General features: G+C 71.9%; 46 protein-coding genes and 1 tRNA gene (2 of these 47 only partly in view). 13 read left to right on the top strand and 34 right to left on the bottom strand.

Annotation, left to right across the window (positions count from 1 at the left end; all coding sequences use genetic code 11):
* The 3 genes from DIZ27_RS05605 to DIZ27_RS05595 all read right to left on the bottom strand — a co-directional run.
* A protein-coding gene (locus DIZ27_RS05605; protein WP_109377164.1) for an SRPBCC domain-containing protein crosses the window boundary here: on the bottom strand, positions 1-702 show its 5' portion. The gene continues 162 nt to the left of window position 1, outside the view; 702 of the gene's 864 nt are visible here — the first part of the coding sequence; it begins with the start codon at positions 700-702; its stop codon lies off the left edge, out of view.
* 96 nt (positions 703-798) lie between these two features.
* Positions 799-2409, bottom strand: coding sequence for a polyamine aminopropyltransferase (locus DIZ27_RS05600; RefSeq protein ID WP_109377163.1), 1611 nt, complete (start codon positions 2407-2409; stop codon positions 799-801).
* Between the two features lie 90 nt (positions 2410-2499).
* Complete coding sequence (locus DIZ27_RS05595) at positions 2500-3018, bottom strand: DUF2617 family protein (RefSeq protein ID WP_109377162.1); 519 nt, start codon at positions 3016-3018, stop codon at positions 2500-2502.
* A gap of 790 nt (positions 3019-3808) precedes the next feature.
* Here DIZ27_RS05595 and DIZ27_RS05585 point away from each other — a divergent pair.
* The 3 genes from DIZ27_RS05585 (at position 3809) to DIZ27_RS05575 (ending at position 6309) form a co-directional block, all read left to right on the top strand.
* Positions 3809-4999: a pyridoxal phosphate-dependent aminotransferase gene (locus DIZ27_RS05585; protein ID WP_109377160.1), complete on the top strand. Its 1191-nt coding sequence runs from the start codon at positions 3809-3811 to the stop codon at positions 4997-4999.
* A gap of 102 nt (positions 5000-5101) precedes the next feature.
* Positions 5102-5404: a hypothetical protein gene (locus tag DIZ27_RS05580; RefSeq protein WP_109377159.1), complete on the top strand. Its 303-nt coding sequence runs from the start codon at positions 5102-5104 to the stop codon at positions 5402-5404.
* Positions 5401-6309, top strand: a complete 909-nt coding sequence (locus tag DIZ27_RS05575; protein ID WP_181383409.1) for a hypothetical protein — start codon at positions 5401-5403, stop codon at positions 6307-6309. The genes DIZ27_RS05580 and DIZ27_RS05575 overlap by 4 nt, the downstream gene beginning before the upstream one ends.
* Before the next feature lie 563 nt (positions 6310-6872).
* Here the strand turns inward: DIZ27_RS05575 and DIZ27_RS05570 are convergent.
* Together DIZ27_RS05570 and DIZ27_RS05565 are read right to left on the bottom strand one after the other, a co-directional pair.
* Positions 6873-7223: a hypothetical protein gene (locus DIZ27_RS05570; RefSeq protein WP_109377158.1), complete on the bottom strand. Its 351-nt coding sequence runs from the start codon at positions 7221-7223 to the stop codon at positions 6873-6875.
* Positions 7220-7705 carry a prevent-host-death family protein gene (locus DIZ27_RS05565; protein ID WP_109377157.1) on the bottom strand — a complete coding sequence of 162 codons (486 nt, stop codon included), beginning with the start codon at positions 7703-7705 and terminating at the stop codon, positions 7220-7222. The genes DIZ27_RS05570 and DIZ27_RS05565 overlap by 4 nt, the downstream gene beginning before the upstream one ends.
* Before the next feature lie 209 nt (positions 7706-7914).
* Here DIZ27_RS05565 and DIZ27_RS05560 point away from each other — a divergent pair, with 209 nt between their 5' ends.
* Positions 7915-9093, top strand: coding sequence for a serine hydrolase (locus DIZ27_RS05560; protein ID WP_109377156.1), 1179 nt, complete (start codon positions 7915-7917; stop codon positions 9091-9093).
* Positions 9094-9213: 120 nt separating this feature from the next.
* Here DIZ27_RS05560 and DIZ27_RS05555 read toward each other — a convergent pair whose 3' ends face one another.
* The 3 genes from DIZ27_RS05555 to DIZ27_RS05545 all read right to left on the bottom strand — a co-directional run bounded on the left by DIZ27_RS05555 (position 9214) and on the right by DIZ27_RS05545 (position 13538).
* Positions 9214-9738, bottom strand: a complete 525-nt coding sequence (locus DIZ27_RS05555; protein WP_109377155.1) for a YbjN domain-containing protein — start codon at positions 9736-9738, stop codon at positions 9214-9216.
* Between the two features lie 174 nt (positions 9739-9912).
* Positions 9913-12510 carry an ATP-dependent chaperone ClpB gene (clpB, locus tag DIZ27_RS05550; RefSeq protein WP_109377154.1) on the bottom strand — a complete coding sequence of 866 codons (2598 nt, stop codon included), beginning with the start codon at positions 12508-12510 and terminating at the stop codon, positions 9913-9915.
* A 692-nt stretch (positions 12511-13202) separates the two neighbouring features.
* Positions 13203-13538 (bottom strand): hypothetical protein, encoded by a 336-nt coding sequence (locus DIZ27_RS05545; RefSeq protein WP_109377153.1) that lies wholly within the window; start codon positions 13536-13538, stop codon positions 13203-13205.
* 253 nt (positions 13539-13791) lie between these two features.
* Between DIZ27_RS05545 and DIZ27_RS05540 the strand changes: the two genes are divergently transcribed.
* Both DIZ27_RS05540 and DIZ27_RS05535 read left to right on the top strand, forming a co-directional pair.
* Complete coding sequence (locus DIZ27_RS05540) at positions 13792-14829, top strand: helix-turn-helix transcriptional regulator (RefSeq protein WP_109377152.1); 1038 nt, start codon at positions 13792-13794, stop codon at positions 14827-14829.
* Positions 14826-15803, top strand: a complete 978-nt coding sequence (locus DIZ27_RS05535) for a helix-turn-helix transcriptional regulator (RefSeq protein WP_109377151.1) — start codon at positions 14826-14828, stop codon at positions 15801-15803. The genes DIZ27_RS05540 and DIZ27_RS05535 overlap by 4 nt, the downstream gene beginning before the upstream one ends.
* Here DIZ27_RS05535 and DIZ27_RS05530 read toward each other — a convergent pair.
* From DIZ27_RS05530 to dnaK, 6 genes are all read right to left on the bottom strand, one after another.
* A complete protein-coding gene (locus DIZ27_RS05530) occupies positions 15766-16797 on the bottom strand; it encodes a helix-turn-helix transcriptional regulator (RefSeq protein WP_109377150.1) in 1032 nt (343 codons plus the stop codon). The genes DIZ27_RS05535 and DIZ27_RS05530 overlap by 38 nt on opposite strands.
* A gap of 295 nt (positions 16798-17092) precedes the next feature.
* On the bottom strand, positions 17093-18199 hold the full coding sequence (locus tag DIZ27_RS05525; RefSeq protein ID WP_258308251.1) for a sugar ABC transporter substrate-binding protein: 1107 nt from the start codon (positions 18197-18199) through the stop codon (positions 17093-17095).
* Positions 18200-18554: 355 nt separating this feature from the next.
* Positions 18555-19007: a heat shock protein transcriptional repressor HspR gene (locus DIZ27_RS05520; RefSeq protein WP_109377148.1), complete on the bottom strand. Its 453-nt coding sequence runs from the start codon at positions 19005-19007 to the stop codon at positions 18555-18557.
* 5 nt (positions 19008-19012) lie between these two features.
* The gene (dnaJ, locus tag DIZ27_RS05515; RefSeq protein WP_109377147.1) at positions 19013-20203 is read right to left on the bottom strand and encodes a molecular chaperone DnaJ; all 1191 of its coding nucleotides are present in this window, start codon (positions 20201-20203) and stop codon (positions 19013-19015) included.
* Between the two features lie 90 nt (positions 20204-20293).
* Positions 20294-20965: a nucleotide exchange factor GrpE gene (grpE, locus tag DIZ27_RS05510; RefSeq protein ID WP_109377146.1), complete on the bottom strand. Its 672-nt coding sequence runs from the start codon at positions 20963-20965 to the stop codon at positions 20294-20296.
* Entirely contained in the window at positions 20962-22812 is a 1851-nt protein-coding gene (gene dnaK, locus DIZ27_RS05505) for a molecular chaperone DnaK (protein WP_109377145.1), read from the bottom strand. Before dnaK ends, grpE begins: the two co-directional genes overlap by 4 nt.
* Before the next feature lie 475 nt (positions 22813-23287).
* Here dnaK and DIZ27_RS05500 point away from each other — a divergent pair, with 475 nt between their 5' ends.
* The 4 genes from DIZ27_RS05500 to DIZ27_RS05485 all read left to right on the top strand — a co-directional run bounded on the left by DIZ27_RS05500 (position 23288) and on the right by DIZ27_RS05485 (position 28956).
* Positions 23288-25570: a (Fe-S)-binding protein gene (locus tag DIZ27_RS05500; RefSeq protein WP_109377144.1), complete on the top strand. Its 2283-nt coding sequence runs from the start codon at positions 23288-23290 to the stop codon at positions 25568-25570.
* Between the two features lie 174 nt (positions 25571-25744).
* The gene (locus DIZ27_RS05495; RefSeq protein WP_109377143.1) at positions 25745-27088 is read left to right on the top strand and encodes an FG-GAP and VCBS repeat-containing protein; all 1344 of its coding nucleotides are present in this window, start codon (positions 25745-25747) and stop codon (positions 27086-27088) included.
* 154 nt (positions 27089-27242) lie between these two features.
* Complete coding sequence (locus tag DIZ27_RS05490; protein ID WP_109377142.1) at positions 27243-28217, top strand: Yip1 family protein; 975 nt, start codon at positions 27243-27245, stop codon at positions 28215-28217.
* Between the two features lie 115 nt (positions 28218-28332).
* Positions 28333-28956: a LysE family translocator gene (locus DIZ27_RS05485; RefSeq protein WP_109377141.1), complete on the top strand. Its 624-nt coding sequence runs from the start codon at positions 28333-28335 to the stop codon at positions 28954-28956.
* Positions 28957-29007: 51 nt separating this feature from the next.
* Here the strand turns inward: DIZ27_RS05485 and DIZ27_RS05480 are convergent, their stop codons facing one another.
* Together DIZ27_RS05480 and dcd are read right to left on the bottom strand one after the other, a co-directional pair.
* Positions 29008-29532 (bottom strand): phosphoribosyltransferase, encoded by a 525-nt coding sequence (locus DIZ27_RS05480; RefSeq protein WP_109377140.1) that lies wholly within the window; start codon positions 29530-29532, stop codon positions 29008-29010.
* Positions 29533-29534: 2 nt separating this feature from the next.
* A complete protein-coding gene (gene dcd, locus DIZ27_RS05475) occupies positions 29535-30110 on the bottom strand; it encodes a dCTP deaminase (RefSeq protein WP_109377139.1) in 576 nt (191 codons plus the stop codon).
* 526 nt (positions 30111-30636) lie between these two features.
* Here dcd and DIZ27_RS05465 point away from each other — a divergent pair.
* A tRNA-Gly gene (locus DIZ27_RS05465) sits at positions 30637-30707 on the top strand.
* Positions 30708-31153: 446 nt separating this feature from the next.
* Here the strand turns inward: DIZ27_RS05465 and DIZ27_RS05460 are convergent.
* On the bottom strand, positions 31154-31486 hold the full coding sequence (locus DIZ27_RS05460) for a hypothetical protein (RefSeq protein ID WP_109377137.1): 333 nt from the start codon (positions 31484-31486) through the stop codon (positions 31154-31156).
* A gap of 119 nt (positions 31487-31605) precedes the next feature.
* Here DIZ27_RS05460 and DIZ27_RS05455 point away from each other — a divergent pair, with 119 nt between their 5' ends.
* Positions 31606-34914 (top strand): BTAD domain-containing putative transcriptional regulator, encoded by a 3309-nt coding sequence (locus DIZ27_RS05455; RefSeq protein ID WP_258308250.1) that lies wholly within the window; start codon positions 31606-31608, stop codon positions 34912-34914.
* A 20-nt stretch (positions 34915-34934) separates the two neighbouring features.
* On the opposite strand, the gene DIZ27_RS46870 is transcribed toward DIZ27_RS05455, so the two are convergent.
* The 14 genes from DIZ27_RS46870 to DIZ27_RS05395 form a co-directional block, all read right to left on the bottom strand.
* Complete coding sequence (locus DIZ27_RS46870; RefSeq protein ID WP_258308249.1) at positions 34935-35066, bottom strand: hypothetical protein; 132 nt, start codon at positions 35064-35066, stop codon at positions 34935-34937.
* 539 nt (positions 35067-35605) lie between these two features.
* The gene (locus DIZ27_RS05450; protein ID WP_109377136.1) at positions 35606-36352 is read right to left on the bottom strand and encodes a zinc ribbon domain-containing protein; all 747 of its coding nucleotides are present in this window, start codon (positions 36350-36352) and stop codon (positions 35606-35608) included.
* 625 nt (positions 36353-36977) lie between these two features.
* Positions 36978-37541, bottom strand: coding sequence for a phage tail protein (locus tag DIZ27_RS05445; protein ID WP_109377135.1), 564 nt, complete (start codon positions 37539-37541; stop codon positions 36978-36980).
* The gene (locus DIZ27_RS05440) at positions 37538-39496 is read right to left on the bottom strand and encodes a putative baseplate assembly protein (protein WP_109377134.1); all 1959 of its coding nucleotides are present in this window, start codon (positions 39494-39496) and stop codon (positions 37538-37540) included. Before DIZ27_RS05440 ends, DIZ27_RS05445 begins: the two co-directional genes overlap by 4 nt.
* Positions 39496-39918, bottom strand: coding sequence for a GPW/gp25 family protein (locus tag DIZ27_RS05435; RefSeq protein ID WP_109377133.1), 423 nt, complete (start codon positions 39916-39918; stop codon positions 39496-39498). Before DIZ27_RS05435 ends, DIZ27_RS05440 begins: the two co-directional genes overlap by 1 nt.
* On the bottom strand, positions 39918-40235 hold the full coding sequence (locus DIZ27_RS05430) for a PAAR domain-containing protein (RefSeq protein ID WP_109377132.1): 318 nt from the start codon (positions 40233-40235) through the stop codon (positions 39918-39920). Before DIZ27_RS05430 ends, DIZ27_RS05435 begins: the two co-directional genes overlap by 1 nt.
* A gap of 88 nt (positions 40236-40323) precedes the next feature.
* Entirely contained in the window at positions 40324-42147 is a 1824-nt protein-coding gene (locus DIZ27_RS05425; RefSeq protein WP_109377131.1) for a VgrG-related protein, read from the bottom strand.
* Positions 42144-42866: a LysM peptidoglycan-binding domain-containing protein gene (locus DIZ27_RS05420; protein WP_109377130.1), complete on the bottom strand. Its 723-nt coding sequence runs from the start codon at positions 42864-42866 to the stop codon at positions 42144-42146. The genes DIZ27_RS05425 and DIZ27_RS05420 overlap by 4 nt, the downstream gene beginning before the upstream one ends.
* A gap of 58 nt (positions 42867-42924) precedes the next feature.
* A complete protein-coding gene (locus DIZ27_RS05415) occupies positions 42925-43350 on the bottom strand; it encodes a phage tail protein (protein WP_109377129.1) in 426 nt (141 codons plus the stop codon).
* Positions 43351-43379: 29 nt separating this feature from the next.
* Positions 43380-46607, bottom strand: a complete 3228-nt coding sequence (locus tag DIZ27_RS45600; RefSeq protein WP_109377128.1) for a hypothetical protein — start codon at positions 46605-46607, stop codon at positions 43380-43382.
* 4 nt (positions 46608-46611) lie between these two features.
* Positions 46612-46770: a DUF6760 family protein gene (locus DIZ27_RS45595; RefSeq protein ID WP_181383398.1), complete on the bottom strand. Its 159-nt coding sequence runs from the start codon at positions 46768-46770 to the stop codon at positions 46612-46614.
* Positions 46767-47264 (bottom strand): hypothetical protein, encoded by a 498-nt coding sequence (locus DIZ27_RS05405; protein ID WP_109377127.1) that lies wholly within the window; start codon positions 47262-47264, stop codon positions 46767-46769. The genes DIZ27_RS45595 and DIZ27_RS05405 overlap by 4 nt, the downstream gene beginning before the upstream one ends.
* Complete coding sequence (locus tag DIZ27_RS05400; protein ID WP_109377126.1) at positions 47261-47701, bottom strand: phage tail protein; 441 nt, start codon at positions 47699-47701, stop codon at positions 47261-47263. The genes DIZ27_RS05405 and DIZ27_RS05400 overlap by 4 nt, the downstream gene beginning before the upstream one ends.
* A gap of 34 nt (positions 47702-47735) precedes the next feature.
* Entirely contained in the window at positions 47736-49295 is a 1560-nt protein-coding gene (locus DIZ27_RS05395; RefSeq protein WP_109377125.1) for a phage tail sheath family protein, read from the bottom strand.
* Between the two features lie 242 nt (positions 49296-49537).
* On the opposite strand from DIZ27_RS05395, the gene DIZ27_RS46865 reads away from it, so the two are divergent.
* Positions 49538-52318: a DUF4157 domain-containing protein gene (locus DIZ27_RS46865; RefSeq protein ID WP_109377124.1), complete on the top strand. Its 2781-nt coding sequence runs from the start codon at positions 49538-49540 to the stop codon at positions 52316-52318.
* 19 nt (positions 52319-52337) lie between these two features.
* Here the strand turns inward: DIZ27_RS46865 and DIZ27_RS05385 are convergent, their stop codons facing one another.
* From DIZ27_RS05385 to DIZ27_RS05375, 3 genes are all read right to left on the bottom strand, one after another.
* Positions 52338-54374 (bottom strand): ATP-binding protein, encoded by a 2037-nt coding sequence (locus DIZ27_RS05385; RefSeq protein WP_258308268.1) that lies wholly within the window; start codon positions 54372-54374, stop codon positions 52338-52340.
* A 104-nt stretch (positions 54375-54478) separates the two neighbouring features.
* Complete coding sequence (locus tag DIZ27_RS05380) at positions 54479-55186, bottom strand: DUF4255 domain-containing protein (protein ID WP_109377123.1); 708 nt, start codon at positions 55184-55186, stop codon at positions 54479-54481.
* On the bottom strand, positions 55183-57671 hold the 3' portion of the coding sequence (locus DIZ27_RS05375) for a DUF11 domain-containing protein (protein ID WP_109377122.1). It continues 784 nt past the right edge of the window; 2489 of the gene's 3273 nt are visible here — the last part of the coding sequence; the start codon falls outside the window, past its right edge — the gene reads right to left on this strand; the stop codon is at positions 55183-55185. Before DIZ27_RS05375 ends, DIZ27_RS05380 begins: the two co-directional genes overlap by 4 nt.

The following is a 57671-nucleotide window of genomic DNA, read 5'->3' as shown; positions in this document are numbered from 1 at the left end:
GCTGCGGCCGATCATCGTGCGCCGCGCGTGCGCCGCCTCGGCGACGGTGTCGTCGGCTTCGTCGATGGCATCGATGGCGTCGACACCGTCAATACCGACGACCTCGTCCACGTCGTCTGTGAGATCCGTGTCGTCCACATCGCCCACATCGCCCACGCCATCCCCGACGTCGTCCTGGGCCTCGGAATCGAGGGACGGCAGGGGGGCCTCCGTGTCGAAGCCGGGGGCCGGTGCGGGGGCCGGGGGCTCGTCCGTGGGCGACTCGGGCGTGGGAGGCTCCCCCGCCGCCGTGCCCAGGTTCTCCGCGAAACGGTTCAGTAGGCGGGCCACCGCCGACGCCACCGCGTCCGCCGGAAGCTCCGTGACCCGGCCGTCGGCCGTCGCCGTGCCGTCGACGGTAAGCGTGGCGCCGCCCTCCGCGGCCAGCGGACGCAGCCGCAGCGCCAGTCTCACCGTGCCGGTGCCGCGCGTCTCGACGGCGTCGCCCTCGACGGCGTAGGAACCGTCCTCGCGCCGGGACACCCGTACGGAGCCCCGGTAGGTGATGGAGTGGCTGCCCACACGGAACTTCAGCCGGCCTGCGACCGGATCCGCACCGGCGTCGTGCTGGAGCCCCGGCACCGCGCGGGCGACCCGCGCGGGGTCGTCCAGCGCCTCCCTGAGCCGCTCCACCGGAACCGGAACGAACACCTCGTGCTCCATGACTGCGGAGCCTACCCATGGCGACGCCGGGCTGTATCCCCGTCGGTGCGAAAGGGCGGTACAGCGGTACAGCGGTACACCGGGGGGCGGGCCGGCTCAGCGGGTGTACCTGGGGTGCAGCAGCGTCGACGGGGGCAGGCCGGGGACACGGGTGCGTGCGGCGGCTCGCGCGCCGGCCGCGAGGGAGCCGTCGGTAAGGATGCGCGGACGGGGGCCGGAGGGGTCCAGGCGCAGCTCCGGGACGGTGCGGGCGGCCAGGACGAAGCCCCGGTCTCCCCTGCTGTACGGGCTGGTGCGGAAGCCGGCCGAGCGGACCGTCGCCTCCACCGTCCAGAACGTCCGGGGCCGGGACACCACCGGCCCGGTGTGCACCACGAGCCGCCCGCCGGGCGCCAGGACGCGCCGGGCCAGGCCGTAGAACTCCTGCGAGTACAGCTTGGTGCTCTCGGTGGCCTCCGGGCGCGGCAGGTCGCAGACCACCACGTCGTACGCCGCCGGGGGCGCCCGGCGCAGCCAGGCGAAGGCGTCCGCGGTGCTGACGCGTACGCGCGGGTCGTCGAGGGCGTGGTCGTTCAGCGCGGACAGAGCCGGGTCGCGGCGGGCCAGCCGTACGACGCCCGCGTCGAATGCGACGACGTCGACCCGCCGCACGTCGCGGTGGCGCAGCACCTCACGGGCGGCCAGTCCGTCGCCGCCGCCGAGGACGAGCACGCGCGCGTGCGGACCGGTCATCGCGGGGTGCGTGAGCGCCTCGTGGTAGCGGAGTTCGTCCCGGCTGCCGGTCCGCAGCCGGCCGTCGAGGAACAGGTCCAGGGGCCGGCCGTCGAGGCCGCCGGTGAGCACCACTTCCTGCACGTCGGTCTGCAGGGCGACCCGGACGTCCGAGCCGTACATGGCGTGGCGGGCGGCCCGTTCGAAGTCGTCGACGAGGAGAACCGCCGAGGCGAGGACGGCCAGCACGCAGAGGTTGGCGATCAGCAGCAGCCGGCGGGCACGGCGGGTCAGATCCTGTCGGAAGAGTCCGAGCACCAGCGCGCCGCCGACCACCGTGTTGACCGCGCCGGTGATCAGCGTCCCCGTCAACTGGCCCAGGGACGGCAGGAGGAGGAAGGGGAAGGCGAGCCCGCCGACGAGAGCGCCGACGTAGTCCGCGGCGAACAGGTCGGCCACCGCTCCGCCCGCGTCCTGGCGGCGGATCCGCTGGATCAGCTCCATCAGCAGCGGTACCTCGGCCCCGATCAGCAGGCCGACGGCGAGGGAGAAGGCGACCAGCAGGACGTGCGGGCCGTGGGCCCACGGCCCGCCCCAGGACCCGGTCCAGGCGAAGACGGCGTACAGGGCCATCGCGCTGCATCCGCCGACCAGGGCGAGCGCGGCCTCGACGGCGCCGAAACCGGCCGCCGCGTGCCGACGCAGCCGCTTGGCGGCCAGCGAGCCGATCCCCATGGCGAAGACCATGACGGACAGCACGACGGAGGCCTGGGTCACCGAGTCGCCCATCAGGTACGAGGCGAGCGCCACGAGTTCGAGCTCGTACACGAGTCCGCAGGCCGCGCAGACGAACACACCGGCGAGGACCAGGAACCGGCCGGTGCCCTGTCGCACCGGCAGCTTCAGCGCGCTGTCCGAGGGGCTGCCGCCGTTGCCGCCCGGCCTGTCCCGGGGTCGTTCGGGGCGGGGCGGGGCGAGGGCCTGCGGTTCGATCACCCCTGCGACGTTACGTTACGCCTCCGGTGCGGACCGTCACCCACACGTGTGGTGTTTGTTTACCGCTGCCGGTGCCCGTCCCCGCGGTCCTCACACGGTTTCCCTCACCCGTACGCCCACCCTCGTCCGGGTCATCACCAACTGGCCGTCCTGGGGATAGGCGTGCCAGGTCCGCCAGTGGACCTGGTTCTCGCGGCGCTGGGCGAGCATCGCGGTGAACGCGTGCGGACTCCCGGGGAACACCCCGGCGAGACCGTGCGGATGGTCGGAGACCAGGGCGAGCAGCTCCTGTGCGCGGCCCCCGAAGGAACCGGGGGAGAGCACCTCGACACGGGCGGCGAACTCGTACTCCCATTCGCCCATCTGTTTGGCGACGCCCAGCGGAAGGGGCGTACTGCTGCCCGGAAGGCAGGCCACCGTCTCCGAACAGATCCCCCGATCCTCTTCCAGCAGCACCTGGTGGGACGCGCCGAGGAGCCTCAACTGAACCTTGGAACCCGTCAGTTCGAGGTCGAGCGTGGCCAGCGCGGGAAGCGGCTCGCGCCCCAGGGCCCAGGCGAGGTCGGCCGCGCGCGTGTCGGTGTAGGAGGTGGTCAGAGTCGTGAGCATGAATCGGCTCCGCAAGCGGACAAGGAGGGGCAGGAGAGGGAGATGGGGGACCGTCGCACCCCGATCACGCCGGGGAGTTCGGCCCGTCAGCCCGGTCGGCCGGCCGGAAAGGGGATCCGCAGGAAGTCCGAGGGCTGTGTCGGTGATTTAGAGGGAATCACGAACTGTGGTGCTGCCACAGCGTTTTTACCCAACTTCGTGGGCTTTCCATCCCCTCGGGGGCTCTCCAGATCACCTGTTCAACCCAGCGCACTCCTGACACACACCTGGCGCATACGCGGGCGTACACGCGGGTGCACAGCACGGTGGGGCCCGCCCCAAGGCACGGACCCCACCGTCGCGGACGCGTCATCCCCGTACAGAGGCAAGCCGCCCCCCGTCAGCTGCCTCCACCGCATCCGCCGCCGCCCCCGCACGACGACCCGCCCCCGCACGACGACCCGCCCCCGCAGGACGAACCGCCGGAGGACGAGTCGCTCCCGCAGGACGCCCCGCCGGAACTCCCCCCTCCCTCGCCGGCCCACCAACTGCCGCGCCGCCGCCCGGACGCCCCCGCCCGGCGGCCGGAAGTGCGCGCCGGTGCCACCGCGAACGCCTTGTACAGCACGAAGACCAGCGCGAAGAGCAGAACCAAGGTGATGCCGATGGCCATGGCGCCACCGTCCTTTCGTCCCCGTGAATCCCCCGAGGCAACCCCCCGTGGGTGCCTCGCTCACGCGTGTGGACGGGAGATGCCCGCTGCCCGCGCGGGCCAAAGCAGAGTTGAGGAACTCCAGAGGTTCGGCGCAGGATGACCGGCATGACCTCCAGCGCGCGCCCCCTCCTGAACCGCCGACTCGCCGAGTTCGGGACCACTATCTTCGCGGAGATGTCCGCCCTGGCCCTGCGGACCGGTTCCATCAACCTCGGCCAGGGTTTCCCCGACACCGACGGCCCCGAGGAGATCAGGGAGGCGGCGGTGCGGGCGCTGCGGGACGGCCGCGGCAACCAGTACCCGCCCGGCCCCGGCGTCCCCGAGCTGCGCACCGCGATCGCCGCGCACCAGCGGCGCCGCTACGGCCTGTCCCTCGACCCCGACACGGAGGTCCTGGTCACCGCCGGCGCCACCGAGGCGATCGCCGCCGCGCTGCTCGCGCTGCTGGAACCCGGCGACGAGGTGATCGCCCTGGAGCCGTACTACGACTCCTACGCGGCCTGCGTCGCCATGGCGGGCGCCACCCGCGTACCGGTCACCCTGCGCCCGCGCGAGGGCCGTTTCCGCCTCGACCTCGACGAGCTGCGCGACGCCGTCACCGACCGCACCCGCCTGCTGCTGATCAACACCCCGCACAACCCGACCGGCACCGTCCTCACCTGCGAGGAGTTGTCCGCGGTCGCCGCGCTGGCGGTGGAGCGCGACCTGCTGGTGGTCACCGACGAGGTGTACGAGCACCTGGTCTTCGACGACGCCGTACACGTACCGCTGGCGACCTTCCCGGGCATGCGGGAGCGCACGGTGACCATCTCCAGCGCGGGCAAGACGTTCTCCTTCACCGGCTGGAAGGTCGGCTGGGTGACGGGTACACCCGCACTGGTGACGGCGGTCCGCTCGGCCAAGCAGTTCCTGACCTACGTCTCCGCGGGCCCCTTCCAGTACGCCGTCGCCGAGGCCCTCGCCCTGCCGGAGGCGTACTTCGACGCCTTCCGCGCCGACCACCAGCGCAAGCGCGACCTGCTCGGCGACGGCCTGCGCGCCGCCGGGTTCGAGGTCCACCGGCCCCGGGGCACCTACTTCATCACCACCGACATCACCCCCTTCGGCGAGAAGGACGCCCACGCCTTCTGCCGCGCCCTCCCCGAACGCTGCGGCGTCGTCGCCGTCCCCAACTCCGTCTTCTACGACGACCCGGAAGCCGGCCGCAGCCAGGTCCGCTTCACCTTCTGCAAGAAGGACGACGTTCTCCACGAGGCCGCCAACCGCCTGCAACGCCTGGCGTCCTGAACACACGCCCCTTTCATCCCGAATGAGGGTCGGGCAGATGCCCTACCTGTCGGAGTTGCTATTCGCGCAGGCCAGGGCATCGGAGCCGAGGTCGGGCTGGTCATGCTGCCGTACGGCATCTCCGCCCTCTGCATACGCGATCAGGAACTGCAGATCCCCGGCGTACTCTTCGGTCTGGACGAGCCCGTAGCCGCCACGGTCCGGCAGGTGCAGTTCTGCGTGCCGTTGAAGACCGGTCCCGGCTCGGCCCTCTTCGCCTTCATGACCGAGGACATCGAACACCGGACTGAATACCTCGATGTGCTCAGCGGCATCATGAAGTCGGTCTCGACGAAGGAACCGCACGGGGAGAACACCCCAGAGGCCGACGGCCCGGATACCGGAGGAACGGAGAAACCAGCATGAGCGGCGGTGCACAAGCAGAGGACGAGGCGCGCAAGAGGCGCACCCGATATCCCGTCCTGCTGGCGGTCGGCATCGGCTGCTACGTGTTCGCCGTGATCGCAGGGATGTTCCTCCTGGCGGACGACTTCGGGCCGGTCGTCCAGGTTCCCCTGTGGATTGTGCACGGAATGCTGCTCATCGTGCTCATCCGGAAACTGGGGGCCAGGGAGTCGAGCACGTACGCGGCGCTGTTCATCGTGATCACGTCTGCGATGTCCGCGCACGTCATCGGCATGGCGCGCGACGACCTCACCCTTCAGCAGCGCGGCGAGAAAGTCACCGCCACAGTGGTGAAGGAACGACTCGACCCGGCCCAGGGACGCAAGGGCCGCCACTCCTACTACACGCTGGAGCGGCAGGACGGCACACGCATCCCAGGGCCCGAGATGGAAACGACGTCCGACCTCTACAACGTCGGCCAGGTACTGACGGTGATCGAGGATCCCGAGGGTGAACTACGCCCCCGGACCCCGGGCCAGGCGGACGCCACTGCTGAGCAGCTCGGCGCGGGGGCGCTTGCCCTCGCCGCGCTCGGCTCCGTCGGCTGGATGACTTGGCGCGGGTCGGACGCCGCGAGGCGCCGGGACGCGCAGAAGCGACCGGGCGGTGCACGGAAGGCGTACAAGACCGTCACCGGCGACCACTCCACGCAGGAGGAGCAGGAGGAGAAGCTGCGCGAGGCCCTGCGCACGTACCCCACCGACCGCCGCGGCTACATCAAGGTGCACCCCGGGGAGTACCCCGACGTGACGCAGCAGCGGGCAGCCCGGATCGCCTGGGAGATGGGCCTGCGCGCGGAGGCGGTCGGCAATCGGGGTTCGTGGCGCTTCGGAGAGACCGTGATCGAGGAAGTCCCGCAGGATTGAGCGCTCGTTCCCGAGCCCCGGCCGCCGGGCGTGGCTCTCGCTCGCCGCCGCCTGCTACCTGATCGTCAGTACCGTCGGTCCGGGGCGGGTGTCTCCTGCTCGCCCCTGCCACGGGACGCGACCGGTGCCGCCCTGGTGTTCGCGGTTCTCGGCATCCTCCTGATCATGGCAGCTGCCCTCACTCCGCGCTGGACGGGGCCCCTCACATCTCCGCACGCTGGCTCAGCGGTACAGCACGGCGGTCGACCTGGCGATGGCGAACGAGCGGCTGTGGTTCAACGGTGCCGCGCCCATGGACGTGTGCGACGTGGACATCACAACTCTGGCCTTGATCGCCGCGAGGGCACCTGGCGTCGACCATTTCCGATCGGCGCTCCCGTTCAGCTTTCGCCGAGACCACTGGGCTGGAGTCGGTTCCGCTCGGCATCGCGGACGCGATGCCGCCGGATACGGACCGGGGTTGAGCACGGTGGGGCTTTGCAGTACAGAGCCCGTCGTCGGTGGACATCGGGCAGGGCCGCCCGGTATCACTCCGCCTTCCGACAAGCGCGAAGCACTGGAGGCTATTCAGTGTCCTTCGGATGTCGCGTGGAGGCGTACACCAGGATTACGGTCGAGGTCTCCGGGCTGACCAGGTAGCGGACCCGGCCGCCACTGGTGATCTCGTACTCCCACTGCTCCAGTTCGGAGCCCTTCCATTCCTTGGTCGCATGCCTGCCGCGAAGCTGGTGTTGCCGATTCCAGTTGGCACGCGACAACGGGTCTGCGCGAAGAGCTTCCAGACAGCGATGCGCGTTCGGCAGCGCCACCCGGCACAGCTCCTCCCAACCTGTTGCCGCCTCCGTCGTTCCATGGATTACGTTCCAGCCGCTCAGCGGTGGGACGCTTACCCGATCGCCCTTCTTGGGGCTCACTCGTGCACCTCGACCGGGCCGAAGTCCACGTCACCGAGCGGGCGGAGTGCTGCCCTGAGCTGGTCAGGGTCGGCATTGATACGGGCAGTTGCCCGCCACGAAACGATTGCTCGGTGCACAGCCTCCCTGGCACCCAGTTCAGCGGCATCGGACAGCGCGTCCATGAGCTCGATGGTAAATTCCCGGACCTCTTCGTCATCCAGGTGACGCACCCACGGGAACACCTCGGGCAACGCAAGCAGAAGCGACCTGACGCCGTCCGCCTGCTTCATCAGAGCCAGGAACAGTCGGGACGCAGTGGTCAAATTTTCCTCGGTGCGCTCCGCGTGGATGGCCGTGGTCAGCACCATGTCGGGCGCGTCCCGGTGCGTGACGCGCAGACATCCCAGAGCAGCAGCCCTGGCTGCCACGGCCTTCGGGTTCCGGGACAGGTCTGTGAACGTGACGGCTTCTGATTCGGACGACAGGTGCGCAATAGCCATACTCAGACCATACTCTGACTGCAATCTGACTTCCACCGCGAAAGATGCGGAAACGCAGACGGATGCCCTGCCGCGCTGTGGCCGAGGTCCCCCGGGAACCGCGCGAGCACGGTTCTGGTTTCTTCCGGGCACTGTCCATCCCGGTGGCACCCGATGCGGCGGGGGCCAACCGGATGGGCGGTGGGGCGGGCTGTTCCTAGCCTCGGGGCATGGTTCTTCGTCGATCGTCGTTGTCCGCCGCTGTTCTGGCGCTGGCCCTGTCGGCCGTTCCGCCCGCGGCGGCCTCGCCACCCGCGCCGCGCCCTTCCGCCGTGAACCGGTCCGTGCAGCAGGACGCCGACGCGCTGCGCGATGCCGGGGTCACGGGGGTCTCGGTCCGCCTGGAGACACCCCGGGGGACCGTCACCGCCCGCTCCGGTGTGGGGGACCTGGTCAGCGGCCGCCCGGTTCCCGAGGACGGCCATCTGCGTCTGGGCAGTGTCACCAAGACGTTCGTCGCGACCGTCGTGCTGCAGCTGGTGGACGAGGGGCGACTGTCGCTCGACCGGACGGTGGAGCGGTTACTGCCCGGAGTGGTGACCGGCGCCGGCAACGACGGTCGTACGATCACGCTCCGCGACCTGCTGCAGCACACCAGCGGACTGTACGACTACACGGCCGACGTCTACCCCGACCCGAGCGCCGAGACGTACTACGCCCATCGGTGGCACGCCTACCGGCCCGCACAGCTGGTCGCCCTGGCCATGCGCCACGAGCCCGCCTTCCCACCGGGGAAGAGCTGGGAGTACTCCAACACGAACTACGTCCTCGCCGGGATGATCATCGAGAAGGTCACCGGCCGCTCCTGGGAGCAGGAGGTCCGCGACCGCGTCCTGCGCCCCCTCGGGCTGCGGCACACGGACATCCCCGGTACCCGGCCCTTCCTGCCGCAGCCGCACGCGGCCAACCACCAGCAGTTCACCCCGGACGGTCCGATGGTCGACACCACGATCCCCTACCGGCCCTTCGACCTCGGGGCCGACGGAGCGATGACCGGCACGGCCCGCGACCTCGACCGCTTCCTCACCGCCCTGACCCGCGGGCGGCTGCTGGAACCCGCCACCCTCTCCGCCATGCGGACCACCGTCCCGATGCCCCAGGACAGCGGTCACCCCGCGGGCACCCGAAGCGGCCTGGGGCTGTTCTTCACACCCTTGTCCTGCGGCGGCGGTTACCTCGGTCACGGGGGAAGCGGATTCGGCTACCTCGTCCGGGCCGCCACCACGACGGACGGCCGTCGCAGCGTCACCGTCTCCACGCACAGCCGCCCGGGAGACCCGGACACGGCGGACCGCCAGGAGGACATCCTGCGTGACCTCGCCGACCGCGCCCTCTGCGGCTCCGAGTGAGAAGCGTCGGACGGCGGGTCTGTGGGGGAAACGAAGGAGCCCGGCTCCGGGTGACCGTGGGGTCGCTCCGGAGCCGGGCTCCTTCACGCGTACGCGCGGGAAGAGCGGGAAAAGGGCTCCCTACTCGTCGTCGGGCTTCTCCGCTTCGTTGATCTCCTGCTCCAGGCCCAGCTGCTCGACGAGCCACTTGTCGAACTCGATCGCGGCCCGCACCCAGCTGACCGTCGAGGAGACGAAGTGCTCCAGGCTGACGCCCATGCCGATCAGCATCTGGGCCTCACCGATGAGACGGACGGTGCCGTCGTCGTGGGTGTGGGTGTAGACCTTGGGCCACAGAGTGCGGCGGTTCCAGTCGTCGATCGACTCGAGCAGATGCTGCTTCTCCTCGATCTGGTGCGGGCGGTCGTAGAAGGTCCGCACGGAGAAGATCTGCTGGTCGCCCTCCCCACGGAACATGAAGTAGGTGCGGAACTGCTCCCACGGCGCCGCGAGGTCACCCTCGTCGTCGACGACGTACTTGAGCTCCATCTGGTCGAGGAGCTGCTTCACGAGGTCCTGATCCGGGACGACGGGGCCCGCCGGTCCTTGGGGCTGCGGCTCGGGCTGGCCCCCGAAATTGGGAATCGAGGACGGGTCGATGGACATGCTGGGACACTCCTGCGGTCGTCTGGCGTCCGGCCGTGGATGTGGGACCAGACGTATTCCCCACCCTCTCTCTCTTGGCCCGTGCCGGGCAACCTGCCTGGCCGATGGGCTTCCGCCGGGGTCCGGTCTCCATGATCACATCTCGTCGATCATGGAGACCGTCGCCCGGGGGTACTACAGCGTCTTGCCCGTGGCCGGTCCCACCAGGAGGCCCTCGCCGAAGCGGTCCACGCGGACCGTGTCGCCGTCCTTGATCTCGCCGGAGAGGATCTCCTTGGCGAGCCGGTCCCCGATGGCGGTCTGCACCAGTCGGCGCAGCGGACGGGCGCCGTAGGCCGGGTCCATGCCCTCCTCCGCCAGCCAGGCCAGCGCCTCGGGGGTGATGTCCAGGGTGAGCCGGCGTTCGGCGAGGCGCCGGCCCAGCCGGTCGAGCTGCAGTGCGGCGATGCGCTCCAGCTCGGCCTTGGTCAGCGCGGAGAAGACGACCAGGTCGTCGAGCCGGTTGAGGAACTCCGGCTTGAAGGAGGACCGGACCACTTCCAGGACCTGTTCCTTCTTCTGCTCCTCGGTGCTGATCGGGTCGACCAGGAACTGGCTGCCCAGGTTGGACGTGAGCACCAGGATCGTGTTGCGGAAGTCGACCGTGCGGCCCTGGCCGTCGGTGAGCCGGCCGTCGTCGAGGACCTGGAGCAGGATGTCGAAGACCTCGGGGTGGGCCTTCTCCACCTCGTCGAGGAGCACCACGCTGTACGGGCGGCGGCGCACGGACTCGGTGAGCTGGCCGCCCTCCTCGTAGCCGACGTAACCGGGCGGGGCGCCGACCAGGCGGGCCACGCTGTGCTTCTCGCCGTACTCCGACATGTCGATGCGGACCATCGCCCGCTCGTCGTCGAAGAGGAAGTCGGCGAGCGCCTTGGCCAGTTCGGTCTTGCCGACGCCGGTGGGGCCGAGGAAGAGGAAGGAGCCGGTGGGCCGGTCGGGGTCGGCGATTCCGGCGCGGCTGCGGCGCACGGCGTCGGACACCGCCCGTACGGCCTCGAGCTGGCCGATGAGCCGCTTGCCCAGCTCCTCCTCCATGCGCAGCAGCTTCTGCGTCTCGCCCTCCAGCAGGCGGCCGGCGGGGATGCCGGTCCAGGAGGCGACGACGTCGGCGATGTCGTCGGAGCCGACCTCCTCCTTGACCATGGTGTCCTTGGCGACCTCCTCCTCGGCCTCGGAGGCGGCTTCCAGGTCGCGTTCCAGGGCCGGGATCTCGCCGTAGAGGAGCTTGGAGGCGGTGTCGAAGTCGCCTTCGCGCTGGGCCCGTTCGGCCTGGCCGCGCAGGTCGTCGAGCTTCTCCTTCAGCTCGCCGACGCGGTTGAGGGACTGCTTCTCCTTCTCCCAGCGGGCGGTGAGGTGGCGCAGTTCCTCCTCCTTGTCGGCGAGGTCGCGGCGCAGCTTCTCCAGGCGCTCGCGGGAGGCGGCGTCGGTCTCCTTGCCGATCGCCAGCTCCTCCATCCTCAACCGGTCGACGGCGCGCTGGAGTTCGTCGATCTCGACGGGCGAGGAGTCGATCTCCATGCGGAGGCGGGAAGCCGCCTCGTCGACGAGGTCGATGGCCTTGTCGGGCAGGAAGCGGGAGGTGATGTAACGGTCGGAGAGGGTCGCCGCCGCGACCAGGGCGCTGTCGGCGATCTGCACCTTGTGGTGGGCCTCGTAGCGGCCCTTCAGGCCGCGCAGGATGGCGATGGAGTCCTCGACGGACGGCTCGGCGACCAGCACCTGCTGGAAGCGCCGCTCGAGCGCCGGGTCCTTCTCGATCCGCTCGCGGTACTCGTCGAGGGTGGTGGCGCCGACCATGCGCAGCTCACCGCGGGCGAGCATCGGCTTGAGCATGTTGCCGGCGTCCATGGCGGAGTCGCCGCCGGCCCCGGCGCCGACCACCGTGTGCAGCTCGTCGATGAAGGTGATGATCTGCCCGTCGGATTCCTTGATCTCCGCGAGGACGGTCTTCAGCCGCTCCTCGAACTCGCCGCGGTACTTGGCCCCGGCGACCATCGCCCCCAGGTCGAGCGCGACGAGCCGCTTGTCCTTCAGCGACTCGGGCACGTCGCCCTTGACGATCCGCTGGGCGAGCCCCTCGACGACGGCGGTCTTGCCGACGCCGGGCTCACCGATGAGCACGGGGTTGTTCTTGGTGCGGCGGGACAGCACCTGCACGACCCGTCGGATCTCCTGGTCCCGTCCGATGACCGGGTCGAGCCTGCCCTCGCGGGCGGATTCCGTGAGGTCGGTCCCGAACTTCTCCAGGGCCTTGTACTGGCCCTCCGGGTCGGCTGTCGTCACCCGGCGTGCTCCTCTCGCCTGCTGAAAGGCATCCTGCAGCTTCTTCGCGGTGGCGCCCTGCCCCGTCAGCACCTCGCCGGCGGCGCCGCCCTTCGCGGCGATGCCCAGGAGCAGGTGCTCGGTGGAGAGGTACTCGTCCCCCAGATCCCGCGCACGGGACTGGGCGTCGGCGATGACGGCGAGCAGTTCGCGGTTCGGCTGGGGCGGCGCGACGGTGGACCCGGTGACGCTCGGCAGGCCGGCGAGGACGCGCTCGGCTCCGGCGCGCACGGCCGCCTGGTCGGCGTCGACCGCGGCGAGCAGGTCCGTGATGTTCTCGTTGTCCTGGCCCTGCAGCAGGGCCAGGAGCAGATGGGCGGGGGTGAGGTCGGGGTGCCCCTCGGTTACGGCCCGGTTTCCGGCGGCGTTGATCGCGTCCCGGCTCCGGTTGGTCAGCTCGGCGTCCACGTTCGCGTTCTCCTCCTTGCGACGACCGTACAGCGGCCCTCATGGCCGGCTCGGCAGCCCGGCCTGGCTGACTCGGTCAGCGTACACAAACTTGAGTCTATTCCACTCAAGGTGGTGACGGGAGGGTCGACGGGTCCCTGTTCCCGCTTCCCGGACCTCTCAGACCTCCCCGACCTCCCACCTTCCGGCGCGACCACGCCCCACGCACGCCGTTGACGGACGGGGGACCGCCGAGGCAGCGGCGCGGGAGGAGAAGCGAGAAGTGTGGGGCAGGAGGCGCGAGGCGCCGGCCGGAGGTGACCACCCGAGCCGAGAGGGGCCCGGGAACAGAACGGGCCCCGGGAACAGAAGGACGGCCGACGACGGGGCGACACGGGCGGGGGCCCGGGGCGCGCGGCGGGGCCGGAGCGCCGCAGACGGAACGCCGCCGCCGCTCGATCCGGGCGGGACGCCACCCTCGCCCGAACCGGCGGCGCGGGGGATCATGGAGGGCACGCTCACACGCGCGAGAAGGCAGGGGTGAGACCGAGGTGGGAGTCGGTACGGCCGGACGGCCGGTTTCGGCCATCGCTCGATCCCGCCCATACCCGGAGACATCCCCGAAAACTGCAGTGGCGTCACCGTGTTCAGGTCACGGTGACGCCACTGCGGGGGGAAGCACCTGCGCGATCTTTTACGACGGGGGAATCGCGTCAGGCACTGCGGGGGGTGGCCGAGATGGTCCGGTGGGCAGAGGAGCCGGACTCCACCTGCTCATGGTCCCGCTGGTCCAGGTTCACAAAGATCATTCCGTACCGGATGGCACACCGCACGGGCTGCGGCGCCCCCCGAGGGCGCCGCAGGCACCGGTACGCCCGTACGTCTCCGTCCTCGTCCCGCGTGACGACGACCGGTTCACCGAACACGGTCACCATCAGCGAATCACCGCTGTGGGGGATGGCGGTGACCAGGTCGATGAAGTGCCAACCGGATCGGTAGGCGGTCGCCATCTCCCTGCGAAAAGACCGGTCGTCGGGTGGAGTGGTCACTTCAGCGCCCCGAGTCCACGACGATCGACGGCCAGTGACTGTCGGCAGTCGTGTCACCCTTTGCGTCGGAATAACCGCTCAGCGCTCCGAAGGCCGCAACGGCGGAGAGGGCGGCAGCGAGCACCGAGCGAAGCAGTCTCTTGCGCATAGTCGGCTTCGTCCTCACGTGTAAGTCTCCTCAGTCCCCCGTCAAGTAAGACGATGGCTCATTCGAACACATCATGGCCACACAATCGGTGCATCATGTTCCTGCATGTTCAGGACCCTGGGGGGTGGAGATTCAGTGGCAAATCAGACAGATGCGGCGCATCCCCATGCGGTGACCGAACTGTGTGAGCCGGGCAGCCGACTTTATGCCAACGCCCTGCGCGTAGGGAGAGTCTCGCGCGAGGAGGCGGAGGCCGCTCCCTGCCTGATGGAACTCGCCCTCCTCCACCCCGATCCGGACGACAAGGGCTGGCTGCGCCCCGTGCCGCCGGCGATCGCCCTGGCCCAACGGCTGCATCCCATCGAGCGTGACATCGCCGAACGCCGACGGCTCTCGATCCGGCTCACGGACGTGTTCGAGCCGTTCATGGCCCTGGGCACCCAGGCGGTGACCACCGACCGCTCGATCACCGTGCTCGAGGGGAGCGAGCGGATCAACGACGCCCTCAACCTGGCGACCTTGCAGTGCCGGACCGAGATGATCACCATCCAGCCGAGCGACGACCGCTTCTCCGAGCGGAGCCTCATCCAGGGCCTGGAGCGGGACAAGCCCCTCATCGAGCGGGGCGTGCGGATCCGGACGCTGTACCAGCACACCGCCCGCTACAGCCCGGAGAAGCGGGCCTACGTGGAGCAGCTCGCCAACGGCAGGGTGGAGTACCGCACGATCGACGAGGTGGTCGAGCGCCTCATCGTGTGCGACGAGTCCGTGGCCTTCATCCCCGCCCGCGACGACCAGCAGGTCGCGCTGGAACTCCGCCAGCCGGGGCTCGTCCGGTACCTCATCAAGATGTTCGAGTTCATGTGGAGCCGGTCGGTGCCGCTGACCGCCGGAGCGCCCTACGAGACCGCTCCCGGCGGCATCACCGACATCCAGCACTCCATCGCCAAGCTCCTCGTCGAGGGCCACGTCGACGAGGCCATCGCCCGGCGTCTCGGCATGAACGTCCGCACCTGCCGCGCCCACATCGCCAAACTCGCCGCCACCCTCGGCAGCGGCAGCCGCGCCCAACTGGGCTACCTCATCGCCCAGTCGGGGATCCTCCAGCCGGAGAAGCCGAGCCGGGGAGCGGGCCACGCATGAACGGGAACGCGCACGACGACGCACCGGCGGAGCCGCGCGAGGGGGACCTGGACCTGTACGCCCGCGCACTGCGTCAGGGGCGCTTACCCGCCGACGGGGCCGATGAGGCGGCGCGCCTCGTCGGCCTCGGCCTCCTGGACCCTGCCCTCGACGACCCGAGCCGGTGGGAGCCCGTCGCGCCGCACATCGTCCTGCACCGGCTCCTGCGGGCCTCGGCGGACCGGATCGCCGGGGAACGGCGGCGGGAGGAGCGGCTGGTCGAGGCGTTCGAGCCGCTGCTGCGGGCGGGCCGGCACGACGGTGTCCCGACGAGGCCCCTGCTCACGCTCCACAGCGACAAGGAACGCATCAGCCGGGTCATCGGCGAGGCGATGACCGACGCCGGTGAACTCCTGGGCATCCAGCCGCACAGCAGCTACGCGCACCCCAAGCCGGACTTCCACGAGGCCGCGATCCGGCGCGACCAGGCCCTGCTCGACCGCGGTGGCCGCATCCGCGCCCTCTACCAGCACACCCTGCGCCACTTGCCCTCGCTCGCCGCCCGCTACGAACGGCTGACGGGTGACGTCGAGGCCCGGACGCTGGACGAGATCACCGAACGCCTCATCGTCGTCGACCGCGCCGTCGCGTTCGTCCCCGCCAACGCCGACCGCACCTCGGCCCTGGAGGTCCGCCACCCGGCGCTCGTGGGGTACCTCGCCACCACCTTCGACCGGCTCTGGCGCCTCGCCACACCGATGCACCCCCGGGCGGTCCGGCAGCCCACGCTGGACGGCGTGACGCCCCGTCAGCGCGCCATCGCCGCGCTCCTCGTCGAAGGCCACACCGACGCCGTCGTCGCCGACCGCCTCGGCATGAACGTCCGCACCGCCCGCGAGCACATCGCCAAGCTCGCGACGACGCTGGGCAGCGGCAGCCGTGCGCAGCTCGGGTATCTCATCGCGCGCTCGGGGATCCTCGACCGGGAGGGGTGACCACCGTCCGGCGCGCGTCGTCCAGGCCGACCTGTGCGATGCGGACGCCCAGTTGGGTGCGGCTGGCCGCGCCCAGGGTTTCCGAGAGGCGGGCGATGTGCGCCCGGCAGGTGCGCACGCTGATGCCGAGGCGTTCCGCGATCACCGCGTCCTGATGCCCCTCCGCCAGCAGCGCGGCGATGGACCGCTCCCGGTGCGAGATGCCCTCGATGCCGGTGTCGGGCAGCGGGGCGGTCAGCGGGATGGCGAGGCGCCACAGGCGCTCGAAGACCGTGCCCAGGTACAGCACCAGCGCCGGGTGCCGCAGCTCCAGCGCCATCGTGCGCTCGGCGTTGGCGGGGATGAAGGCGACCGTGCGGTCGAAGAGGATCAGCCGCTCGACCACCTCGTCCAGCGTCCGCGCCTCCACCGCGTCGCCCATCAGCTCCAGGTAGGTGTGCAGGCCCTGGCCGTGCCGGGCCACATGCGTGTAGAGGTCCCGCATCCGCACCCCGCGCCCGCGCAGCGCCGTCGCCCGGTGCAGGCCCTCCGACAGCTCCGCCTCGCGCCGGATACCGCCCGGCTGGACGGTGAGCACCTCGGTGGTGCACGCCTGCGTCGCCTCGTCCATCGCGGCCTGGATACGGGCCAGTCCGTCCAGCACCCTGATCGCCGGGCCCTCCGCGGCCGAGGGGGAGGCGGGCACCCGGTGGCCCAGGCCGGCGTACCACTCGAACGCCGCGACGACCGAGCCGACCCGGCGCCGGCTCGCGTCGACCTCCTCGTACATCCCGCGCAGCAGCCGGGTCATGACCTCCTGCGGGGCGGTCGGTACCAGCCAGTCCATGTCGTCGGGATCCGGGTGCAGCAGGGCCAGGTCCAGCAGACAGGGCACCGGCTCCGCGTCCCGGCGCGGCACCCGTCCGCGCCGTACGGCCCGGGAGTACACGCGGTCCCCGGAGTCGCACAGCCGGTCAGCACCATGTGGATGCTCGTCCGTCCCGCGCCCGGCCATCGCCCGTCCCACCCCCGGTTCCGCCACTTTCCGATGCGCCACTATGCGCGGCCGCACCCGGCTCCGCAACACGGCTCCCGTCGGCACGGCAGCCGATATGCATCGGTACGCCCCGCTGTCTCCCTGCCTCGCGCGGTCGCACCACAACCACCGGGCGGGCGGCTACGGGCAGCCCAGAACACCGGAAAAAAGGGACTTCGGGTGGTGACGGGACAACACCGCCGGGGAGCACGGTGATCCGTGCTCCCCGGCAGAACGTCCACGCACCCCGGGCGGAAAGCCCGGCGGCCGTCGGCTACTTCAGGCCGGCCGCGGCGCAGGCCTCCTTGTACTCCGCCGTGCAGATGTCCGCCACCTTGTAGATCCCGTCGGCGACGACCGTGTCCTTGATGTTGCCCTTCGTCAGGGCGACCACGGGCACGAGCTGCGCCGGGATGTCCTTGTCCGTGGGGCTGTCGACCCGCTCGCGGGTCAGCGCGTCGAACTGGATGTCCTTGCCCTGGACCCGCGCCACGGCGATCTCCGCGGCATTGTCGGCCTCCAGCGGGTAGGACTTGTAGACGCTCATGAACTGCTCGCCCGAGATGATCCGCTGCACTCCCGCCAGTTCGGCGTCCTGGCCGGTGATCGGGGGCAGCTCGGTCACACCGGCGGCCTCGAGCGCCTTGACGATGGCGCCCGCCATGGTGTCGTTGGCCGAGTAGACGGCGGCGATGTTGTCCTTGCCGATCGCGTTGATCGCCTCGACCATGTTGGCCTCGGCGTTCTCCGGCGCCCAGTCCTTGGTGTCGTAGGACTTGGCGATGGTGACCTTGCCCTTGAGCTCCGACAGCGCGCCCGCCTTGAACTGCTTGGCGTTCGGGTCGGTCGGGGAGCCGTTCATCATGACGATCTTGCTGGTGGCCGCGTCGTCGCCGCCGAGCTTCTCCAGCAGGGAACGGCCCTGGACCTCGCCGACCAGCTCGTTGTCGAAGGAGATGTACGCGTCGATCGGGCCCTCGGCCAGCCGGTCGTAGGCGATGACCGGGATGCCCGCGTCCTTGGCCTTCCTCACGTCCTCGGCGATGGCCTTCGAGTCGACCGCGTCCAGCACGATGACATCGACCCTGTCGTCGATCATCTGCTGCATCTGGCTCGACTGCTTGCCGGCGTCCGCCTCGGCGTTGGCGTAGGAGACCTTCCCCTTGTCGTTGGTGAGCGACTCCACCTTCTTCTTGAAGATGGGGTAGTCGAACTGCTCGTACCGGGTGTTGGCCTTCTCCGGGAGCAGCAGTCCGATCGTGATGTTGTTCCCCTTGGTGGGGCTCGCGTCGTCGCTGCTCCCTGTCGCGTTGATTACGCCGCAACCGGCAAGCATGACGGACATCGAGGTGGCGGCCACTGATATGGCGATACGACGCATGCGAGGGCTCACTTCAGGTGCGTTTTGGACGTGGGCACAACATTGCGGCCCATGTGACTGAAAAGCCAACGCTTCAGCTACCACTGGCGTCAAGACCAACTACTTAACGAGATGAACACAACACGGTGCGCTGAAGTCGTGAGAGGCCGGCGAAAGACTCGCACAGATCTCCTGAAGACGCACACATCTGCTGATCACAGGCGTGCACCGGGCGCACGGGACGGTAAGTGAGGGGGCGTCAGCCGTGCGCACACAGGTGAAGGGCCCGGAGGTTCGGACGAACCTCCGGGCCCTTCAGGACACTTCACTTTTCAGCCAAACGGAACTTTCCCGTCAGCCGGACCGCTCAGTCGGGTCAGTCGGCCTGCTGCTGACGCTTCGGCCGCCACACCACCAGCGCGCTGGTCTGCTGCACCTCCTGATACGGCACCAGGTCCCGGCGGTACGACGCGTGCACCGCGGCCTCGCGCTGCCGCATGGTCGCCGCCGCGCCGTCCAGCGCGCCCTCCAGCTCCGCCACCCGAGCCTGCAGCGCGGCGACCTGGTTCTCCAGTTCGATGATGCGCTTGATGCCGGCCAGGTTGATGCCCTCCGCCTGCGACAGCTGCTGCACCTGACGGAGCAGCTCGATGTCACGGGCCGAGTAGCGGCGGCCCCGGCCTGCGGCCCGGTCCGGCGAGACCAGCCCCAGACGGTCGTACTGGCGCAGGGTCTGCGGATGCAGGCCGGAGAGCTGGGCCGCCACCGAGATGACGTAGACCGGCGTGTCCTGCGTCAGTTCATACGGATTGCGTCGACGACCGTCCATCTCCCTCAAGCTCCCTTCGCTGCCTGGAACAGCTCCGCCCGCGGATCCTCACCCGCGGTCGCCTCGCGATACGCCTCCAGTGCGTCACGAGCCTTCCCCGGCAGGTCCTTGGGAACACTCACCTCGACGGTGACCAGCAGATCGCCGCGCGAGCCGTCCTTGCGGACCGCTCCCTTGCCGCGGGCCCGCATGGTCCGCCCGTTGGGCGTGCCCGGGGGCAGCTTCAGCGTGACCGGCGGACCGCCGAGCGTCGGGACGCGGATCTCCCCGCCGAGAGCCGCCTCCGGGTAGGTGACCGGGACGGTGACGGTGAGATTGTCGTCCCGGCGGCCGAACACCGGGTGGCTGCCGACGTGCACGACGACGTACAGGTCGCCCGCCGGGCCACCGCGCTCGCCCGGCGCGCCCTTGCCGCGCAGCCGGATCCGCTGGCCGTCGCTGACGCCCGCCGGGATGCGCACCTGCATCGTCCGCGAGGACTTGGCCCGGCCGCTGCCCTTGCAGATGTCGCAGGGGTTCTCCGCGATCAGGCCGCGGCCCTTGCAGTCCGGGCACGGGTCGGTGAGCGAGAAGCCCCCGCCGCTGCCCCGGGCGACCTGCCCGGTGCCGACGCAGGTCGGGCACACCCGCGGTGTGCCGTTCTTGTCGCCGGTGCCCGAACAGCCCTTGCAGGCCTGCTGGGAGGACATCCGCAGCGGGACCGTCGCCCCCTCGATGGCCTCGGTGAAGCTCAGGGTGACCTCGGACTCGATGTCCTGGCCGCGCCGGGGCTGGGTACGGGTGGTGCCGGTGCCGCCGCGGTTGAACAGCCCGCCGAAGACGTCACCGATCCCGCCGCCGAACCCTCCGGCGCCGCCCTGGCCGCCCTGTCCGCCCTGGCCGCCTCCGAAGAGGTCCCCCAGGTCGAAGTTGAACGACCCGGCGCCGCCCGCCCCCGGCCCCGGCCGGAAGCCGCCGCCGCCGAAGAGGGACCGGGCCTCGTCGTACTCCTTGCGCTTCTTGGGGTCGCCGAGGACGTCGTTCGCCTCGGAGATCTCCTTGAACCGCTCCTCCGCCTTGGCGTTGCCCTTGTTGGCGTCCGGGTGGTACTCGCGGGCGAGCTTCCGGTACGCCTTCTTGATCTCCGCCTCGGTGGCGTCCTGAGGCACGCCGAGGACCTTGTAGTAGTCCTTCTCGATGAAGTCCTTGGTACTCATCCCCGACGTCCCTCCTTCCTTGCCCGCCGGGGCGGCCCGGCAGGTCCTGCCTGCCCGGCCCGCCCCGGCTTCCTCACGCCCGTCGAGGCGTCAGCCCTCCTGAGGGCCACCGGTCTCCTTTTCGTCCGCCGCCGCCTCGGTCTCCTCCTCGGCCGGCTTGCCCGGCTGAGCGCCCGGCTGCGGCTCGGCCACGGCCACCCGCGCGGGGCGGATGGTGCGCTCACCGATGCGGTACCCGGGCTGCAGAATCGCCACGCACGTCGTCTCGGTGACGTCCGGGGCGTAGGAGTGCATCAGGGCCTCGTGGATCGTCGGGTCGAAGGGCTCGCCCTCCTTGCCGAACTGCTGCAGGCCCATCTTCGCCACGGTCGACTCCAGCGACTCGGCGACGGACTTGAACCCGCCGACCAGTTCGCCGTGCTCCCGCGCGCGGCCGACGTCGTCGAGCACGGGCAGGAGCTCGGTCATGAGGTTCACCACGGCGACCTCCTTGACCGCGATCCGGTCGCGCTCGACCCGGCGGCGGTAGTTCTGGTACTCGGCCTGGAGCCGCTGGAGGTCCGCGGTGCGCTCACCGAGCGCCGTACGGGCCTGGTCCAGCTGGGCCACCAGCCCGGCATCGGGACCCGAGTCCCCGGCCGGGGCCGCCGCCTCCTCCGCGGAGGGGGTGGCGGCCTTCGGCTCGGCGTCGTCGGCCGGAACGCCTGAGGGGACGTCGGGCTGCTGCGACTTTTCGTCGAAGCCCGGGGTCTCCTCGGTCACGCCGCACCGTCCTTACGTTCGTCGTCCACGATCTCGGCGTCGACCACGTCGTCGTCCGCCCTGGCCCCACCGGCACCCGCGTCGGCGCCGGCGCCACCCGCGGCCTGGGCCGCCTGGGCGTCGGCGTACATGGCCTGGCCCAGCTTCTGGGAGACGGCGGCGACCTTCTCCGTGGCGGTGCGGATCTCGGCGGTGTCCTCGCCCTTGAGCTTCTCCTTCAGCTCGGCGACGGCGCCCTCGACCTCGGTCTTGATCTCGCCGGGGACCTTGTCCTCGTTGTCCGCGAGGAACTTCTCGGTCTGGTAGACGAGCTGCTCGCCCTGGTTGCGGGACTCGGCGGCCTCGCGGCGCTGGTGGTCCTCCTCCGCGTACCGCTCGGCCTCCTCACGCATGCGGTCGACCTCGTCCTTCGGGAGCGAGGAGCCGCCGGTGACGGTCATCTTCTGCTCCTTGCCGGTGCCGAGGTCCTTCGCCGTGACGTGCATGATGCCGTTGGCGTCGATGTCGAAGGAGACCTCGATCTGCGGGACGCCGCGCGGCGCCGGGGGCAGACCGGTCAGCTCGAACATGCCGAGCTTCTTGTTGTACGCCGCGATCTCGCGCTCGCCCTGGTAGACCTGGATCTGCACCGACGGCTGGTTGTCCTCGGCCGTCGTGAAGATCTCGGAGCGCTTGGTCGGGATCGTGGTGTTGCGCTCGATCAGCTTGGTCATGATGCCGCCCTTGGTCTCGATGCCGAGGGACAGCGGGGTGACGTCGAGCAGCAGGACGTCCTTGACCTCGCCCTTGAGGACACCGGCCTGGAGCGCGGCACCGATCGAGACGACCTCGTCCGGGTTGACGCCCTTGTTGGCCTCCTTGCCGCCGGTCATCTCCTTGACGAGCTCGGCGACGGCGGGCATACGGGTGGAACCACCGACGAGAACGACGTGGTCGATCTCGGACAGCGCGATGCCGGCGTCCTTCACGACGTTGTTGAACGGCGTCTTGCAGCGCTCCAGCAGGTCCGCGGTCAGCTGCTGGAACTGGGCGCGGGTCAGCTTCTCGTCGAGGTGCAGGGGGCCCTCGGCGGAGGCGGTGATGTAGGGGAGGTTGATCGTGGTCTCGGTGGACGCGGACAGCTCGATCTTGGCCTTCTCGGCGGCCTCACGGAGGCGCTGGAGCGCCATCTTGTCCTTGCCCAGGTCCACGCCGTGCCCGGCCTGGAACTGCTTGACCAGGTAGTCGACGACGCGCTGGTCCCAGTCGTCACCACCGAGGTTGTTGTCACCGTTGGTGGCCTTCACCTCGACGACGCCGTCGCCGATCTCCAGGAGCGAGACGTCGAACGTACCGCCACCGAGGTCGAAGACCAGGATGACCTGCTCGTCCTTGTCGAGGCCGTACGCCAGGGCGGCGGCCGTCGGCTCGTTGACGATGCGCAGCACGTTCAGACCGGCGATCTCGCCGGCCTCCTTGGTCGCCTGGCGCTCCGCGTCGTTGAAGTACGCCGGGACGGTGATGACCGCGTCGGTCACCTTCTCGCCCAGGTATGCCTCGGCGTCCCGCTTCAGCTTCTGGAGCACGAAGGCGCTCATCTGCTGCGGGTTGAAGTCCTTGCCGTCCAGGTTGATCTTCCAGTCGGTGCCCATGTGGCGCTTGACCGACCGGATGGTCCTGTCGACGTTGGTCACGGCCTGGCGCTTGGCCACCTCACCGACCAGCACCTCGCCGTTCTTCGCGAAGGCGACGACGGAAGGCGTGGTCCTGGCGCCCTCAGCGTTGGTGATGACGGTGGGCTCACCGCCCTCCAGAACGCTGACGACGGAGTTAGTCGTGCCCAGGTCGATGCCGACCGCACGTGCCATTTCGATTCCTCCAGCTGACTTGAGTGGAACAGACTCAAGCATGCCTGAGGTCCGGCGCGGGGTCAACAGAGCTGAGTCGAACAGGCTCAACTCTTATCCGCTCCTTACACGCAAGGAGGGCCCGACCTGCGGATTCGGGGCGTCGACGCCGGCGCGGGAGCGGGGCGGCAGCCGGCCGTCAGGAGTGGCTCCGAGGCGGGCGGCCATGGGGCCTCAAGCCAACGGCCTACGGACACAAGTGTGCGGCACGGATATAAATTAGTGGCGTATGCCCAGATTCATGGGGCGTGACGCGGTCACCTCCAGGGTGCTCCCCAAGGCAACCCTCAGCGACTCAGATCACTCCGCGCCCGGCTACAGTGCGGCCGAAGATAGGGGTAGTCTCAGACGGACTGTATAAGTTACCGCTTAGTAATGTCGGGAATTCCGTGGCAGGAGCCCCCCGACCAAACCCTCGCAGGCCCGAGGAGCCCCTATGCAACTCGCCGCGATCATCGTGTCGCTGGTCCTGACCGTGGTCGGCGTCGCCCTGCTCGCACGCGCGATCGGCCAGTTCGTCCGGTACTTCCAGCTGGGCCAGCCGGTCCCGGCCGGCACCCGGACCGACCATCCCTACCAGCGCAGCGTGACCCTGGTGCGGGAGTTCCTCGGCCACACGCGCATGAACCGGTGGGGCGTCGTCGGCATCGCCCACTGGTTCGTGGCCATCGGCTTCCTGACGCTGCCGCCCACCATCATCACCGCCTACGGCCAGCTGTTCCGGGCCGACTGGACGCTCCCGGTGATCGGCGGCTTCCTGCCGTACGAGATGTACATCGAGTTCATCAGCGCCATGACGACCCTCGGCATCGCCGTGCTGATCGTCATCCGCCTGCTGAACCTGCCCTCGCGGCCCGGCCGCAAGTCCCGGTTCACCGGCTCGAAGATGGGCCAGGCCTACTTCGTCGAGTACGTCATCCTCACCATCGGCCTCGCCATCTACGTGCTGCGCGGCCTCGAGGGCGCCCTGCACCAGGTGGACGGCTACCAGGCCGCGTACTTCGCCTCGTACCCGCTGGTGGTGGCCTTCCAGGGGCTGAGCCTGACGGCGCTGCAGAACCTCGTCTACCTCTTCGCCATGGTCAAGCTGAGCACGACCATGATCTGGATGATCACGGTCAGCCTCAACACGAACATGGGTGTGGCCTGGCACCGCTTCCTCGCCTTCCCGAACATCTGGTTCAAGCGCGAGGCCACCGGCGACACCGCGCTGGGCGCCCTGCAGCCGATGACCTCGGGCGGCCAGCCGATCGACTTCACCGACCCCGGGGACGACGACGTCTTCGGCGTCTCCCAGGTCGAGCAGTTCTCCTGGAAGGGCCTGCTGGACTTCTCCACCTGCACCGAGTGCGGCCGCTGCCAGTCGCAGTGCCCCGCCTGGAACACCGGCAAGCCGCTCTCCCCCAAGCTGCTGATGATGTCGCTGCGCGACCACGCGCACGCCAAGGCCCCCTACCTGCTGGCCGGCGGCGGCAAGACGATGGAGGGCGAGGAGAAGGCGTCGGCCGAGGCGCTCAAGGACGTGCCCGCGGCGGCGCTGGCCGAGGCCGAGCGCCCGCTGATCGGCACCCTCGAGGAGAACGGCGTCATCGACCCGGACGTGCTGTGGTCCTGCACCACCTGCGGCGCCTGCGTCGAGCAGTGCCCCGTCGACATCGAGCACGTCGACCACATCGTCGACATGCGCCGCTACCAGGTCATGATCGAGTCGGCGTTCCCGTCCGAGGCGGGCACGATGCTCAAGAACCTGGAGAAGAAGGGCAACCCCTGGGGCCTGGCCAAGAAGCAGCGCCTTCAGTGGCTCAAGGAGGTCGACTTCGAGGTCCCGGTCGTCGGCAAGGACATCGAGGACCTCACGGAGGTCGAGTACCTGTACTGGGTCGGCTGCGCCGGCGCCCTGGAGGACCGCGCCAAGAAGACCACCAAGGCGTTCGCCGAACTGCTGCACATCGCGGGCGTCAAGTTCGCGATCATGGGCGGCGACGAGAAGTGCACCGGCGACTCCGCCCGCCGCCTGGGCAACGAGCCGCTGTTCCAGGAGCTCGGCATGGAGAACGTCATGTCGCTGAACACGGCCTTCGGCGAGGAGACGGACGACGAGGGCCACGTCACCGCCGAGTCGAAGAAGCCCAGGTCGGCGAAGAAGATCGTCGCCACCTGCCCGCACTGCCTCAACACCCTCGGCAACGAGTACCCGCAGCTCGGCGGCGACTACGAGGTCATCCACCACACCCAGCTGCTCCAGCACCTCATCGACGAGGGCAAGCTGATCCCGGTGACCCCGGTCGAGGGCCTGATCACCTACCACGACCCGTGCTACCTGGGCCGGCACAACAAGATCTACACGCCGCCGCGCGAGATCATCGCCAACGTCCCGGGCCTGCGGAACGAGGAGATGCACCGCCACAAGGAGCGCGGCTTCTGCTGCGGCGCCGGCGGTGCGCGGATGTGGATGGAGGAGCGGATCGGCAAGCGCGTCAACGACGAGCGCGTCGACGAGGCCCTCGCCCTGAACCCGGACATCGTCTCCACCGCCTGCCCGTTCTGCCTGGTCATGCTGACCGACTCGGTCAACGGCAAGAAGAACGACGGCAAGGCCAAGGAGTCCGTCCAGGTCGTCGACGTGGCCCAGCTGCTGCTGGAGTCGGTCAAGACGCCGCTCGACCCGGCGGGCGAGGCGGAGGCGGAGAACGCCCCGGAGCCGGAGCCGGTGAAGTAGGCGCGAGGTACGGACGCGCATCAGCGCGCAGTCACGAAGGGGTCGTCCGAGCGGGCGGCCCCTTCGTCATGTTCACGTACAACCATCCGCGCCCTCCGCGGGTCTCCTCGTCGGCGCTCACCCGTGATTCACAGGCCGTCCACCACCCGGCCGCCCCGTCCCCCGGAGACCCACATGCGCAGACGCACCGCCGCCCTGGCCGCCGTTCTTCTGGTGAGCGGCCTCACCCCCGCCGTCCTCGCCACCCCCGCCTCCGCCGCCGTCGCCAAGCACTACGACGACTTCAACGGCGACGGCCACCGCGACCTCGCCTACCGCGGCGACAACGGCGTGGACCGCACGGGCGGCACCGTCACCGTGGTGTACGGCACCAAGAACGGCCTCGACACCGCCCGCCCCCAGCTGATCCACCAGGACAGCCCGGGCATCCCGGGAACGGGCGAGGAGGACGACTCGTTCGGCGAGTCCCTCGCGAGCGCCGACCTCAACAAGGACGGCTACGCGGACCTCGTCGTCGGCAACTCCAACGAGCACGTCGGCAGCACCAGGCACCGGGGCACGGTCACCATCGTCTGGGGCTCGAAGTCCGGCCTGTCCGGCGGCACCAACGTCACCCCCAAGTCAGGGGCGGCCGGCCACTTCGGCCGCGACGTGGCCACCGGCGACTTCACCGGCGACGGCTCCCCCGACCTCGCGCTGATCGGCGGCGAGGAGGCATGGCTGTACCGCGGCCCGTTCACCAAGTCCGGCAGGACCGGCAGCGTGAGCAAGGTCGACAAGACGGGAGGGGGCTGGTACTCGCACGGCCTCGCCGCGGGCAAGGTCAACGGCGACGGCCGGACGGACCTGGTACTCCTCGGCACCCAGTTCGCCTCCGGCAGCGACAAGCCCCTCCACCGGATCTGGTTCCTCAAGGGCTCGTCCTCCGGTCTGACCTCCGGTCCGTACAAGACCTTCACCAGCGAACCCTGGGTCGCGGCGATCGGCGACTACGACAAGAACGGCTACGGCGACATCGCCGTCGGCCTGCCCGACCAGAACAACGGCCGAGGCGCGGTCACCGTCTGGCGCGGCACCTCCGCCGGCCCGAGCGGCTCCGTCACGTTCACCCAGGCCACCTCCGGCGTCTCCGGTTCCCCCGAGGCGGACGACAACTTCGGCTACGCCGTGTCCGCCGCCGATGCGAACGGTGACGGCTACGCGGACCTCGCGGTCGGCGTCCCGCACGAGGACGTCGACGGCCGGGTGGACCAAGGGGGCGTCCACTTCTTCCGTGGCGGCTCTGGCGGCCTGAGCGGTTCCCGTTCGTCGTGGATCCCCCAGACGGTCCTGGGCCCGGCCGAGGCGTACTCCTCGTTCGGAGGCTCCGTGCGCCTGCGCGACCTCACGGCCGACGGCCGCGCGGACCTGGCGCTGGGCGCGCAGGACCGCGGGATCCTGCTGCGCGGCACGAGCACCGTGCCGACGACCAGCGCCGCGATGGTCCTCCCCGAGTTCGCCGGCGGCTTCCCCGACTGACGCCGGCCGGTCCGTCCTGCGGAGGACCGCACCCCTCCGCGGGACGGAGAGCCGAGCTGACTGCCCCTTAGGGGATGTCACAGCTCGGCCGCAAAGGCGGCCCCGGAACCCCGGGCCCGGCCCACCACTCCCCCGGACCAGGTACGTTCGATGAGTGGCTGGATTCAGGATCGGACGCGGCCGGGACAACAACGGCGCTCCTCACGCGCGACCGCAACACCCTCCGTACGGGCAGCAGACGCCGCAGGGACCGTCGTACGGCTCCCCGCAGGCGCCGCAGCCGTACCCACAGCAGCCGCCGTACGGAAGCGGCGGCCACAGCGGGGGCGGCAACGGCGGCGGCAGCCCGTGGCCGCAGGTGAACCGCGGCCCCGGCGGCCGGCACGGCCACGGCGGCGGCCACGGCGAGCCGGAGTACTTCGGCGACGGCGGCGGCGCGTACCCGGGCGGCCCGCAGGCCGGGTACGACCCGTACGCGGCCAACAACCCCGGCCACACCCAGGCCTTCTCGGTCAGCGAGGACCCCTACCTGCAGGGCGGCGGGACACACCACGGCGGCGCCCCCGCCCCCGTGCCCGGCCCGGTCGGCCCGCCCCTGCCCTGGAAGGCCCTGCTGAAGGGCATCGTCACCGCCCCCGACCAGACGTTCCTGAGGATGCGCGACTACACGATGTGGGGCCCCGCCCTCGTCGTCACGTTCCTCTACGGCCTGCTCGCGGTCTTCGGCTTCGAGGGCGCCCGCGAGGACGCGATCGGCGCCACCTTGACCAACGCCATACCGATCGTGCTGACGACGGCCGTGGCGATGGTGATCAGCTTCTTCGTCCTGGGCGTGGTCACCCACAGCCTGGCCCGCCAGCTCGGCGGCAACGGCGCCTGGCAGCCCACGGTCGGCCTGTCCATGCTGATCGCGTGCCTCACGGACGCCCCCCGGCTGATCTTCGCGATGTTCGCGAGCGGCGACGCCACGTTCGTCCAGATCCTCGGCTGGGCCACCTGGGTCGCGGCCGGCGCGCTGCTCACCCTGATGGTCAGCCGCTCCCACGACCTGCCCTGGCCGAAGGCCCTGGGCGCGTCCGCGATCCAGCTGATCGCCCTGCTGTCGATCGTGAAGCTGGGCACGTTCTGAGCCACGGAACGGCACACGTGAAGGGGGCTCCCGATCCGGGAGCCCCCTTCTTCGACCCGGCCCGAGCACAGGGCGTGTCCGGGCGGGCCGGCCGGTCCCGTGGAATGATGCGCCCATGCTCGTACAGCTCCTCGCCGCAGCGGGTGTGCTCGCCGTCCTGACCATGGTTCCCGGCCCGGACATGGCCGTCGTGACGAGGCGCGCCGTGGCGTGCGGCTGGCGGGACGGACTGCGGACGGTCGGCGGTATCAGCGCCGGTCTGCTCACCTGGGGCGTCCTCACCGTGGCGGGTCTGGCGGCCGTGCTGGCCGCGTCCGCCACGGCCTACACGGTCGTCAAACTGGCCGGAGCCGCCTACCTGATCTTCCTCGGCGCGCAGTCGCTGCTGGCCGCCCGGCGTTCCCGTACGGGTACGCCGACCGCCACCGCCGAGCCCGCGCCGAAGGGGAACCCGTGGCGCACCGGCCTGGTCAGCAACGTCTTCAATCCGAAGGTCGCCGTCTTCTACACCGGTCTGCTGCCGACGCTCGCGCCCTCCGGCATGTCACCCCACACGGGGATGGCCGTCCTCGTTCTCCTGCACGTCGCGCTCACCCTCGTCTGGCTCGGCGGCTACGTGATGGTGCTGGCTAAGGCCCGCGCGCTCTTCGAGCGGCCCGCGGTGCGGCGGGTCATGGACCGTGTGACCGGCGTCGTCCTGATCGGTTTCGGCGTCAAGGTCGCCGCGGCGCAGCCCTGACCGGTCGCCGCCCGGGCGGCCCCGGCGCCGACAGGCGGTCCGTCAGACGGCCTACAGCGCCTCTTTCGAAGGCGCGACCGGCTCGCCCGCCTTGCGCACCGGAGGCAGGACACTCCACGGGAAGTTGATCCAGTCGTCGGTCCGCTTCCAGACGTACTCGCACTTCACCAGCGACTGCGACTTCTCGTAGATCACGGCGCTGCGCACCTCGGCGACGGCGTCGAGGCAGAAGTCGCGGACGAGCTTGAGCGTCTTGCCGGTGTCGGCGACGTCGTCGGCGATCAGCACCTTCTTGTCGGTGAAGTCGATGACGTCGGGCACGGGCGCGAGCATGACCGGCATCTCGAGCGTGGTCCCCACCCCGGTGTAGAACTCGACGTTCACCAGGTGGATGTTCTTGCAGTCGAGGGCGTAGGCGAGCCCGCCTGCGACGAAGACACCGCCGCGCGCGATGCTGAGCACGACGTCCGGCCGGTACCCGTCGTCGGCGACGGCCTGCGCGAGCTCACGCACGGCCACCCCGAACTGCTCGTAACTGAGGTTCTCCCGCCGCGGACGGCTCTCCTGCTCACTCATGCCTATACCTGGGTGCGGTGGAAGTTGAGGAAGGCCCGCGAGGCCGTGGGCCCGCGCTGTCCCTGGTACCGGGAGCCGTACCGCTCACTGCCGTACGGGGCCTCGGCCGGCGAGCTGAGCCGGAACAGGCACAGCTGGCCGATCTTCATCCCGGGCCACAGCTTGATCGGAAGCGTCGCGAGGTTCGACAGCTCCAGGGTCACGTGCCCGGAGAACCCGGGGTCGATGAACCCCGCGGTCGAGTGCGTGACCAGCCCGAGCCGCCCCAGCGAACTCTTCCCCTCCAGCCGCGACGCGAGATCGTCGGGCAACGAGATGACCTCGTACGTACTGGCCAGCACGAACTCGCCCGGATGCAGGATGAACGGTTCGTCCCCTTCCGGCTCCACGAGCCGGGTCAGCTCCGCCTGCTCGACGGACGGGTCGATGTGCGGGTACCGGTGGTTCTCGAACACCCGGAAGAAGCGGTCGAGGCGCACGTCGACACTGGACGGCTGCACCATGGATTCGTCGTAGGGATCGATCCGTACCCGCCCGGCATCGATCTCGGCCCGGATGTCCCTGTCTGAGAGAAGCACGCCCCGAGGATACGCAAGGCGCGCGGACCAGCCACAATCGCCGTCCCACGCGCCCACGCCCTACTACCCCTGCCGGACCCCGTGCCCTCGCTAACGCTTCTGGTGAGCGACCGGCACGACGCTGCGAAGCCGCGCACAGCGCGGACACCGCAAGAGCCGACCGGGGCCGAGTCGCTCGGCCTGCTGCATCGGGAACGAGGCGGCGGTAAACACGTGCCCATCGGCACAGCGGACGACGGTGCGCTCCATCAAGTCCAAGAGTCCCTTCCCCAAGAGCCGCGCCTGGCTTCCTGCCCTGACGCCAAAGGCACATTACGGGATCAAAGAGACAACCCTCCAGGCGGCACCCCGGCCCCGCCCAGCCCCTCACCAACACCCCACCGTACGCCCCAACTCCAGCCCCCCGTACCCACTTCCGCACCTTGAACGCCATCAGGCCCCCGGGACCTGAAACACCGGGGACCTGCCATGGGGTAGAGTGACCGAGCATCCGGTCACCGGTCGGTTCTGGTGGCCTGGATCACACGCGGGTGTAGTTTAATGGTAGAACATCAGCTTCCCAAGCTGAGAGCGCGAGTTCGATTCTCGTCACCCGCTCTTATCAAAGTCCCAGGTCAGCGGCCTGGGACTTATGCATTGCCGGAATCCTGCACCGGTTTCCGCCCCGCCAAGCGCATGAAGATCGGGCACGCGGAGGGCACGAGAGCTTGACGGGTGTCATGCACTCACCGCTTCCCGTTCCTGAAATATGCTGCTGACCTGCGCTTTCATGGCGCTCACCGACGTCGTTCAGGTACGAAAGCCCTCAGCCTGCTGTTCCTCGATGAATGGTCGGCCCTTATCCGCCTAGCATCTCCTGGGACAGGTCCACAGCCTCTCGACGGCATCGGAGCCCGGGGCGGGGCAGCCACTCCGGCCGGCTCAGGATCGTCGCTGGCGGAGGCGGATCGCACGGAGGCGCCTCGTTGCAGTTGGCGAAGTGGCATCCGCCGATTCCGTCCATCATCGGAGAGGCGGCTGGCAGCGCCGAGACGCCCACTGCGTCATGAGCCGACCGCGTCCCCGGTGATGTGCCCTGGCCGGCGGTGCGCGCGGAGCACGGCGCGGGCCGCCGCGCAGATCTCCTCGTCGATCTCCATCCCGGAGGCCAGGACCTGGAGCAGCCGGGTCCGCCATACGTCGGGGTCTGTCTCGTACGCGTCCAGCACGCGTACGCCATAGCCGCCCGGCACGCCGTCGCCGCCACCGGCCAACCGTCGGCGCACCGCCTCTTGCAGCGCGGCGTGGAGGTCGTGGACGACTCCTCGTGAGGTGTCGGTGAGTCCGGCCGCCGCCCCTGTGGCCAACGCGGTGGCCACCAACTCCGCTTCGGTCACTCGGACCCCCCTTTGGTTGTGCGGGTTGTGCAATGTCGTGTCCATCACCTTGGCTGGGGGTGCTGCAATGCTGATGAATTTTCGATGACCTGGATGACGTATGGGAGCGGAGGCTTCAGGTGGGCGGGGGATTTCCTCAGCTGCTTCGGTTCGAGGTACTCGGGCCGTTTCGGGCATGGCGGGGCGGGACGCCGCTGGAGCTTGGGCCGGTCAAGCGGCAGGCTGTGCTGGCCGCGCTGCTGCTGTGCCGAGGGGCCGTGGTGAGTCATGAGCGGCTGCTCGACGCTGTGTGGGGGCCGGAGCCTCCCGCGGGCGGCCGCAAGGTGCTGCCCACTCACGTCAACTCGCTGCGCAGGATGCTCGACCCGGAAGAAACCCCGCCGGCGGGTTCGGTGATCCGCAGCGGCAAGGGCTGGTACCGCTTCGTCGTCGAAGAGGTACGGCTCGACACGGCGGATCTGGACGAGCGGGACGACGCGGCGATGCGCACCGTCGCGTCCGGCGACCTGGCCACCGCGGCGGACCAACTCTCCGCAGCCATCGGGCTGTTCCGGGGCGAGCCCCTGGCCGGACTGCCGGGGCCGTTCGCGCAGGGCGAGCGGCAGCGGTTGGAGGACCGCCGACGGACGCTCCGGCTGGAGCGGCTCAAGTGCCTGCTTCTGCTGGGCCGGTTCGGCGACGCCCTCGACGACCTCGGCGGGCTGTCGGCGTCTTCGGTGGCTGACCGCTACGACGAGTCACTGACGGCCCTGCGCATGCGGGCTCTGTACGGCGGCGGACGACAGGCGGAAGCTCTGGGCGCCTACGAGAACATGCGCGTACGACTGCGGGAAGAACTCGGAGCCGATCCTGGTGAGGATTTGCGCAGGGTGCACGAAGCGGTACTGCGCCAGGACGACGCCTTCCTCCTGCGTCCGCCGACTCCTCCCCCGCCGACGCTTTCCAAGCCGCGCGAGAGCGCCGTGCCTGCCGAACTCCCCCACGACGCACCGGGTTTCGCCGGCCGAACCGGCGAACTCGCCCGACTCCACGCACTGCTTCCGCCCGAACAGGAGCGGGGGGCAGCGAACACCGTGGTCATCTCCGCCATCGGCGGCGCCGCCGGCATCGGCAAGACCGCGCTGGCCGTGCGCTGGGCACACCAGGTCCGCGACCGCTTCCCGGACGGCCAGCTCTACGTCAACCTCCACGGCTTCGACCACGACCGGCAGCCCCTCGAGCCCGGCGAGGCCCTTGAGCTGCTGCTGCGCAGCCTGGGACTCGCGGTGTCGGAGATCCCCCCGAACCACGAGGCCCAGGGCCGCGTGTACCGGACTCGGCTGGCCGGCCGGCGCATGCTCGTCCTGCTGGACAACGCGGCCTCGGCCGAGCAGGTACGTCCGCTGCTGCCCGGCAGCCCGACCTGCTGCGTCGTCGTCACCAGCCGTAACCGGCTCGGCGACCTCGTCGCCCACGACGGAGCACACGCTCTGCCGCTGGACCTCCTCCAGCCGGACGAGGCCCGCGCGCTGCTGAGCCGGACCCTGGGCGGCGACCGGGTCGCCTCCGACGAGCACGCGGTCGGCGAACTGATCCGGCTGTGCGGCAGCCTTCCGCTGGCGCTGCGCGTGGCCGCTGCCAGGCTGGCGGGCGATCCCGGCCTGCGCCTGGCCGACCTGGTCGCCGAGATGACCGAGGGCAACAGGCTGGAGGCGCTGGAGCCGGACGGTGCCGCCGACTCCCCGTTGCGTACGGCCTTTTCCGTGTCGTACCGGGTCCTGGCACCCGCCGCGCGCCGGCTGTTCCGCCTGCTCGGTCTGTTCCCCGGCGCGGATTTCACGGCGGAGGCCGCGGCGGCTCTCCTGCCCGCACCGCTGTCCCAGGCGCGCCGTCTGCTCGGTGCCCTGGCCTCGGCCCACCTGATCGAACCGGCGACGGCCGGCCGGTACCGGTTCCACGACCTCCTTCGCGAGTACGCGCAGGAGCGTGCGCTGGCGGAGGAGACGGCGGCGGACCGTGGCGCCGCGCTGGAACGGCTCCTGATCTGGTACCTGCACGCTGCTCGTGCCGTTTCGGGGACCTGGCTCTTTCCGGAGCTTCCGCCCGAACTCCGGGTCGGCGTGCAGCAAGGCATGCCGTCCGCCGCCGACGCCACGGCATGGTTGGAGGCGGAGCGGGCCAATCTGCTGGCCGTCATCAACCATGCCGCCCGGCACGGTCCTCGCCCGGTCGCCTGGCACCTGACCTCCGTACTGCTCGGCCACTTCTGGGTGCATCTGCCGCGGGCAACCTGGCTGGCCACCGCGCAGACGGCACTGGACGCGGCGACCGCCGAGGGCGACCCCTACGGCCAGGCGGCCATGCACGGGAGCCTCGCGATGATCCGGTGGGACTGGGGGCACGCCCGGGAGGCGATGGATCACAACACGCGTCTGAGGGACATCAGCCGGGAGCTGGGCTGGGCGGAAGGCGAGGCGTCGGCTCTGGGCAGCAGAGGCTTCGTGGCCTGGAGCATGTCCCGGCTCGACCGTGCGCACGAGCACTTCACCGCCGGCCTGCGGATCACCCACGACATCGGGAATCGTCCCGCCGAGGTGTACGTGCTGCTCGGCCTCGGTATGACCTGCCGTGATCTGGGCCGGCTGCGTGAGGCGGCCGCTCACCTCGAACTGGCCATCACCCGGGGTGCGGAACTCACTTGGTGGGACGACAGTCTGGCGCTGCAGACTCTGGGCTGGGTGTACTGGGACCTCGGCCGTCTCGCCGACGGCCTCGACGCTCTCGGTCCCCTGGTGACCGCCGACGGGAGGGGCGGGTACCGCAACGGCCGCGCGATGATGCTCGCCGCCGTCGCGAGGATCAATCTCGAGCTCGGCTGCCACGCCGAGGGGCTGGAACAGGCCGAGCGTGCGTTCGCCATGGTCAAGGACGAGGGACGACGCTGGATCCAGGCCGGCACCCTCAACACGGTCGCGGCTGCCCACCGGGTTCAGGCCCGCTTCGAACGATCTCTTGAGGCCGACACTCAAGCCCTCGCCCTGGCCCGGAAGGCGAGCTTCAAACGCACCGAGGCGGACAGCCTCCTGGGCCTCTCCCTCACGCACCAGCAGTTGGGCCACCACGACGAGGCCCGCGACCATGCCGAGCAGGCGCTGAGCCTGGCACGTGAGTACGGCTTGCGCGTGGTGGAGGGACAGGCCCTGACCGCCCTGTGCGGATCGGCAGTGTCCGAGTCCGCCTATGCCAAAACCGTCACTCACGGCAGGGAGGCCCTGGCCCTGCACCGTGAGACCGGCCACCGACTCGGCGAGGCCCGCACCCTCATGGCACTCGCCCGCGCTCACCAGAAGACCGACGGGGCTGCCGCCGACCTGATGAGGCAGCAGGCGTGTGAGATTTTCTCGGACATGGGCGTGCCCGCCAAGCAGTGCAAAGACCTCGACCGGTGACGTTTCGGCGGCCGTGCCCGTCAGTACCGTTCCCGCCGCAGCCAGGTCGTGTGCTCCGGCCCGTAGCGGTAGGCACGGAAGACCGCGTTCTGGGTCCCTCGGGAGGGTTCCAGGCCGACGCCGGTGCCGGGGCCGGCGTCCTCACCCCCCACCGCTGCCGCCTGGTCGGCACGACATCCACCCGTGCCCTTCTCGTTGTCGTCCTGGAGCGGTGAGCGGACATGGCGGTTTCTGGAGACTGCACCACCTGATTGCGCATGCAACGGCGGCCGTACACGCCTTGCCGAGCTTGCGCCTGGTGCGCCTCTCCAAAGGCGAGACAAAGGTTCCGAACCGCCTGAGCCGAAGCCGTGCCCGATCCGTGCCCGTAAGGGCGGACAACCACGGTCGACAAGGGTTCGAGACCGCCCGCGCGACACCGCACTTGAAAGACATCTACGCAGGTCAGGACCAAGGAGCCCACGCAAGCGCCGTCGCTTCCCAAGCTGAGAGCGCGAGTTCGATTCTCGTCACCCGCTCCACTCACCCGCTCCACGAAGAAGGCCCAGGTCAAAGACCCGGTCCTTTCTGCTGTGTGTGGTGGTCGGCTGACGCGTGCCGAATGCGTTCCGCGAAGGCTGCCCGGCACGGGCCCGTCATGGAAGTCGTCGAGTGACCGGCTCCTGAAGGTGCCGGGACTCAGGGCGCCGGGTCAGCCTCGCTGGAAGAACTCCACCTCCGCCAGGGCCAGGTGACGGCCCGCGGCGAGGCCGGCGGCCGAGCGCAGGACCAGGCGTACCGTCGTCACGTCGCTGATTCCCGTGGGGATCGTCTGGGGGCCCGGCTTGTCGCTGAGGGCGAGCTCCTCGTGGTGCTTCGTGCCGTCCCGCGCCGTCACCTCCAGGTCCAGTCGGAGCGCCCGTGCCTGGCGGGCGTAGTCCTCCGGTGACGCGGACGCGCCGTTGGTGATGGTCAGGTCGACCAGCCGGAACGGCTCGCGGAAGGTGTAGGTCACCCAGGCGCCCGGCGCGGGCGCGCCCCAGTAGCGGTTGCTCAGCCCGTCCGTCGTGTTCGTCGCCGGGTGCCGGGGCACCTCGGCGCTCGCCTCGATGTCCACCGGGGTCACGGGCTTGGGCGTGCCCAGTTTGTCCCGGGTGTCCTCGTACAGGGCGCGTCCGGTCGGCAGCAGCAGGAGACCGCCCGCGCACAGGGCCACCGCCACGGCCAGGATCACCAGGAGCCGCGCCGCCCGGCCCGAGCCGGCCCGCACCCGGCGGCGCAACGGCCACACGGTCCGCCACCACGGCAGCGGTGCGGGCTCCGCGGTGGGCTTCAGCGAGGTCGCGCAGCGCCGGCAGAAGCGGCGGTCCGGCGGGTTGGGCGTGCCGCAGGCGGGGCAGGGCGTCCCCGCCTTCTCGTCCGGCACCGCCACGGGGCGTACGACGGGGCGCGGGGTCACCGGCTTCGCGGGGCGTACGGGCAGGACGGGGTCCGGCGCCGGTGTCCCGGGGGCGGGGGTGGCCGGGGACCGGGGGCCCGGAATGTTCCGGGGGGCCGGAGCACGCGGGGTGGCGGGGTGCGGCGGTGCGGCCGGGGTGGACGGGGCCTGTGCGCCCGTGCCGGGTGCGGCGGGCCGGGACGTGGGAGGTCCTGGCGTCGTGGTGGGGGAAGCCGCGGCTGTGGGGGGAGCCCCGTCTGTGCGGGAAGGTTCTCCGGTGCCGGTGGGTCCCCCGGTGCCGGTGGTCGAGCGGTGTGCGGGGGTGGGTGGCTCGGTGCGGACGCAGTCCGGTCCGGTCCGGGGTGAAGGGCCCGTGGCCCCCTCCTGGCCGGGATCGGTCCCGGGGCCTGGGGTGCCGCCGGGGTGGGGGCCCGCGGTGGGTGCGGGCTCGTCCGCCGAGGGCGGTGCGGATGCCGGGGGCGGCACGGATGCCGGGGCGGGGTCCGGTGGGGCCGTGGGCTCCGGGCCCGTGCCCGCGCCCGGGGTCGGCGGGGTGTCCGACCAGGCCAGGTACGCACCGCAGTTGGCACAGAAGTCGTCCCCCAGGCTGTTGGACGCCCCGCACGCGGGACACGCGCGCATGACGTCACCTCCCTTCGTCGGCGGGCGGGCCGGGCAGGACCTCCACCCGGCAGACGGTGTGCACCGGGCACATGGCCCGGACGATCTCGTGGACCCTGTCCGGGTCCACCCGCCTCCCGCCGGTCGGCCACACCCGGACCAGGGTCTCGGCGGGGGGCTTCGGCGGAAGGTCGGCACCGGCGGTGTTCGACCACGTCGCACCGCCGTCCCCGGTCACCTCGGCATGCATGCCGAGGGCCAGCCGCAGAGCCTCGACCAGGCCGCGCCTGGTGCCGCGCCACCGGTGCAGCTCCACCGCGCGGGCGACCGCCTCGCGACGCAGCTCCACGGGCCACCGCGGATCGTCGGCGGCGCCCACCCAGGACGCCAGCCAGGTCAGGAAGTCGGCCGGCGCCACCCGGGGGTCGAGGTAGGCGGGCAGGTTGTCGAGGGTCGCGAACACCGGGGCGAGGACGGTGTCGAGGCCGGCGGTGAACCGCTGCGCGAAGTCGTCGTCGGCGTACAGGGCGGGCAGTTGCCCGCCGATCGGGTACCTGCTCGGCAGTCCGGGTACGGCGGCGCGGCTCATCCCCGTGCCTCCGGCGCGACGGCCGTGACGACCACCTGGTGCTGGTGGGAGAAGACCAGGGCGCCCGCGGCCACGTCGATGCGGTCGGTCGGCGCACCGCGCCGCCCGGTGATCGGGTCGGCGGGGAACAACCGGATGTCCTCCACCAGCGCGTTGCCGGTGGCGCGTTGCAGTACGCCGAACACCTCGCCGTACTGCACCGGCCGCCCGAACGGCCACCCGGTGCCGTCCGGACCGCCGTGCAGCGGGTTGAGGTGCCGGAACAACGCGGCGAGCGCCGCGTCCCGCACCCGGTCGGTGTCGCCCGGCGCCGCGGCGAGCCGGGCCACCACGGTGACGCCCTGGTAGACCGGCGGTTCCACCACGAGGCGGGTGCCGATCAGGCGTCGCTCGTCGAGGCTCTCGGTGATCGCTGCGAGCACCTGGTCCGAGGGGATCAGCTGCTCGAAGCGGAGCCGGTCGCCCTCGTCGGCCACCGCGTCCGGCACCACCAGGACCCGCACCGCGCCCGCGTCGTCCGCCGCGGGCAGACAGCGGACGCGGCGCACCGAGGGCGCCGCCTGACGGCTGATGATCTCGTAGTCCTCGGCCGTCACCGCGCGCTCCTGCATCCGCAGCGCTTCCGGCGCCCGGAGCTTGGCGTTGGCGACGGTCTCACCGGCGACGCCGCCGCGCGCCGCCTCCCGGTTGGTGACGCGCGCCACGTACGGAACGGAGCTGCGCAGCACGGAGATCGCGCCGCGGGCGACGTTGCCCGCGGGGCCGCCGCCGGTGCGGCAGCGGGCCACCCGCACCTGGGCGCCCTTGGGCGGCACGGCGCCGCACTGCCGCAGCGTGCCGTCCGCCTCGCGCAGCACCGGGGGGAAGGCGAACTCGCCGGTGGTGGCGTCCACGCGGACGTGCCGGTCGGCGGGCCCGGAGCGGCCGAAGTGCTCCACCACCTCCCAACGGTGCCACCCCTCGGCCGAGGACACCTCCACCACGGGAGGCTCACCGTCGAGCAGGACCGGTGGGCGGTCGAACCGGAACGTCTGCCCGGCGACCCCCTCCGAGGTGCCGAGCGGCACGTCGGTCACGGTCTCGGCGTGCTCGACGGACATGGTGCCGCCCACGGTGAACACCGACGCCTCGCGCACCGTCGGGGACTCCGAGTAGAACGGCTGGCCCGGCTCCGCCTCGGTGACGCGGCAGCGCAGCCAGCCCGCCCGGGTCCCGCCGATCACCGACGCGGTGTGCCCGGCCGGTACGTACACGACGACCTCACCGGGCCGGTTCAGCCCGCCGGTGGTGTCCGGGCCGGTCTCGCACACCTGCCAGCCGCCGCCGTCCCACGCCTCCCACACCAGCGGGGGCTGGCGCGGGTCCACCCCGACGCCCTCCACCCGGCTGTCCAGGCGCACGGCCACCACGCAGCGCGGCACCGCCGTCGGCAGGCCGAACAGCAGCGCGTCGCCCGGCTCCGGCACCGCCTGGAAGCACGGTACGCCGCGGCCCTCGGCGAGCGTCCCGGTCCGGTCGGTCTGCTCACCGGTCCGGGGGGCGGTCACCAGACGTGTCAACTCGCTGGGCACGATGCGCAGTTCGTCCGTGGTCGTGAACACCACGGCCTCCTCGGTCTCACCTCGCGCGGTGGTCACCTCGGTGCCCGCGGGCAGGGCCACCGTGTCGGGCTGCGGCGCCGACAGCCAGAAGTCGACCTCGGCCACGGCCGCTCCCGGCGGGAACAGGCGGATGCCCAACAGGCCGAGGAACGCGGTGTAGTTCTTGTCCGGGACCCGGTTCAGCCGGTACAGCAACTGGTCCACGAGGTAGGCGAACGTCTCGATCAGGGTGACCCCCGGGTCGGAGACGTTGTGGTCGGTCCACTCCGGGGCTCGCTGCTGCACGTACCGCTTCGCCTCGTCGACGAGCTGCTGGAACCGCCGGTCGTCCAGATTGGGGGAAGGCAGGGCCATCAGTCGGCGCCCCGTTCCTCGAGCCCCTCCTCGGAGGGGATCGTGTAGAAGGGAAAGACCAGGTTGCGCCGGTCGTTGGTGGAACGCATGGTGTAGTGCACGTCGAGGTAGAGGGTGCCCGTCTCGACGGCGTCGAAGGCGACCACCACGTCGTCCACCGCGATGCGCGGCTCCCACCGCTCGAGGGCCTCGCGCACCTGCTGCGCGACGCGTCCGGCGGTGGCGCCGTCACCGGGGGCGAAGACGTAGTCGTGGATGCCGCAGCCGAACTCGGGGCGCATGGGGCGTTCGCCGGGCGCGGTGCCCAGCACCAGGCGGATCGCCTCCTCGATCTCCCGTTCCCGCTCGACCATGGCGATCCCTCCGGTCGGCCCGACCCGCAGCGGGAACGCCCAGCCCCGCCCGATGAAGCGCTCGCTCATCACACACCGCCGATCAGGACGTCGGGGAAGCCGGTCAGGATCGTCGCGCCGCACACGGTGCGGTCGCGTGCCCGCGCGGCCGGCAGTCCGCCGATGAGGACGGGGCCCGCAACGAGCGCGGCCGGATCGGGTGCGATCACGTTGGCCGGTCCCAAGGCCGCGTGCGGTGGCATCGGGCAGGTGTGCAGACTGCCCACGACGGCGGCGGGGCGTCCGCCGATCAGCACGCGGGCCACCGCCGCGGCGGCGCCGGAAGGCGGAGTGGCGATCACACCGCCGTGGTCGGTGGGGTCACCGGTACGGGCTGCGGCCGGCATGCGGTGCTCCTTGTGGAAGGTCGTCGGACAGGGCCGGTGGGGACGGGGTGGTCGGGGAGGGGGAGACGGGGTGGGCACGGGCCGGGCGTCAGTTGATCCGGATGAGCCGGGCCTTGAGGACGCCCAGCAGGCCGCCGTCGACGGTGACGTCCGACTGGCCGGTGACGTTCACCGAACGGCCGTCGATGTTCACCCCGGCCGTGCCGTCGATGTCCACCTGCCGGCCCTTCACCCGCACGTTGCCCTCCCCCGCGTCCAGCGTGATGCCGTCCTCGTCGAGCAGGACGGAGGTGAGGGGGCGGCCCCGCCCGGCGTACACCGTCAGCTCGATCCGGTCCCGCCGGTCGTCGAGGCGTACTTCGAGGCGTTCGTCACCGGTCAGGAGCCGCAGTCCGGACGGGCCCGGCGCCCTCGCGTCCAGGAGTTCCACCCGGTGCCCCGAACGCGACACCACCGAGCGGCGGTTGACCTTCCCGCTGGTGCCGTCGACCAGTGGGACGTCGTGGGGTGACGGCTCGTCCACGCCGTTGTAGAGCCCTCCGATGACGTACGGGCTGTCCAGCAGGCCCTGTTCGAACCCGACCAGGACCTCGTCGTTGACCTCCGGGCTCACCACGCCTCCGCCGCCCTGGCCGCCCCACTGCACGGTGCGCACCCAGTCGGTGACGTACGTGTCGTCCAGCCAGGGGAACTTCAGCCGCACCGCACCACGCTGGGCGCCGCCCGGCTCGCGCACGTCCGTCACGACGCCGATCGCCAGACCCGGCATGCGCGGGCCCCGGGACGGCGCGTTGGCGCCGGTCACCAGACCGGTCAGGGAGCGGTCCGGGCTGGCGCTCACCCACACCGTCGTCCGGTACCCGCCCTGCGGCTCGAGGACGTGCTGCACCGCCGTGGCCGTGTACTTGCCGGAGAACGCCTGCCCGACGTTGCCGAGCGCCACGGGCTTGCCCGCCCGCAGCCGGGGGTTGCCCTCGGCCACCGCCTCCAGCTCCCCGAAGCCCGCGCTGACCTGAGCGGCCGTCGCGTCCGCGACCGCCGTCGTCTCGGCCTGGGTACGGTACGGGGTGTCGGTGACGGTCAGCTTCGAGGACGTGCCGAACCGGGCGGCGAACGCCGGGCTCAGGCCCGGCACCACCGTCTCGCTCTCCACCGAGGGCTGCCGGGCCACCAGCGGCCGCTTCGTGGTGACGTCCCAGCCGCGCACCTCCACCGACGACGCGCCGTCCGCGGTCGACAGCGAGGCCCGCAGCGCCAGCAGGTTCCGCCCGTACTCCAGCACCATCGGGTTCCGGGTGGCCGAAGTCGACGGCGCGGGCGCGCCGGACGCCTTCCGCGGCCTGGTGAACTGGAGCAGCCCCTTGTCGTCGACGCGCACCTGCGCGCCGCTCTCGGCCGCCAGGAACTGCAGGAAGTCCCAGTCGGACACGTTCGCCTGGGACAGCTGCTCGTAGGTGACCGGCGCGGCCTGCACGGTGCCGCAGGCCAGCCCGGCCCCGGCGGCCACCTTGCGGACGATGGCCGCCGCCGTCATGTTCCGGTACGCCACCACCTTCCGGCCGCGCTGGAGGCGGTGCGCCTTGGAGTAGGCGCGCACCACCGTGAACGAGCCGGTGCGGTCCCGGTCCACTTCCAGGGCCGTCACCTCGCCGGTGAACAGCCGCTCCCGCGCCTGCCCGGACACGGTCACCACCGACACCTTGAACGGGGTGCCGATGGTGATGCCGGTCGCCTGGAGGAACTCGTGATCGGGGTCGCGGAAGGTGAGCACCGCCGCGTCCGGCAGGCCCACGTTCTCGTCCACCACGCAGCTCACCAGCTGGGCGGCCCAGACCGGCGGGAGTTCGTCGGGCGTCTCCACGACGGGGTCCGCCGCGAACGACCGGCCCCCCTGTGCCTCGGTCGTGCTCACCGCTCCTCCTCGGCGCCGGCGTCGCGCAGCCCGGGCACCACCAGTTCGGTGCCGGGTACGAGCGCCATCGGGTCGTCGATGCCGTTCGCCTCCGCGATGACCCGCCAGGCCGTCGGGTCGCCGTACTCCCGCCAGGCCAGCAGGGCCAGACTGTCGCCCGCCACCACGGTGTGCGTACGGCGGGCGGTGCGCGCGCCGGACGTCGGGTTCTGGCCCGGCGGGTCGACACTCGCTTCCTCGATCGACAGCCCGCAGGTGGCCCGCAGCGGCTTGCCGTCCACGTCGAACAGCGTGTACGTCACCGACAGGCTGGAGAGCACCCCGTCGAACGAGGTGGTCCGCGCGGTGCCCCACTCGAACCGCACCCACGGGCTGGCCGGCTTCTTGCGGCCCAGGCTGGCCGGGGTCGGCACACACGCCTTCATCAGCTTCTCCACCGCCTGCTCCACGGAGTCGTCGTGGGTGGCGGTGGCGTCCAGGAACACTTCGAGGCTCAGGGTGCGCGGGCCGCTGCCGACGAACTCGGGCAGCGCCGACTGTCCCGCCATCCGGGACGGGGAGCGCCGCCACTCGGTGGTCTTGCGCAGCTCCAGGGTGGAGGGGTTGAACTGGAGGTCCAGCCGCGCGACCGTCCCGCCGGGTTTCGCACCGACCGAAGCGGGGGGCTCCTTCAGGGTCAGCTGGGCCCGGGCCCGGCTGGAGCGGACCGCTGGGGACATGCCGGGACTTCCTTTCCGAAGAGGAACAACCTTGTGCAGAGTGGTTCATGAGTGTGAGTCAGAGGGGACGCAGTCCCTCATGGGCGATCTCCAGGGTCTCCACCGCGGCCGCCGAGTCGGCGGGGTCGAAGGACGGCCCTTGCCAGCGCACCGGGACGATCCCGAACACCTGCCAGCTGATGATCGGGGTCAGGTTCGGTTTCAGCGCCACGATCTCGCCTTCCTTGGGCTCCACCCGCCGCAGCGTCTCGTCGAGCCAGCGGCCGATCTTCGCCGTGTCAGCGGTGACAGGCCGGGTGAGAGTGATGTTCGACCAGGTCACGCGCCCGGGCAGGTGCCAGGTGAAGCCGTTGTTGCCGCCCTCCTGGTAGCTCTCCATCTCGACCTCGGCGCCCATGCCGGAACAGGTGTGGAAGGCGCCCAGGTCGTTGCCGCCGATCGCGAGCCGGAAGAACACGCTCGTCGCGAAGATGCTGTCGGTCATGCGTCCGTCATCCGTTCCGTGCCGCGCCCTCAGCGGCGTCCGTCGTAGGGGCGGCCGGTACGTTCCCGGCCGCGCCGCAGCTCGGTGCGCAGGAGCCGGGCCATCGGGTCGAGCAGGCGGCGCGCCAGGTCGTCCAGGTCGACGCCGGGGTCCTGCGGTGTCTCGGCGCGCCGGGCCGCGCCCCTGCCGGAGGCGGCCGACGTGGAGGCCGACCGTGACCGGCCGCGCGCCGGCTCCGGCTGGGCCGGTACGCCCCGGGGCACGGCCGCGCCGCCGGTGCCGGTGCCGGTGGCGGCGGCGGTGGTGTCGGTGGCGGTGCGCTGGACCGGGAGTGCCGCCCGGCCGGTCCCGCTGCTCGTCGCCCGGCCGCTCCCGCTGCCCGCTGCCGGGCCGGGCCCTGGGGCACCGGTCGCCGGTCGGACCACGGGGACGACCCCCGTCGGGGCCGGAGCGGCCGGCGGGCGGTCCGTGAACGGCGGCGTCCGGGGGGAGGTGACCGGCAGAGGCCGCGCCGGTGGGGCGGTGGCCGTCAGCAGGGCGGTGGCCGGGGCGTCCGCGTCGGACGCTCCCCGGGCTCCGCCCGGCGCAGGGCGGACAACCGGTACGCGTCGGACGGAGCCCGGGGAGCCGGTCCCTCGTACGTCCGGGCCCTGCGGCCCCCGGAGCGCGGTCGTGGCCCGCTGGACCTGCGGCGTCGCCGGGGGAAGCGCGGACGGGCCCGGCGTCGGCCGCGCGGGTGTCCCGGTGGGTGTCCCGGCGTCGCTCCGGACGGCGGCCGGAGCGCCCCCGGGCCAGCGTGCTGCCACGACGGGGCGGCCGGCCGAGCCGGAGCCGACAGGCTGTGCCGTCCCTTCCCCGGTCCGGGTGTTGAGGCTGAGGGGGCGCAGGGCGAGCAGCGAGAGGGCCCGGGTCGCCGTCGGGGCGTGGGGCGTCGCGGAGCGGGTCGCCGACAGCGGGTGCCGGCCGGCTGTGCCGGGGGTCGGGACGCCTGCAGCGTCTGCAGCCACGGCCCGGGCGACGACGACCGGGCCCGGTGATCCGGGATCTCGGGGGCGGAGCCCGCCGGGGCCCGGCGGGCCGGACGTCGTGCCGGGTCGTCGAGCTTCCCCGGCCGGACCGGCCGTGTCCGCGGTGCTTTCCGGTGCCGTTCGGTGGGACACGGCAGCCGGGGACGGCACCACCAGCGGCGTGGCGGGCCCGTTCGCGTGGTCCGCGGGGCCGGGCGAGGTGGTGCCCCCGTTGGCGGAGCGGTCCGCGGGGCGGCGCCGGCCGTCGCCCGCCCCCAGCAGGGGCGCGCCCGCTCCGGCCCCTCCCGGCGCGAGGGACGCGGTGCGCGGTGCGGTCCCGGGGGGCGCCGGGGTGCGCTCCGCGGTGGGCGGCACCGGCGCGGCTCCGGACCTCCGGTCCTGGCGTACCGGAGCGCGCTGGATGTCCTGGCCGGGCGCCGGACGGGAGGCGCGGGCGCCGGACGCGGCGGAGCCCGGCAGGTCGGCGCTCGGCGGCAGGGCGGCCAGCGGCGCACCCAGACCGCCGCGCGCGCGTGCCCCGGGGCGGCCGGAGGTGCGGCGCGGGGCGCCGGCCGGTGCGGCGGGACCGTCCGGGGCGCCGTCGGCCGTTCCCTTCGCGCCGGCGTCGTACGGGCCCGGGGTGCCGTCGGCCGCGCCCTCCGCCTGGCGCTGGACGACGGGCAGCACGGGACCGGCGCCGGGACCGGAGGACGGGGCGGGAGCGCTCCCCGCCGACGGGGTGGCCGTGGAAGGTAGTTCGCTCAACGGGGCGCCGAGCGGCGCGCGGCTTCCCGCGCGCGTGACGGAGCGCTGTGCGGGCGCGGTGGAGCGCTCCCCCGGCACCGTCGGTGCGCTCGTGGAGGAGGCGGGGCCGCGTGCCTCGGGGGCTGCGCCCTTGCTGGGCGGCGGGGTGGCGGCGGGCCGCACGGCGGGGACCCGGCGCACGGGTCCGGCCTGGCGCCGCGCAGCGGTCAGGCGAGGCCCCACCGGGCGGAGGGGGACGGCCGGACGGGACGTCTCTGCAGCGGAGGCACGGGCCGCACGTGGTTCCTCTGCCGGCCGGCCTCCCCGGGCGGCCGGTGTCCCTGCCGTCCCCGTCGCGGTGCGCTGCACGGCCGGGCCGGCAGGCGTCCGGCTCCCGGAACCGGCCTGCGACCGGGACGCGGACCCGGAAGCGGGCCCGGAGCCGGGCTCGGGCGCGCCGGACCGCGCCTTCGCAGCGGGCCCGCCGGAAGCGGGCCGGGCCACGCCACCGCCGGCGTCCGCACCCGGGACCACCGACACACGTCGCACCAGCGGAATCTCCGCGGCCGCCGGCCGTCGGCCGGTGCCGGCGGGGGTGACCACCGGGCCGGCGTCCGGCTGCGCGGCCCGTTGGACGGAGGAGGGTGTCGAGGAGAGCACGGCGGGGGAATCCGCCGACGTGATGCCACGGGTCGGCGGGGCCTCGCCCGAACGCCCCGCCCCCGTGGCCTCGTCGTCGCCGGAACGCGCGACCACAGGCCTGGTCCCGGAGCCCGTGCCGACCGCTCCCGTGCCCCGGGGGCCGCTACGGGAAGGCCGCGCGGCGTACGGCGCCGACCCGGACGAAGCCGACCCGGACGGGCCCGCGCCGGCCGGCGTCGTACCGGAGGACGTCGTGCGGGCCGACGTCGTACCGGACGTGCCCGAACCGGAGCCCGACGCACCGGACCGCGTCCCCGGACCCGTCCGACGCGCAACCGGCGCCGTCCGGGCGGTCGGCGGCCGGCCCGCGCTGTCCGGGTTCCCGGCGTCCGAGACATCGCCTTGCGCCCTGTCCGCCCCCTCCGGACGGACTGCCCGGAGCAGCAGCGGCCCCCCGCCGGCACGATCGGCCCGCGGGGTGGCAGGGCCGGTGACGCCCCGCATCAGCCCGGCCGGGGCGGTGGGCAGCAGGCTGTGGCCCAGACCGGCGTCGAACGACGGGTTCTGCCAGGCGGCGAGGCCGTCGCGGAAGGCGAGGCCGTCGCTGACGCCGATCGGGGCGCGGGCCACGGTGAGTTCCGGCGGTGCGGTCCGGCGCCAGCCGCCGTCCCAGTCGCCGGGCACGAAGGGACCCGTGCTGCCGGAAACGGACGGCCCCCGGCCGCCGGGCGCGCTCCGGTCCGGGCCGTCGCCGGACGGACCGTCCGCCCCGGCGCCGGAGCGCTCCGTGCGCCCAAAACGCCCCGCACGGCCCGCGGTGTCCGGCCGGGCGGCCCGGCGGCGCAGCCTGTCCCGCCATGCCATACCCTCAACCGCCTTCGTTCATAAGGGTGTTGATATGAGCGATCTCGGCCACCCACTGCCGTCGTTCGCCGTGGGTCAGGTCGAGGATCTCCTCCCGTGGCCAGTGGAAGTGGTAGGCGACGTACGCGATCTCCTCCCGGAGCCGGGGAAGGGCGTACGTCACGATTCCCCCAGGCGCCCACCCGAGAGGTCGACCTCGAAGCCGCCCTCGCAGTGCGGGCACGTCACCGCCGCACGGGTGTGGCCCTCGCTGTTGACCCGGCGGTAGAAGTCCTGGAGGAAGGCGACGTCGGTGGCGTACATCCGCTCCACGACACCGGCGTGCACATCGGTGATCGCGCCGATCCGGGTGATCACCTGGCTCAGCAGCACCACACTCAGGTACGCCGGGTTCTCCTTGACCCGCAGGTCGATCTGGGGCCGCAGCTCGTCACGGGCGGTGGCCAGGCGCATCGCACCGTGGCGGTGCACGGTGCCCGCCTCGTCCACGTACCCGCGCGGCAGCTCGAACTCGAACTCCGTGCGCAGCCCGTGCTCCTCCCGGGGCGCGGGCGCCGGGGCGGCGGGGGGTGCCGCCGCCTGCTCCGGTGCCGGGGCGGGCGCCGTCGCCTGGAGGATCTCCTCCAGGCTGCCCGCCGTGACCGTACGGCGTCTCATTCGACGACGATCTCCTCGAACACGATGGTGACGCTCTCCGTGGCCGCCGACGACTCGCCCGCCTTGAGGGACGGGCCCTCCCACTTGGAGGCCCAGCCCTGCATCAGCTGGATGCGGCGGACCGTGGTGCCCTCGGAGTCCTTGATCTCGATGGTGAGGTTCTGCCGCGCGGCGTCCACGGCGCCCTTGTTCAGGGTCTCCTTGATCCACTTGGTGAACTCGCTGCTCTTGTCGAGGCCCCGGGTGATCGTGACCTCGCCGGCCTGCCGGGCGCCGGGCTGCTTGCGGATGATCTGCTTGCCCTCCGCGCTGACCTGGCGGACCTCGACGACCTCCTCCTCGACGGTCAGGCCGCTGATCTCCTGGATCGACTCGACCAGGTAGCCGCCGAGCTGCACGCCGAAGACGTGGGTGGAAAGAGCATCGCCCTCTGCCATGACTGTCCGTCACCTTTCCTTGTGGACCCGCGGGTCACTCGTCGATGAGGCTGGTGCTGTCGGAGAACTGGGCCAGCCGGAACACCACGAACTCCGCGGGCTTGACCGGCGCGACGCCGATCTCGCAGATGACCCGGCCCTGGTCGATGGACTCCTGCGGGTTGTTGTCCCGGTCGCACTTCACGTAGAACGCCTCCTCGGCGGTACGGCCGAACAGCGCGCCCCGGCGCCATTCCTCGGTGAGGAACGCCGTGACGTTGCGCCGGATGCTCGACCAGAGCCGGTCGTCGTTCGGCTCGAAGACCACCCACTGGGTGCCCAGGAGGATCGATTCCTCCAGGTAGTTGAAGAGGCGGCGTACGTTCAGGTAGCGCCAGGCCGGGTCGGAGGAGAGGGTGCGGGCGCCCCACACCCGGATGCCCCGGCCGGGGAAGGCCCGTACGCAGTTCACGCCGATCGGGTTCAACAGGTCCTGCTCGCCCTTGCTGAGCCGGAGTTCCAGGTCCACCGCGCCGCGGATCACTTCGTTGGCGGGCGCCTTGTGCACGCCGCGCTCGGCGTCGCTGCGCGCCCACACACCGGCGACGTGTCCGCTCGGCGGGACGGTGGTGTTGCGTCCGGCGGCCGGGTCGAAGACCCGCACCCACGGGTAGTAGAGGGTGGCGTAGCGGGAGTCGTAGCCCGCCTCGTCGTTGCGCCAGGTGCGCACCTGCTGGGCGGAGAGCCCGGGCGGGGTGTCCAGGACGGCCACCCGGTCGCCCATCTGCTCGCAGTGCGAGATGACCGCGAGCTGTACGGTGCGGACGCCCTCGGCGTCGATGTCGCCGCGCAGGTGGGCGCTCATCAGGTCCGGCACCGCGACCATGGTGATCTCGTCGATGGCCTCCAGGCCGCCGAAACCGGTGCGGGCCGCGGCGTCGCCGACGTACTCGGCCGGGTCGAGGCGGGCCACCTCCCCGGAGCCGGACGCGGCGGGCACGGCGGGGGCGTCGGGCAGCGCCACGGTCTGGCCGGCGGGCCTGCTCTGGGCGGCGCCCCGCTGCTCGGTGACCTCGATCAGCCTGGAGGCGCGGGCCTGGTTGACCAGGTACCCCTTGACGTTCTTGCGGGTGGAGGCCTCGTACGTCTCCACCACCTGGCCGCCCTGGTGGACCAGGACCTTGAAGCGGTCCTCCGGCGGGTTCTCGCCGTCCGCGTCGGCGACCTCCACCGACACCCCGGTCGCACCCGGCTTGGCCGCGACCAGGAAGCCGCCGAGCTCCACCGGCTCCGCCGCCCTGGCCTCCTGCCGCCGGGTGCCGTCGGCCGCCGGGGCGGAGGCGTCCTCGGCCGAGCCGCCGATCCGCACCACGTACGCGGCGCCGCCGCCGTTGGCGAAGTACCCGTAGACCGCGTGGGCCAGGTAGGTGCCCTCGGTGAAGCCGCCGAACTGCTGGGTGTACTGCTCCCAGCTGGTCACCAGCGTCGGCGCGTGGAACGGGCCGTGCTGGGCGAACCCCACGAACGCGGCGACGGCGGTGCCGACCCCTTCGATCGGTCGGGCACCGGACTGCACCTCCTCCACGTACACGCCCGGGGTGAGGTACGTCGGCATGCTCGCTCCTTCGCGTCCTTGCGGGTCACCTGTGTCCAGGCCGAGTCTGCGCGGGGGCCCACCAGGGCGAACAGGGACGCGGGGACCTGGCCGGGGGCAGGACCGCTGCCTTTCCCCACCCGCGCCGACCGCCGGGCCGCCCCCCGGACCTGCCCTCGGTCTGCCCGTACGGACCTGGACGCCCCGTTCGCCCGCGCAGTCCACTGGGTCCGCAGCAGGGTGCGCCGGCGAGGAGGCAGCAGATGCAGACGTCCAGGTCGCGCGCCGAGCAGTCCGGGAACGAGCGGACGGCACGCGGCCCGGCCGCCGCCCGCCGGGAGACGCCCTCGGGCGGCACCGCCGTACCGCCCCCGCTCACCGCCGCCGCGCTCCGCGCGGCGCAGCGCGGCGCGGGCAACGCCGCGGCGTCCCTGATGATCCAGCGGGCACGGCGTCGGCGCGCGGACGAGCACGGGCACGGGCCCGGCTACGGGCACGGCACCGCACCGGTGCAGCGCTCCTCCCCGGTCCACGAGGTACTGCGCAGCCCCGGGAAACCACTGGACGACAGGGTGCGCACGGAGATGGAAGCCCGGTTCGACGGCGCGGACTTCTCCGGCGTACGTCTGCACACCGGGAGTCTGGCGCGCAGGGCCACCGCCGAGGTGGACGCCCGCGCGCTCACCTCCGGCCGGCATGTGGTCATCGGTCCCGGCGGCGGTGACAAGCTCACCCTGGCGCACGAGCTGGGCCACTACCTGCAGCAGCAGAAAGGCCCGGTCGGCGGCACGACCGACCACCGCGGCCTGGCCGTCTCCGACCCCGGCGACCGCTGGGAGGTGGCGGCGGAGAAGCAGGCACGGCAGGTGATGAGCGGCCCGGTGCCGGTGCTGCGCGCGACGGAGCCCGGTGCCGCGCGGCCGTCGGAGACCGCGGCGCACCCCGCGCCCCGGGTGGCACCGGTGCAGCGGGCGTACACCGACGACGAGGCCGACGAGGAGTACCTCGGCGACGACGAGTCCGACATCGCCGAGGCCCTGGAGGACGACGAGACTCTCCAGCAGCTCATCCAGGACGTACGGGCCTGCACCTGCGAGCCGACGCTGCAGCAGGAGGGCCGTTCCACGCAGCAGGCGGTGGTCAGGTTCCCCCGCGACCAGAGCGAGGAGCGGGCCGAGCAGACCCTGCGGCACATCTGCATCCGGCTCTTCAACTGCATCCGTTACCTGCACGACGTCGCGCAGCAGAACACCCAGGCCGACGCGGCCGCCCTCGACGCGGACGGCGACACCGCCATGGCGGAGACGTCGTCCGCACCCGTCACCAGGACCGCCAAGGCGAGCAAGGGCGCGAAGGGTACGAAGAGTGAGGGCAAGGCGGCACCCAAGAAGAAGGGACCGGCCCGGGAGTCCGAAGTCCAGGGCATGCTGATCAACGGGCGGCTGGTGTTCGCCACCAACCGGAACCGCTCAGTCACGCTGCTGATGGAGTATCTCCAGGCCCAGTCCGCCGGCCGGCCGCAGGACGCGCCCGCGCTGGACCTTTCTCACCTGATGAACCGTGAGCCGTCGGAACGGGCACTGCGCACGGGCCGTCCGACCAAAGAAGCGGACGACGTGATCAGCACCAACCGGCGCGCCCGGCTGAAGATCCAGCAGGTCTACCAGGGCAAGCGGGCCAGCGAGACCGCCGAGGCGATGATGCGCAGGGGGCCCGTCGTCCCGCTGGAGGCACAGCCCACGAGCCCCGAGGCACTCGCCCGGCTGAAGGAGTTGCTCACCTCGGACGAGTACAAAGGCGTGGTCATCCTGCTCAAGCACTCCACGGGGCCGCGGGAGAACCCGGACGGCACCAAGTCGATGCACGCCGAGCAGAAGCTGATGCTCGCGCTGGAGGCGGCCGATCTGCCGAAGGAACAGCGTGGAGAGAGGATCGTGGTCCGCGGTGTGAAGCGGCCCTGCAAGGCGTGCTGGGCGATGCTGGAGCACTACCGGCAGCGAGGCTTCCCGGTGAGCTTCAACCAGGACTTCGGGTCCTTCTTCCAGGAGTCGGCCGCCACCATCGTGGAGCACCTGCCCCACGTGGCCGAGCCGCCCGGCGGGCAGGGCGGGGGCAACTGGATGTCCGAGCAGATCGTCACGAAGGCCAAGGGCGGCACCCGCATCTCCGCGTACTCCGGGGAGCGCGCGCCCGACGGGGCGGAGACGGGCTCGCGCGGCGGGAAGCAGACGCAGGTCACGGCCAAGCAGCGGACGAAGGACGGCAAGGTCACCCACAGCCACGCCAAACACGGCACGGGTGGCCATGAGACCCTCTCCGACACCGACGTGATCGAGGAGAGCGACGGCTCGCTGATCAGTACGCTTGCCAAGCTGGACCTGAGCGGCATCCGGGGCGTGGCGAGCGCGGACTCCGAGTCGGAGGCCGCCCGCCCCAGGCTCAAGCGTCCCCGGAAGGTGCAGCTCAAGGACGACCCGGAGGCGATCAAAATGCTCGAGGACGCCATGGGGCCGGACTTCAAGAAGCTGCTGGAACAGCGCAAGCAGGCCGAGAAGGGCGGCAAGAGCAACGCCGCGCTGAGCTACCCGCCGCGCTTGCTGGAGGCGATCTACACGCTGGTCAACGAGCGGGGCATATCGATGAACAGCATCGCCGGACACCTCGGCGTCGCCCCGGGCCGCCTCAAGGGGACCGTCGAGAGCCGTACCGGTCACAAGAGGCAGCGGACAGACGACGGCAACGGGACGGCGACCTCGTCGGCGGCGCCCAAGAGCGGCAAGGGGTCCACCCGGACGCTCGGCCGCCCGTTGGACGACCCCGGCAGGGAGTTGCTGCGCAACGCCATGACCGCCGACTTCCACACATGGTGGCTGGCCACGGAAGCCGGCACCGCCGCCGGCGACACTCCGGCGTTCGGAAGGGCGATGGAGACCGTCCTGCGCACGATGGTCGACGACTACAACGCCACGTCCATCGGTGACTACCTGCACATTGCGTCGCGCACCATGCGCCGCCGCATGGAAAAGCTCAAGGCGGACGACTAGCCGGGTCCGACGGGTCCGTTCACCCGTCAGCCAGCACGTCCCGCGTCCACCGCCCGAACTCGCTCTCCAGGACCAGCCGTCCGAGCTTGCGGTACTCCTGCGCCACCGCCGTCACCAGCTGCCGCATGGTGAGCGGCTCGCCGGACTCCGCCGCCAGATAGGCGGCGCTCACCGCGCAGGCCCGGATCGAGCCGCCGGCCAGTTCGAAGCGGTCCGCGCAGAAGGCGAGGTCGAGGTCGTCGGCCCGGGGCAGCCGGTCGCCCAGGCACCGGTCCCACAGGGCGAGGCGCTGTCCGGTGTCCGGCATCGGGAAGTCCGCGACCACGTCCAGGCGGCGGGTGAACGCCTCGTCCAGGTTGGCCCGCAGGTTGGTGGTGAGCACCGCGATCCCGTCGAACGACTCCATGCGCTGGAGCAGGTACGCCGACTCGATGTTGGCGTGCCGGTCGTGCGCGTCCTTCACCTCCGAACGCTTGCCGAAGATCGCGTCGGCCTCGTCGAAGAGCAGCACCGCGTTGACCGCCGACGCCTCGGTGAAGATCCGCTCCAGGTTCTTCTCCGTCTCCCCCACGTACTTGTCGACGACCGTGGACAGGTCCACCACGTACAGGCCCATGCCCAGGTCCGCCGCAACGACCTCGGCGGACATGGTCTTCCCGGTGCCCGACTCACCGGCGAACAGCGCGATCACGCCGCGCCCCCGGCCGCCGCCGGGCCGCATCCCCCACCCTCCGAGCACCTGTTCGCGGTGACGGGCGCGCAACGCGAGTTCCCGCAGCCGCCGGTGGGTGAGCGGCGGGAGCACCAGATCGTCCCAGCCGACCGCCGGCTCCACCCGGCGGGCGAGCCGGTCGAGCCCGGCGCCGTTCTGGGCACGCACGGCGGTGCGCAGGTCGTCGGGGCGAACCGGGCGGCCCGCGAGGACGGCCGTGCGCACCGCCACGTCGGCGGCGCGGCGCAACTGCCCGGAGTCCAGGCGGTGCGCGGCGACCGCCCGGGCGAGCTCCCCGGTGTCGCCGGTCACCGAGCCGTCACCGGCGGCCCGGTCCAGGGCGTGCCGCCAGCGCGCGGCCTGCCGCTCGGGAGAAGGCGCCGGCACCGTCAGGGCCACAGGGGTGTCGGCCGCCCACTCCGGATCCCAGCCGACGGTGCCGTGCGTCAGCAGGGGCATCCCCCGCAGCGCCGCACACCACGCCGCGAGCGTACGGGCCCGCACGGCGGGTTCCGCGGGCAGCGCCTCCAGCGGGCCGAGGACGACCCCGGCACCGGTCAGACGGACTTCCCGCGCGGCCACCCGGGCGAGCTCCGGTACGTCGTCCGAGCGCCGGGCGAGCGCCGCCGCGTCCACGACGAGCGGGCGCAGCCCGGCCACGCGCAGGGCGGCGGTGGCCAGACCCTCGGCGTCGCCGCCCCGGCTGCGCAGGTGGACGAGGCCGATGCCGGTCCCGGCAGCGGTCGCCGTCCGGCGGACCTCCGCCTCCGCGGCGGTCGGGTCCTCCCGGGCCTCGCCGAGCACCCCGGCGAGCCGGGCGTCGGGCCGCGCGCTGCCCAGGAGGTATCCGGTGACCCGGTCGGGGACCACCAGCACCCGTGACAGCGGCGGCCGTTCCGGCTCGGTGACCTCCACCAGGCCGCCCTCGACCAGCGGGCCTCCGGGGGCGAGCCGGAAGCGGGCCGGGGAGGCGCCGGCGAGGCCGCACAGCTCCAGGGCGAGTCCGACCGTGGGCCGGCGGCGGGTGAGGTCGTCGTTGAGGTAGCCGTAGAGCCGTTCGAACCGCGCGTCCAGGTCGGGCGCCACCGCGACCAGGAGCAGGTCCAGGTCGAGCGGGGACAGCCCGAACCGCACGGCGAGGCCGCCGAGGACGGAGTCCGCCGGTGGACACCACGGTTCGCGGGCGGGTACGCCGAGGCCGCCCGGCTCGTCCAGGATGCGGGCCGCCGCCTCGGGGGTGAGGTACTGGCCCTTGTACGGGTCGTCGGGGTCGGGGTCGGCGGCGCGGCGGACCGCCACCGCGTGCCGCACCCGCTCCTCGACCGCGCGGAGCCGCGCCCACAGGTGCTCCGCGTCGGCGGAGACGGGTTCGGCTTCAGGTCGAACAGCGGCCCGAGCGGGGGTCCGATCGGCGGCCCGAGCGGCCACGCCGGATTCGGCGGTGTGCGTCACGGCTGGCGGTCCCCCCTGCGGCGGCGCCGGGCCGGGGCGGCCGGCCGCTCACGCGGGCCGGTGAAACCGTCCGCACCCGCGTCCCCCGTCTCCGGGTAGCGCAGCCGGCGTCCCGCCACGGCTTCCCCGTCCTCGCCCCGGGTGGCGGAGCGCACGACGAGCCCTTCGGTGACCGGCGGCGCGACGGCCGTGCTCACCCCGGCGAGCGGCGCCCGCACCCGCACCCCGAGCGACGCCTTCAACTCCCCGCCGAGCGCCGACCACACGTCGGAGGCGGCCGGTGCGTCGAGCCCGGCCCCGGCGGTGTCCAGGCCCACGGTCAGGCCGAGTTCGGCGAGTGTGCCGGTGAGCAGCCGCGCGGGCAGCGTGTCGGTGGCCACCAGGCAGGCGAGTACCTGCGAGAGCAGCCGGTGCTCGTCCTGCGGACGGCTCGCCCACGCCGTGACCAGGTACGTCAGGTCGAACCAGCGCGGCGGGGTGCGCCGTGCCACGACGTGCCCGTCCGCGTCGTACACCTCCCCGGCGCCGCTGCCGCGCCGGGTGGTGTCCTCGCGGATGTCGTACAGGAAGACGCAGACCGTCGGGGCGTTGCGGCGGGAGGCCCAGTCCCGGGTGGGGGCGTCGAAGACCACCTCGACGCCCGACGCCTCCAGGCCGGACTCGCCGAGCAGGCGGCGCAGCCCCTCGTCGACCTCGTGGATCACCGGCGGGTCACCTCGTCGGGTGGCTGCACGGTGCCGCTGACCACCAGGAAGTCCGTCTTCACCGGGGAGAACCCGGGGCCCTTGGCGGTGATGACGCGCGGTCCCGTCTGGTCCTTGGCGAGGATGAGCAGCTGGCCGATGAACGTGCCGTCCGGCTTCGGCACGGTCGGCGCCGCCGCCGCGGTGATCCCCGGCTTCCAGGTGAACCGCACCGGCACTCCGGGCGGGAAGTCCTCGCCGCGCACGGAGGTGACGAAGCCGGGCTTGCCGATCCCCGGCACCGCGACGATGCGCGGCTGGAGGATGCGCAGCCGCTGCCGGGCGGTGTTGTCGCTCGGGTCGGCGTCCGTCCCGCTGGTGGTGAGGTTGCCGGTGACATTGCCGGTCAGCGCCTTGTCGGGGCTGAGGACGACCCGGACGACGGTGCTCCCGCCCGGTGCCAGGTCCGGCAGCGCGCACACCCAGGAGGCGTCGCAGCCCGGCGGCGGCCCGTTGTCCGGGACGCCCGCGGGCAGGCCGATGCGCAGCCGCAGTCCGGTCGCCAGCGCGTTGCGGCCGTTGCGCACGGTGTACGTCACCACGACCCGCCCACCGACGTAGCCGGGGTTCGGCTGGGCCGTGACACGCACCCCGGGCCCGGCCTCGGGCTCGTCCGGCTCCGGGATCACGACGGGCGGTGCGGGCACGGACGGTGCGGGCGCAGGCGGTGCGGGTGTGGGTGGTGCGGGCGCAGGCGGTGCGGGCGCAGGCGGTGCGGGTGTGGGTGGCACGGGCCTGGGCGGCACGGGCCTGGGCGGTGTCGGCTTGGGTGGTGTCGGCGTGGGCGGTGTCGGCGTGGGGATGGGCGGGGGCGGCACAGCCTCGCGCACCGGTACCACGGTCCGGCCGTCGTTGTCGCCGGGCTGCGGATCCAGGACGGTGCCCTCGACCGACCAGTCGACCGGCGCGTCGCCGGGCACGAGCCCGGCGAGGGTGACGTCCACCGGAACGGCCGTGCCGGGCGGTACCACACCGACGTCGCACTGGAGGGAGCCTGCCCCGCAGGTGCCCCCGGGCCGGGTCAGCCGGGTGACCTCCACCCCGGGCGGCGGAGCGACGGTCAGCCAGGTGCCGGGGGAGGCGGCGGGACCGTTGTTCACCACCTCGACGCGGACCGTGGTGGACTCACCGACGGGGACCTCCGGGACGGTGCCGGGCGCCCGGACCGCGAGGTCCACGGACTGCTGGACCCCGGGTTCCTTCTGCCGGCCCGGCAGACCGGTGGTGAGCGGGGTGAGCCCGCCGGACGCGATGTCCAGCAGGTGCAGCTTCTCCGGGCTGTTGACCGGGAGGCCGGAGCGGGAGCTGAACACCAGCCCGGCCCCGTCGGCCGTCCAGGCGGGGTCCCGCGGCTGGTACGGGCCGGTGGCCGAGGTGTCCGGCAGCTCCTGGCGGCAGGCGTCGGCACGCCCGCGGGCGGCGGCGGGCAGCAGCACCCGGCAGCCGTCGTCCGCCAGGGACGTCAGCAGGAGGCCGTTGCGTTCGTCGATCCGGCCGCCGCCGCTCTTGCGGTTGAAGGCGATGCTGAGCCCGTCCGGGGAGAACGCCGGGCTGTCGTCGATGACCTCGCAGCCGTCCGGGCAGATGTCGTCGCTCAGGTCGTGCTGCTGGTCCAGCTCGTCCACGGGCGCGGTCCAGATGTGCTTGTTGCCGCCGCCTCCGCCGATCACGTGGACGCGGGTGAAGGCCAGGGTGGTGCCGTCGGGAGACCAGGTGGGCTGGGCGTCGCCGTCCTGGACCTGGTCGTCCGGCGGGGTGACCGTACCGGTGATCTCACCGGTGGCCACGTCCGCGACGAGGACGCGGCTGGGTCCCGCGACCCCGCCCGGTGAGGTCCGGGTGAAGGCGAGGTACCTGCCGTCCGGGGAGAGCGCCGGGTCGGTGTCCCAGTCCCCCGGGCCGCGTCCCTCCAGCTCCATGGGTGCCGCGTTCGAGCCGTCGGCGTCCGCCGTCCAGATGCGTTCGATCCGGCCGTCGGAGGTGTCCTCGAAGCGGGTCACCACGATCCGGCGGCCGTCGGGCGTGTAGTTCTGCCGCTCGGTCCACGGGTCGTAGCCGACCGCGGGTCTGAACAGCGGGTCCTTCGCCGGATTGGTGTTGGTGTCGGCCGCCGGGTCCTCCTTCAGGATCTCCAGCCCCAGATCGCGGGGGTCGGCCCCGTCCGTCCGGACGTCCTGCAGCGTCACCGTGTGCGGACCGGACGCCGAGGTGCGCTCCACCACCGCGCCACCGCCGTCGAGCGGGCCGAGCCAGGTGGGCGAGAGGACCTCCCGGTCCTCGCTGAGCACCAGCGAGGGCGTGGCGGTGGAGTGCGCGGGCACCCGGAACACGTGGTTCCAGTCGCCTTCGCACTCACAAGTGTTTTTGGTGCTCAGGAACATGATGTCGTCCCCGCCGGGCAGCCACGTCGCCCCGTGCGCAGGCCACTGCTCCTGGCTGCCCCCGA

The organism is Streptomyces sp. NWU339 (genome assembly GCF_003143855.1).
Lineage (GTDB): Bacteria > Actinomycetota > Actinomycetes > Streptomycetales > Streptomycetaceae > Streptomyces.
The sequence above is the reverse complement of the archived record's forward strand: the minus strand, read 5'-3'. Positions and strand labels throughout refer to the sequence as shown.

Bases quoted from the DNA above. Each gene is read 5' to 3' on its own strand.
- DIZ27_RS05580 (WP_109377159.1), top strand. From the start codon at position 5,102: ATGCTGCCGTACGGCATCTCCGCCCTCTGCATACGCGATCAGGAACTG.
- DIZ27_RS05500 (WP_109377144.1), top strand. From the start codon at position 23,288: ATGCAACTCGCCGCGATCATCGTGTCGCTGGTCCTGACCGTGGTCGGC.
- DIZ27_RS05480 (WP_109377140.1), bottom strand. From the start codon at position 29,532: ATGAGTGAGCAGGAGAGCCGTCCGCGGCGGGAGAACCTCAGTTACGAG.
- dnaK (WP_109377145.1), bottom strand. From the start codon at position 22,812: ATGGCACGTGCGGTCGGCATCGACCTGGGCACGACTAACTCCGTCGTC.
- DIZ27_RS05560 (WP_109377156.1), top strand. From the start codon at position 7,915: ATGGTTCTTCGTCGATCGTCGTTGTCCGCCGCTGTTCTGGCGCTGGCC.
- DIZ27_RS05405 (WP_109377127.1), bottom strand. From the start codon at position 47,264: ATGAGACGCCGTACGGTCACGGCGGGCAGCCTGGAGGAGATCCTCCAG.
- DIZ27_RS05530 (WP_109377150.1), bottom strand. From the start codon at position 16,797: ATGGCCGGGCGCGGGACGGACGAGCATCCACATGGTGCTGACCGGCTG.
- DIZ27_RS05430 (WP_109377132.1), bottom strand. From the start codon at position 40,235: ATGCCGGCCGCAGCCCGTACCGGTGACCCCACCGACCACGGCGGTGTG.
- DIZ27_RS05535 (WP_109377151.1), top strand. From the start codon at position 14,826: ATGAACGGGAACGCGCACGACGACGCACCGGCGGAGCCGCGCGAGGGG.
- DIZ27_RS05575 (WP_181383409.1), top strand. From the start codon at position 5,401: ATGAGCGGCGGTGCACAAGCAGAGGACGAGGCGCGCAAGAGGCGCACC.
- DIZ27_RS45600 (WP_109377128.1), bottom strand. From the start codon at position 46,607: ATGGCATGGCGGGACAGGCTGCGCCGCCGGGCCGCCCGGCCGGACACC.
- DIZ27_RS05495 (WP_109377143.1), top strand. From the start codon at position 25,745: ATGCGCAGACGCACCGCCGCCCTGGCCGCCGTTCTTCTGGTGAGCGGC.
- DIZ27_RS05585 (WP_109377160.1), top strand. From the start codon at position 3,809: ATGACCGGCATGACCTCCAGCGCGCGCCCCCTCCTGAACCGCCGACTC.
- DIZ27_RS05525 (WP_258308251.1), bottom strand. From the start codon at position 18,199: ATGCGTCGTATCGCCATATCAGTGGCCGCCACCTCGATGTCCGTCATG.
- DIZ27_RS05415 (WP_109377129.1), bottom strand. From the start codon at position 43,350: ATGACCGACAGCATCTTCGCGACGAGCGTGTTCTTCCGGCTCGCGATC.
- DIZ27_RS05595 (WP_109377162.1), bottom strand. From the start codon at position 3,018: ATGCTCACGACTCTGACCACCTCCTACACCGACACGCGCGCGGCCGAC.
- DIZ27_RS05565 (WP_109377157.1), bottom strand. From the start codon at position 7,705: ATGGCTATTGCGCACCTGTCGTCCGAATCAGAAGCCGTCACGTTCACA.
- DIZ27_RS05555 (WP_109377155.1), bottom strand. From the start codon at position 9,738: ATGTCCATCGACCCGTCCTCGATTCCCAATTTCGGGGGCCAGCCCGAG.
- DIZ27_RS05395 (WP_109377125.1), bottom strand. From the start codon at position 49,295: ATGCCGACGTACCTCACCCCGGGCGTGTACGTGGAGGAGGTGCAGTCC.
- DIZ27_RS05440 (WP_109377134.1), bottom strand. From the start codon at position 39,496: ATGGCCCTGCCTTCCCCCAATCTGGACGACCGGCGGTTCCAGCAGCTC.
- DIZ27_RS05445 (WP_109377135.1), bottom strand. From the start codon at position 37,541: ATGAGCCGCGCCGCCGTACCCGGACTGCCGAGCAGGTACCCGATCGGC.
- DIZ27_RS46865 (WP_109377124.1), top strand. From the start codon at position 49,538: ATGCAGACGTCCAGGTCGCGCGCCGAGCAGTCCGGGAACGAGCGGACG.
- DIZ27_RS05540 (WP_109377152.1), top strand. From the start codon at position 13,792: ATGTTCAGGACCCTGGGGGGTGGAGATTCAGTGGCAAATCAGACAGAT.
- DIZ27_RS05435 (WP_109377133.1), bottom strand. From the start codon at position 39,918: ATGAGCGAGCGCTTCATCGGGCGGGGCTGGGCGTTCCCGCTGCGGGTC.
- DIZ27_RS05400 (WP_109377126.1), bottom strand. From the start codon at position 47,701: ATGGCAGAGGGCGATGCTCTTTCCACCCACGTCTTCGGCGTGCAGCTC.
- dnaJ (WP_109377147.1), bottom strand. From the start codon at position 20,203: ATGAGTACCAAGGACTTCATCGAGAAGGACTACTACAAGGTCCTCGGC.
- DIZ27_RS05520 (WP_109377148.1), bottom strand. From the start codon at position 19,007: ATGGACGGTCGTCGACGCAATCCGTATGAACTGACGCAGGACACGCCG.
- DIZ27_RS05420 (WP_109377130.1), bottom strand. From the start codon at position 42,866: ATGTCCCCAGCGGTCCGCTCCAGCCGGGCCCGGGCCCAGCTGACCCTG.
- DIZ27_RS05485 (WP_109377141.1), top strand. From the start codon at position 28,333: ATGCTCGTACAGCTCCTCGCCGCAGCGGGTGTGCTCGCCGTCCTGACC.